This is a genomic window from Bacillus sp. ME78 (genome assembly GCF_903970865.1).
Lineage (GTDB): Bacteria > Bacillota > Bacilli > Bacillales > Bacillaceae_G > Bacillus_A > Bacillus_A cereus.
This window is the reverse complement of the sequence record NZ_CAJCKK010000031.1, coordinates 1-56119: the sequence shown is the minus strand read 5'-3', so window position 1 is coordinate 56119 and position 56119 is coordinate 1. Positions and strand designations below refer to the sequence as shown.

Below are 56119 nucleotides of genomic sequence, written 5' to 3'. Positions count from 1 at the left end.
CCACCTAATTTCTTTGCTTTCGCTGAATTTTGAGCTGGGGGGCTTACTGCCCATTAAAGCGGGATAAATTTTATATAAAAACAAAATGTTATTCATTACCCAATAACCACTTATTGTTTTTCGATAAATTTTTATTGATTATTACCTTGTAATAAGCTATTATATCTTTACAGAAAATAATAATGTAAGGATTGAATTTATGGACAGGACATTAAAAATCACAAAGTTAAATATGTTTTTAAGGATTTTTCTCATCCCGATTATAGTAGGGATAATTGTTGGTATACTAACTAAATTTGGACAAAGTATACTTCCTGGACATTGGAATTCATTAGCTAATCTAGGAAGCGTTTGGTTAGTTCCATCCTTTTTTGTGGCTAGCTTTAGTTATTCTAAGCGTTCAGCTATACTTTCTGGTATCCTTGCACTACTCGGTATGGTATTAGGCTACTATGGTTATGCAATAGTTATTAAAAATGTAGCTCACTCTATTTATTTTATATCTGTATGGATTGTATGTGCATGTATAGGAGGAACTATCTTTGGAATTGCAGGTTTTCTATGGAAAGATACTACAAATCCACTTCATAAATTCGGAAGCGCACTTTTAAGTGGAGTTTTTGTAACGGATGGACTTCACATTCTTTTAAATTTTGAACACTATAGTCACATGTTACCTGTTGGATATACCGAAGTCATAGTCGGGATTATCTTGATTCTTGTATTAGAACGCTCTAATGCTAATCGAATTTCTTCTTTCTTAATGATGGTTCCTATCACTATTTTAGGATTAATTGGATATAAATTATTAAGTTTGTTTACTTAATTAAAATTCATGAAGCTAGCTCTTTCAAAGGGCGAGCTTTTTTCTTACAAAAAACTATTTAAATATTAATAAATTATTAAAAACCTCTCATTTAACAGCCTTATTTATTATTGTGTCATTACACATACTTACACGACCTTTTATTAGAATCATACCAGTCTTTTATATCATTTTATTTAATCCATATAAAGTAAGGCTAAAAAACTTATTTCAAAAGTTCTTTAGCCTGAGTCATTTTTACACATTTAAAATTTAATACGTACAACGGTACCTTTACCAACTTCTGAATGGATTTCTACACTATGTCCTAATTGCTTCGTAATTTCATATACGAGATATAGCCCCATTCCAGTTGATTCTTTAAAATCTCTACCATTTTCTCCTGTAAAGAAAGGTTTAAACACTCTTGGTAAATCTTGCTTCGGTATTCCTACACCATTATCAGCAATTTCAAGTATAACATTATTACCTTCCTTACAAGCTTTCACTTTAATCTTCTCTCTACTACCAGATGAATATTTAATCGCATTCGATAGTATTTGTCCGATTAAAAATTGTAACCATTTCACATCACTTTCTACAGTAATATCCTTATCAATTTCAAGCTCTGGATATACAAAATTCCGGATAAAGAATCGTTTATGTTCATGTACCGAATCATTCACTATTTTATGTAGTTGTACTCTTTCTACATAAAAGTCTTGTGTAAACGCTTCTAAACGTGCGACATACAGAGCCATTTCTAATCCCTTTTTTAATCGATCAGTTTCCTCATTTATACTTTCAAAACGTGAATCTACTTCATCCTGTGTAATTAATTCTATTACAGATAAAGGTGTTTTCATTTGATGGATCCACTGATTCATAAAGGTTAAATGGTCATTATTTTTTCTCTCTTGCATTTGCAGCTGATTTTGATAATGTCTATATTGCACCTCAAGTAATTCTTGAAGAGCAGCCGATACAGCTGCAAAATCAGATTTTTGAACAGATTCATCCAAAGATTGCATGGGGTTTGCTAAGCGCTCATAAAAAGAACGATGTGTAAAATAACGAAACATTAAATAACTTCCCATAAAGAAAACACCTAGAAACATTGCATATAACGCCGTTGTAATATGATTATGCCCATCAAACCAATATACGAGAAATATAGCTAGTAGTTGAATTATGGTAAAGCAAATAAGTGGTATATGATCACGTATAAACAACCTTATCATTTTTCTATACCATTATCCCAAGTAATATGAAATCTATATCCAACACTACGAATTGTTTCAATCGCACCTTCTATATGCAACATTTGTAACTTTTTACGCACACGTGTTGTATTTACACTTAATGTATTATCATCAACATAAGATTCACTATCCCATAATTTATTAAGTAACACTTCTCTACTCACAACACGCGGATAATTTTTCATTAATGTCTCTAATAAAATAGCTTCGTTTCTCGTTATATCAATCTCGTCATTTCTAAGTTTCAATACAAGTCTTTCAGGATATAAACAAAGGCCATGTTGCTCAATCATTCGCTCTTCTAGTTTCGGTGCATAATCTCCATATGCACGTCTTAAATGACTACGAATTTTCGCCACTACAACTTCATAATGAAAAGGCTTCGGAATAAAATCATCGCCACCGTTTTCTAACGCCATAACTTGATCCATCGTGCCTTCACGGGCCGAAATGAATAGTATCGGACATGTTGAAACTCCGCGAATTTGACGACACCAAAAGTACCCATCAAAACTCGGTAAATTAATATCTAATAAAACTAACTCTGGTTGTTCTTCTAAAAAAATGTTTAATACATTTTGAAAGTCCGATACAATAACTCCTTGATAACCATATTTCGCAACATGTGTCGATAATAGTTCTGCAATTTTCATATCGTCTTCTACAATCATAATTTTGACCATTATTGAACTCCTTTTTAATCCGCAATCTCAAATATACTTATATAGAATAAATACTACCTCTTTTCACAAAATCCGTAAATTAAAAAAGGATGCTTTTATACAAAAGTATCCTTTTTCGTCCCTTATCTATTTAATATGAAATTTACTAAAAATAAATCCTAGTTTCTCCACATAATCCATTCCTAGTTCCATACGCGCTGTTTTCAGCGGATCCACAACTTGGCAAACTTTTAAATTACCTGCTGCCGATAATAAAAGCGTTGCATCAGCTTTAGACATTGCTAATTCTTCATGTAAAAATGTCACCATATTACGTACAGCACGATTTGCTGCATCATCTAACAATTTCTCTGAAGCAATCGTCATCATTTTTTCTTTTTGAATAGCCATTGGTAATGGCCATTGTTTTCCTTTTATAATTTGAACTGTTACCGTTACCTCACCAGCAACCTCTACACCACTAACACCAATTTCACCATCACCCATTGCTGCGTGTAAATCACCTAATGCTAATAGTGCTCCTGGGACATTAACTGGTAGTAGTAATGTTGTTCCTTCTTTAATTTCTTTACAGTCCATATTCCCGCCGTGATCATGGGGTGTGCCACATGAAATGCTCTCTTCTTTCGGTGCAGTACCAATTACCCCAATCATTGGATTAATCGGGATTTGTAGTTCACTTGAAAACAAAACATATTCATTATGTATTGGGACAATTTTCACTGTATTTTCATTTAACTCATCACCCATTACACCAAGGTTTGCACCTGTAGTTAAAACGCCCTGCTCTGCAATTTCAATTTTTTCAATCGTTACGACTAATATATCGCCAGGTTCTGCTCCTTTAACATATACAGGTCCAGTCGCTGGATTAATTCGGTTCCAATCTAATTCTTGAAACACAACATCTTCAGAATCGATTTGATTTTCAAAGCAATCATATGTTTCAAATACAAGACTGCTCCCAATTTCTACTTCCATACACGGCTTATTTTCTGGTGACATTGAATAAATGATATGGTCTTTATGAATTCGATACATAATACCTCTCCCTTTTATATTTATCTACTATTACTAATTAGCTTTTTTTATACAAGCTCCTCTTAAAATTAAATGTTATTTTTATGTAAAAAAGCACGCAGATTGTTTTATAACATACACTCTTTACTATAACAGAAAGGTGGTATCACTATGCCCCTTATTCCATACAACGAAAGTGATGTTGATTTACTAGCTCGATTAATTCGTGCTGAAGCTGAAGGCGAAGGTCGCCAAGGTGAGGAGTTAGTTGGATGCGTTGTAGTAAACCGTGTATTTTGTGATTGCTTAGATTTTAAACAACTCCGTACCGTACGAGACGCTGTATATCAAAGCCCCGGCGGATTTGAAGCAGTACAATATGGATATTTTTATCAACGCGCTCGTGAATCAGAAAAAGAAATCGCACGAAAAGTTTTACAAGGTCAATGGCGCTGGCCTGCACGATGGGCTCTTTGGTATTTCCGTCCAGTTGGAGCTTGTCCGCCTGAATGGTATAATCAGCCATTTGTAGGACAGTTTAAAAGCCATTGTTTTTATGAACCAAGTGGTGATGAATGTCCGAAAATGTATTCACGATAGTAAAATTTGCAACGCAAGTACTTAGAAATTTTGGTACTTACGTTGCTTTTAACTGTGTTTTAGAAATCTAATAGTGTGATGAATTTTTCTATGCCTACTACATGTATTAATAATGGTATACGAGGACCATTTGATTGATTCATAATGAGCTTATATATAATAGTGAATAATTGTTTTTGATTTTCTTTCATTATTTTTTTATTTTCATGATGACAAATCGCATATAATTGCTCCATTAAGTTAGAGTAACCTTTAATAGAACGAAGTATTTTACAAACTTCTACTAGCCATTCTTTCTGCCTTTCATCTAATGTGTAGTAAAACTCTGCATTTTTCTCCTCATTTACCGCGATTAATTTTTCAGATTGAAAGTTTCTTATCCAATACTCTGCGCGATTACTTATCGCTCTCATTTCATCTAATGCATAGCTCTTATCTATTTTCTTTAATATCTCCTGTAAAATAGTTGAATCAAAATTTAATAATGGTAACGTTCCTGCTACTTGATTAAATTTCGGATATTCTTTAAACTCACTATCAACTCTAGAGATTTTAATTGGATCAAATAAATCTTCATTTTTGAGCGTTTTATTTTCATAACTATCTTTCAATCGCTCATACTCTGTATAATTACGAATCACATCTTCATCCAACCCAATATGAAAAGCAGCGCCTGGTTTGTATTTTGCAAACATAAAGAGAATTACTTCTGGTATATACACTTTCAATAAATTGCTTGGTGTAATACTATTCCCTGAAGAACTAGACATTTTTTCATGATTCCCTTTAATACCAATAAAATCGTAAGAAACGTAATGAGGCGCTTCTCGATTGAATATTTTCCTTGCAATTTCTTTTGATACATTATAACTACCCGTTTCTGATGTATGATTTCTACCGCCCGGTTCAAAAATAACATCCTCTATCATCCATCTCATCGGCCAATCGATTTTCCAGTTTAGTTTCATTTTATTTGTATTTAATACGGATAACTCTTTTTCATTTCCGCATTCACATTCATACCGGACTGTTTTTAATACTTCATCAAAATGTGTAATAATTGTTGTATCTTTTCCGCATCTCTCACAATATAATGTAGCTGGATAAAAGCTCTCTCGCTCTTCTTCACTACACTCTCCAGTTTTAAAACCCATTAAAATATCATATATTTCTTTTCGTTTATACAAGGCCTCTAATATATTTTCGTTATACCTTCCGCTTCTATATTCATCATGTTGATAAATAAATTCTACTTCAATTCCAAATGCTTGAAGCGATTTTTCAAACTCTTTTTCAAAATGCTCCGCATACGAGTTATGACATCCATACGGATCTCGAATATCACAGTATGGCATACCAATATACTTTGCAAAAGATGGATCAATATTTTTTGGAACTTTTCTAAACCTATCATAATCATCCCACGAAAATATAAAACAAGTCTTTTTCCCTAAATCTTGAAGTGCTCTTACTACGAAATAAGTCGTTACGATTTCACGAAAGTTCCCAATATGAACAGAACCTGACGGACTAATTCCAGATGCACAAACAAACATTTCTTTATTTGGATGTTTCCTAATTAATTCATGTGCTACTTCATACGCCCAATGCATATATTACTCACCTCAATTATTTTTTGTTTCTCATTTCCAGTTTTATGTAACAAAAAAACTCCCACCCCCAAGATTATTCATCTTGAGGACGAGAGTTGTTAGCTTCGCGGTACCACCTCAGTTTGTTAATATGTCACCATATTAACCTCTTCAGGTACGGCAAAATATGCTTATACCCTATCTCTATAACGGGAGAACCCGTCGCACCATCCCTAAATAAATTAGTTCCTTGCGCAGCTCCAAGTCTTTTTTCATTAAGATGTATACCGCTCTTTCTCAGCTACCAGAGCTCTCTGTACGTATTCTTTCTTAACTACTCTTCTCTTCTATGCCTTAAATATTAGTTTTTTAATATGATAATTTATAACACTTTTATTGTCAAACTTTTCCGAATCGAAATCGTAAAATTATCTAAAAAAATTCTTTATCGCTTCTAATTGAATTTTGTGGCTACACTCATCACAACAATATGCCCCTTTTGGTTTCTCTTTAAATCGCTTATATTTTTCACTACCTTCGTAAACACGAAATATATTCTTACAAGAAAAGCAAACAATCTCATAAAACATCATATGCATTTTCCTCTCCGTGTTTATAAACCTTTTAATCACTTGAGAAGATTAGTTTTCTAGAGCACAAATCATAATATCCTCTGACTAAAAGGTTTACCTCTATTCTTATCGAATTATATTAATATCTTATAACGCGAGGTGAACATCTTGTTCAGTAATATAGACTTAGTTTTAAATGTTAAAGCAAGTTTAGCTGAAGGACCATGTTGGAATGAAAAAAAGCAACTTTTATATTGGGTTGATATTATGGAGAAAAAATTATGCATATATAATCCTACTACCAATACGAACCGAGTAATCGCGCTCAATCAACAAATTGGCTGTGTTGTTCCATATTTAGAGGACATATTACTCTTAGCTATGGAAAACGGCTTTTATTCTATTAATGTAAATACAGAAAAACTGACACATATTTTTGACCCCGAACCTCATTTAATAGAAAATTGTTTTAATGATGGAAAATGTGATCCAGCTGGTCGTTTCTGGGCAGGTACTACAGATACATACGGTATGAATGCTGCAGGTTCCTTATATTGTTTACATAATAATTTGAGTGTAGAGAAAAAAGTTTCACATGTAAATACTTCAAACGGAATCGCTTGGTCACCTGATCATACATACCTTTACTTTATAGATACACCTACTAAAAAAGTGGTTCGCTATCAATATAATATACGTACTGGAGACATTCATAATCCAAGTGATGTAATCATTTTCTCTGAAAATGATGGTCTACCTGATGGTATGACAATTGACGAAGAAGGTTGTTTATGGATTGCACATTGGGGAGGTTCAAAAATAACTAGATGGAATCCCTCTACTGGAGAACAAATATTAAGTATTCCAATTCCTGCGTTATATGTAACATCATGTACATTTGGTGGACCTAACTTAACTGATTTATATGTTACAACAGCCAGAACAAGAATGACGGATGACGAATTAAAAGAGTATCCACATGCTGGTGGTATTTTTCGAATTCAAACAAATGTTAAAGGCTGCCCCACCTATTCATTTTGTAATAAAAATATTGGAGCTGAAACAATGTGAACCGTATCGATTACATAAGACAAGAAGAAAAGAACTATCACGATCTTTGCTATGAACAATATAAACTATTTGAAACTGGATCTTGGCTTCACAAGCCGGTTAAAACAGTTATAGATTTAATGGACTACTTTGAAGAGAAAAACAAATTACAAGTGCTTGACCTTGGCTCTGGCGTCGGTAGAAATAGCATTCCAATTGCACAAAAGATTAAAAATGCTAGCGGAACTGTTACATGTGTTGATTTACTTAATTCCGCTTTAACAAAGCTACAAATTTATAGCAAAGAACATGACGTATTCGAGGTTATAAAAACAGAAGAAGCAGCAATTGAAAACTATTATATTGACTCTAACGCTTATGATTATATCGTTGCAGTATCAAGTTTAGAACATGTCAGATCAGAAGAAGATTTTAAAAATGTACTCCACTCTATGAAAAGAGGTACAAAAAACGGCGGTATTAATTGTTTAATTATTAACTCTAACATACAAGAAATTGATTCAATAACGAATGAAGAATTAGAAGCTTTAATTGAAATTAATCTTTCAACCGAAGAAATGATAAGTACTTTAAAAAGCATTTATAAAGAATGGAAAGAACTAAAAGTTGAAATAAAAGAATTAGCTTATGATATTGTTCGAAATGAAAGACACATTCAATTAAAAACAAATGCCATTACATTTGTCATTCAGAAATAATACTATAAAAAGTAAGGATATTTCCTCATATATTCATAGGAATACCCTTACCTTTTATTTTCATAAAATTATTTTGTTATTAGTTTTCGCATCATTTAAAATATAATTTTCATTCGACATACTACTCAGCTATTAATTGAATTCATTAACTGGAAGAAATATTCTGCTTCATGAGTCTCATTCAATTTATACCATGAATGAAGTGTATCCGGCGCAAATACATCTAATTTTTTCAGTACTTCCATGGCAAATTCTAGAGGCGCTACACCCGATGCAGTAATAAGGTTTCTACTAGACGCTACAGGTCCCACTTCATAAAAATTTTCTCCTTTATAAGTAGGACAAACCATTTTCATATACTCTAAACTATTACTTGTGTGATTTATAGAATCCAAGTAACCGTAATTTGCAAGACCTATAGTTGCACCGCAAATTGCTGCTACAATTGTACCAAGTTTTAAAGCTTCATCAACTTTTCTCAAAATAGGTTTATGTATTTCTTCACTCCAATTATTCCCTCCAGGTAAAATTAATAAATCGTTATTCTCAAGGATACATTCATCTAGGGTAATATCCGGCTTTATATTCAAGCCCCCCATTGAAATAATCGTTTCTTTATTTATTCCAACTGTTACTACTTTAAAAGGCGCTACATCTTTTTTGAAATATCTCCCTGTATTAAGTTCAGCAATTAAATGTCCGTATTCCCAATCAGACATCGTGTCAAATACATATAGATAGGCTTTTCTTGTTTGCATTCAATAACACTCCATTCATATACTACAGTTTTAATTACAAAAATTTCTCTTTTCAGTTTAACATTTTATTCAATATTTATGGTTTAAAATCCCAAATAAAAGAGCACTTGTTTCCGCAAGTGCTCTTTTGGGGATTTTGAGATACCCTATTAACGAAAGTTAAGGTTACTTAAAGTTAAAAGGTATTTATATTATATGCTTGTCCTTTTTATTTGTGCATAATCAATATATAAACATCTTTAATCATTCTTAATAACTTTTAGTTATCGTTCTTTCTTACATTTTATCATTAAGAAATTGATTGAAGGTTTATTTGCCATGTTCTTATTTGGTTCATCAATTTCCGAAACTTTTACTAATCTATATTGATTAAAATCTTTTTTTATAGATTCAGAATCATAAAAGAACATTTTTACACCTTCCATTATCTCATAATAATCTTTATCCAACTGTTTTCCTTTTCCGTACATGGGAGCTTTTTTAGAAACAGTTGTAAAAACCATATATCCGCCTGGTTTTAACTGATTATAACAATCTTCAATAAATTTCTCTCTTTCCTGTTCATTCAACAAATGAAGAAGTGCATGACTAAATATCCCATCATACAGTTTATTATCAAAAGGCATTTCGTTTACTGAACCGTGATACATACTAACATCTTCTAGTCCGTTTTCTCTTGCTAAATCGATCGCTGTTTTCGAAATTTCAATACCTGTTACATTTATACCATTATCGATAAAAACCTTTGCATTTCTTCCATATCCAATACCCGGAACTAATATATTCTTAACGTTCTTTTCAAGAAAAAAATCTTTTGTCAAAATTGCAGATTCTGTAGGTTCAAATCCCCACATCGTTTGTTTTTCGATAAAACTTGATTCCCAAAATTCCATTATGTATCTATCTCCTTATTTTCAATCCATTTTTAGTATCACATTAAAAACTTATAAATTTTAACGCTGCGTCTACCTATGCCAAATTAGTTTTTTACCACATTCACTATAAGTCCATTGAATATAGCACAATTATAAGCCTATATCTATTATAATGATTGGTTTAAAATCCACCCTATTTTATTAATCCTTACGTTTGTAGAAAAATAAAAAAGCCAATACTTCCGTTATAGTATTGGCTTTTTCTCACGAGAAATTATCTTTTTATATTGTACCGATCTAATACTTTTTCTAACATTTCTAAAGTTATTGGTTGTGCTTCTTTTATTAATTGATAACCAATACGACCATTCGGTTCCGCTGTAACTTGCTGTAAACTCTTTACGTCATGAATCCCTTTTTCTCTTAATTGCATATAAAGTTGTTGTTCCGACATTTTTGCCTGCATCAAATTCTCTTTTACAATCTCTCCGTTTTCAACAATTATAATGCTACTTCCATTTAAAAATTGTTCCACCTTCCTTGATTTCAATTCAAAGAAATGAATGATAAGTAATATGCTTGCAAATATGATAGCCGCAAATATAGATGGGACTACTTTTCTACTTAATACAGGTTCTACAATAATACGGCCAATTGATACAACTATAATGATTTCAGCTCTTGTCATTTGGCTCACAGATGTACTACCTGTCATTTTCAAAACAATTATTCCAGTAAAAGTTAATATAATACTTTCCAAAATTATATTCATAACTACCCAATCCTTTAATGGTGTATTTTACTATCATTCCCATCAAAGGTGTGTTTTACTTACCTATTAAGTTGTTAAATCCTTCAGACCATGATGGAAATAAAGGTGTCCATCCATACTCTTTACGTGCCTTATTATTGGAAGCTCCTCTTTCCCAACTATTTTTCCCATCTTGAACTTTAGGCTTAGGTGCCCCTATCGCTGCTGCATATATTGGTAACCATTCTTTACTAGTTGCTGGATAATTATCTACAATATTTACGATTCCTGAAGGCCAATTAAGGGCTAGCATAGTAGCTCTTGCAGCATCTTCAACATGTATAAACGAGCTTATCCCGTCTGATGCGATAATTTCATTATTACGAACTTGATTTGCTATTAATCCGTTTTCCGCATACCATGTTCCTGGTCCGTATAATGTGCCGTAACGAAGTATAACCGATTCAGGTAACTCAGTAACAGCTTTTTCTAATTTCAATATGCCATTAACAGTGACTTGCCGAGGCATAGAAGCAGTAATATGTAGTGAGTCTTTTTCAGTCGCAAATGTATCCCCTGGTTCATACGCCCATGAAATACTTTGAGCGATTATTTTCTGTACCCCTACATTTTTAGCGGCATCGACAAGGTTACGAGTGCCTTTTGTTCTAATTTTTGCATTATCCTCAAAATTCCATGAAGACAATGACGTTAATTGATGAATAACTACATCGGGATTTGTTTCTTCTAATACAGAAAATACAGCCTTTCTATTAAATACATCAGCTATTACTGGTATGGCACCAATCTTTTTCATTGCTTCTACTTGCGAAGTATTACGGATCATCGCAAAAACTATATGCCCATTTTTTATTAACATTGGCAATAAAGAACGTCCTATTACACCAGTTGCACCTGCTACAAATATTTTCATATATGTTCCTCCTCATTTAGTAATCATAAATGTGACGAAACATTTGTAAGGTATGTGACAAATATTTGCTTATTTTTTTCGTTATTCATATGAAACATATACTTTTAATGGTTTAATTATCCCTAAACTCAATTCATCAAAGCATTCTATGAGTGAAGTATAATGTATTTCATGTTGAAAGATCTCTTCTATAAATGGTATTTTTCCTATTTCTTTAAAAAACCAATCTGCATGCTTTTGATAATCGTATCCGTCACTTGATCCAATGATTTGCAATTCTTTCTGATAAAAGTTAGCAATTAATGTTAGTTCTTCTATATTACCATCAGACAGTATACATATTTCACTATTAGTTTTAAGAGCTTTTTGCAAAGTATGGAACCCACTATTTGTAGCAGAACATTCAAAACCATAATTATATGTTTCTATTATTTTCTCTTCTGAATCATATATGTTTTTCGCACCAAAATTCTTTGCAAAATCTCTTCTATTTTTATTAGGCTCAACAACATCCACGTGCTCAACGCCTACATAGTATTTTAAGAAATAACAAGCGAGTAAACCAATAACTCCCATTCCAGTTATAAGTACTTTTTCATCCTGTCGCGGGTTTAGTTTCAATACTCCTTTAGCGGCATCACACGAAAGAATAGATAATAAAGCAACTTTAGGTTGTATAGAACTAGGCACTCGAATTACTTTATGCGCCTTAACTATCCCTATCGTTTCATGTCCATAAAAAGAAACTACTTTATCACCTACGTTTACATGTGTTACTTTATTACCAACTTCAATCACTTCACCATAACTTTCATATCCAGTTTTTCTTGGATAAAAAGGATGCGGATCTGTAACATCGGATCCATTATACTGTGGTAACTCGGCCCCAATGCTTATCGCTCCTGCGATTGTTTTAACGATAATTTCATCGTCCTGTATGTCCTTAATTTCATTTGTTTCCCACTCAAGTTGTTTAGGCCCTTTTACAATTAACTTATATTGTTCCATTTATATCCTCTCTTTTTATAAAGATGTTATAAGTAATATTGTTATCCATCTAGATTTCGACTAAATTTATTTACCTAATAGATGATAAATTACCCTTGCCCAAGTTTATACCTTTAATGCTCCTGTACATTTCTGTTCAGCGTCTAATACTTTAAAATTACTATTCTGATAACATTTTAAGAAAAGTTGTTGCCGCCCAAATGAAATACGCAAGTTGTGTCACGATATACATCGTAATTTCAAAACCTGTAAGCTTTCTTTCCCTTTTTATTTTCTTTAAATATCTATAAAAACAAAATGAACATAAAATCAGTAAAACAATAGACATTTGATATAGATTTTCCACTAAAAGAACTGCCATTTATTTCATCACCTTTCCAATAAAGTGAAACTTTAATCAGTGGGGGTTTTGTTCATCCTTCACTGATTATCAGCCCTCACGAGTCGGGATTTAACGGGATAAAAAATATATAGTTCAAGCATATCATTTTAACGGAACAAATTACCACAATTTTCAAATTGAATAAACTTCCTAAGTAAAAGAAGTCACTTTTTGGAAATGTTTCAATACAATATTATGTAATTCAATACTCACTATATAATATTAGATTAGGTTTTCTTTTACTGTACATGCTTAGGAGGAAGTTTTACATGCAATTGATTCATAACATACAAAAAACGTTTAATAACCTATGTAACTACGATACGGTCAATTTAATACACGCTATTCAATCATTAAATATTTCACTTCATAAAATATCTCCTTTTATTACTTCACCAGTTAATCTTGAATACGGAAGGAACGTTATCTATCAGTCTGAATTTGTAGAGATTTTAGTATTAAATTTCCCCAGCAAAGCAAAGACTTTTGTGCACGATCACGGAATATCTGTAGGATGTATACTAATAGTCAATGGTACGCTACAAAATATAACGTACGAAAATAATAGCGAGCGGATTGAAGAGTTTACAGAGGGAAATATTTTCACAGTAAAAAAAGATACTGTGCATAAAATGTATAACGCTACAGATTCAACAGCAATAACATTTCACGTATATTCCCCACCATTAAAAGATGTACAAATATATGAGTAGCCTTTAAAAGGAGGAAATATGCAAAATTTGAAGGATTACTATATAAAGAGCTTACAAGATGGTCGTAACGTTTGGCTCTATGGACAAAAAGTAGATGTAACTACAGACAAACATTTTGCAGGTACATTAAGTACCATTTCTAATTTATTTACATTGTTTGATGACCCCATACGAAGAGATTCTATTGGATATGTGAGCCCAAAAACGAAAGGATTTGTTCATACTGCATTTTTAGTTCCGAATTCCTATAATGAATTATTAATGAGAAGAACTGCATTTGAAACGTGGAGTTATGCTACAGACGGTGTAATGAGTAGATTATCTGATTATGCAAGATCGAGACTTACTGGCTGGTACGTATCAAGATATTTTTATAAAAAATTCGATGCACAGTTTCCAGATAAAATTACATCTTATTATGAAAAAGCGAGAGATAATCACTTGTTCTTAAGTGTAGTTCAACGTGACCCACAAATAAATCGTTCTACAGAATCAATATTGAATGCAAAAAATTTAGGGTTACTAAGAGTTACGAAGGAAACTTCTGATGGAATTTATTTAAATGGTGCAAAAATGGTAGGTACTGCTTCTCCTTATTCAAATGATTTATTAATCTATCCATTAGCAAAACTGACTGATACTCAAAAAGATTTAGCTCACTTTCTCATTGTGGCAGCCAATTCCCCTGGATTACATATGGTTTGTAGAGAACCATTTGCGAATGCAAACTCAAGTACAGTTGATTCCCCTCTTAGCTCACAGTACGATGAAATGGATGCGCTATTAATCTTTGATAATGTATTTGTACCATGGGAACGTGTCTTACTGTATAACAACCCTGAAGCATTATGGAAATTAAAGTCAGATATAGCTTCTAGTAGTTTAGCTTATCATCAAGCAATTGTACGATTAGTAGTAAAACTAGAATTTATAACTGCAATTGCTTGTGAAATTGCTGAAGCGATCGGTGCTACTACTTATTTGCATGTTCAAGAGAAGCTTGGGGAATTAATTATGCAAATCGAAACAATTCGCGCACTTTTAATTGCTGCTGAAGTTGAAGGTACTACAAATGAAACGAAAACTTATTTGCCGAATTTTAAATATATCGAAACTGCAAGGAATCTTGGTTCCAAATATTATCCCCGTGCAATAGAAATTTTACAATTAATTGGAGCAGGTGGGTTCATTCAACTTCCTTCGAGCTCAAATGACTTCCAGAGTCCTATAGCTGATTTATTGAAAAAGTACTTTAAAGGAACTAATATAGATGCCGAACAACGCACAAAATTATTTAAGTTAGCCTGGGATATCATCGGAAGCCCCTTAGGATCTAGACACGAATTGTATGAAAGATTTTATGCTGGAGATCCAATACGAAATACAGCTATGCAATATGTAAATTATGATAAAAATCACTTTAAAAAGATGATAAGTAAATATTTACATTGATGAAAAAGAGCACTCTTTGCTAAGAGTGCTCTTAAAAAATATATAATTATCCAATTACATATATAATTGCTCCGGCCACAACTGCTATTTTTCTCCGTAATGGTTTCATCTTATTCACTTTTATTTTTATAATTCAGCTTTATTACTTCTGGTATATACTTCCTATCATATTTTCTCGTATAGATTTCTCCATCAGGAGTAACTAATTGTAAAACAATCTCACCACAAACCCCATCTAGTATTTCAAATTCACCTTGTGCATTTGAAATACTGTGTTCCTTACTTTCAATTGAATCTTCATATATTTTCACATTAAATATAGGTTCGTTATTTTGATCTACGATAATACCTCTTGAATACTTAGCAACTGCTATGCATTGATCCTCTTTTTTATAATATGTAATCACAACAATTGCACCTGCCACTATAGCGCTACATACAAACAAGAGAATGATTTTGCGCCTCACAACGAACCTCCTAATTCAAATTATTCTTTTCTAAACTGAAAATTAAACTGTGTTAATTGCTTGATTTCCTCAATTACTTTACGAATACCTTCTTCAATCTTATCTTCTTTTACATTCGAAACATTTAACTTTAACAGTTTTTCTTTAGGAAAATTCCTCATATAATTCTTATCAATAGTATCGACACTTATTTGCATGTCACCTAATTTTTGTATAAGTGTTTCTGTAACTGTGTTTTTCTGCATTTCTAAACAAGTGTGTATTCCAAATGTGTTTTGTCTATTATATGTAAATAATGATTGATCTTCATTTTGCACTTTTTCTAATGTTTCTGCTAGTTTTATTGATCTATTGTAGTAGGAAGAATTAATTTTACTTTTATGACGTTCAAACATACCGCTCTTTATATAAATTTCTAAAGCCGCTTGAGAAATCATCGGACTATCAATATCTAGTATCTTTTTGTATGTATAGAAAGCATTTGCAATGGATGGTGGAATGACCGCAACTCCAACCCGTAAACCAGGAAAAATAATCTTCGAATAACTTTTCAAATATATGACATGACTACAATTATCCAAGCTATATAACGGATCTGCTTTTGAATCAGTTTCTAAATCTGCTAAATAATCATCTTCCACTATAAATACATTGTATTTCTTAGCCAATAGTGCGATTTTTTCTTTCTCCTCTTTAGAATAAGACGTTCCAAGCGGATGATGATATCTCGGTATCGTATAGAAAAATTTTATTTTTCCAGTTTGAAATAATTGCTCCAATTCATTCAAATCGATACCTTCATTCTTACGTTTAATACCGATTACAGGAACTTTATTTATTTCTAGATAATCAATATATAGATGATATGTTGGCTGTTCAATTAATACAGTTTCATTTCCATTCGGAAATGGTATAGAAGTTAATATAGCAAGCGCCTGCTGAACACCTGACGTTATAAAAATATTTTCTTCTTTTGTAAAGACTTGATAATTTGCTAGTTGTTTTTGAATAACTGGTATTAAAGATGGTAACCCTTTCGGCGTTCCATATACAAACAAATCATTTTTATACGTATCAATAGCCTTATTAATACAATGTTGAAAATCTAAATACGGAAAAACATCTGGATCTGGTGCTGAGGAAGCAAAATCAATTATCTCGTTATTTTCTATAGTATTCTCTGATTTTTTAACAACGTAGTATCCACTTTGAGGGACAGAATATATAATGTGACGCTTTTCTAATTCATGAAGAGCACGTATAACTGTTGCCTTATTACATTCATATTGTGTAACGAGTGACCGTATAGACGGTAATTTCTTTCCTTCTCTTATTTCTCCATTTTGAATCATATTTTCTATGTCGTTTAAAATATTTAAATACTTATACATCTTACACCTCCTTCAGTAATTCCATATTTAATTATATCGATTTTTCATTCATATAGCATTCATTCCTCAATTAGTTAATTTTCCGATCATCTATATCGTAAATCCCAATAGCATATGAATCATTTTCAATCCATTTCTTTACTGCTTCTGTTTTAAGTACACCTTCAACTTCTTTTTCTATTTTCTGTCCAAGTTCTCTCACCCCTACTTCATCATCGCTAATCTTAGTTTTTATATCAATGGTAACAGGTTGATTCTTTATATAATTTATTTGCTGAATACCAAACCCTTCATTTCCATTTTTTCTGAATACGTCATCAAATATATGTCCAAAAACTAACTCCCATCTATGTTCTGCATTTACAATCTCCTTGTTTCTTTGAGATATATTTACTTTATAGGACATAACGCCTTGAATTTGCAATCTTTTATTAATTTCTTTTTTTATTTCGTTAGCATTTTCGCTATCAGCAATCTCTAAATCTACTATTCTTGCTTTTTCATCTCTTATAGCAGCACTAAAAAAAGATTCCTCCTTTACAGCTGCTGTAGCAATATCCATCACTATAGAATCTTCACTTTTAGCATCTTCAATATCATTCTCACAGGCACATAATAAAGCAAGTGGAAATAAAAATACAAGTAACTTCTTTCCCTTTCTCATGCAGCACCCCTCCATATATTTTCATTTACGATAAACTTTTTACTTTGACATATAAATACCTTCTTTAATTATTAAATTTAACATTATTTCACATTTCCCCCACTTAACAAGGGAATTACAATTAATAAATAGAATATCTCTATGAATAAATAAAAAGTGAGGGATATATAATGCAACGTGTAAATACGATTGATATTAGTAATGTACTACAATTGGAAAAAACTCTTTCGACTTTATTAAATAAAATGATTTCTTCAAAACTAGACCTTGAAAATTGGTTAAAAGAGCAGTCAAAAGTTATTTGGGACATCGAAGAACAATTAAGATCACATTACATCGCCTTTCAATGTAATACGGATGATGAAGAAATAAAGGATACTTTTGAACATGATCAACAATTTGTAAAGCCACTTTTAAAGCGGTACCAAAATTTATTGGATAATAAATATTTAGAGTCACCTTTTCGAATGGAATTAGATTCTAACGTATATGGTTTATTAGATACAAAAATAAAAAATGCTCAAAAGTTATTTTGTGAGGAAAATATCGAATTAGAAATAAAGGAAGACAAATTAATCACAGAGTACTTTGAAATCACTGGAGGATTAAGTGGAATTTGGGACGGAGAAGAAAAAACGATAACAGAATTACAATCCTATTTACAAGATTCGAATCGTGACACCCGTAAAAAGGCAAAAACCATTATTTCTGAACAATTTTTATCTGTTGAAAAAGAACTCCAAAACATATTAAATCAATTAATTGAAATTCGCCATCAAAAAGCAAAAAATATTCAACTAGAGAATTATCGCGATTATATGTTCAAAAAATACGAGCGTTTTGATTATTCAGCGAAAGATTGCTATGAACTAGCTGAATCCATACGTAAGTATGTTGTGCCTCTTAAAGATAAAATATTGCTAGAGAAAAAAGATAAACTGCAAATTGATACGCTTCGCCCGTGGGATGTATCAGCTGTAACTCCAGATCAAAAAGTACTTAAACCTATTGCAAATGAAAATGATTTAATTGAAAAGAGCACTCATATCTTTAATAAACTAGATGTTGAATTTTCAGCACTTTTAAACCGAATGTATAAACACAATTGTCTTGATTTAACAAGCCGCAAAGGAAAAGCAGCTGGTGGCTTTTGTGAGTACTTACCAGCTTCACAATTATCTTATATTTTTATGAACTTAAATTATACACAAGATGATATTGTCACTTTTATACATGAAATGGGTCATAGTATTCATAACGAACTCATAAAACCATTAAAATTACGACAGTATATAGAAATTCCAGCTGAAACAGCTGAGCTAGCCAGTATGACAATGGAGTTATTCTCGCTTAATTATTGGGATACCTTCTATACAGACAAAAAAGATTTAAAACAAGCAAAAATTAACTTCTTTAAAGATGTTATTTCATATTTACCTATTATGCTTATTGTCGATCAATTTCAACACTGGCTGTATGAAAATCCAAGTCATACTTCTGAAGAAAGAAATGAAAAATACTTACAACTTCAAAAACATTATCAGTCTAGCGTCATACATATTGATGGCTACGAAAACTGGATAGCAACGAGTTGGCTACCTGTACTCCATATTTTTGAAGTACCATTTTATTATATTGAATATGCGATCGCTCAACTTGGTGCATTACAAATGTATAAACAATATAAAGAGGATCCTAAGCAAGCGCTAGAAAATTATAAAAAGGCATTATCACTAGGAAGCTCGCAATCTATAAAAGAAGTGTATGATGCAGCCGGTATTCGTTTTGATTTTTCTGGTGAAACAATTAAAGAACTAATGCTATTTGTAGAAAAAGAATTAGAATTACTTGAGCAATTATAAGAAGAAAGCTGCACCTATATTTTGGGTGTAGCTTTCTTCTTTATTTTATTAATCAGCTCTATGTACTGAGTATCTCCATATCCGATTGTTGGAAAAAGATAAAACAACTTTATTAATAATTCACGAGTTGATAAATCTTTATTTTTAGAGATGAATTTCATTACTGCATTATCTTCTGTTAACATTTCTAAAAATAAGTCTATAGCCCGATACATTACAGGTGGTACCTTATGAGAGGTCTTTTTATGGTTTACTAATACTTCATTGTATATAGAAGAATAATTCCCCAATTCAAGTTCAATTTGATTTACTTTAAATTCATCCTCTCTAAAGCTATTTAAGTATACCTTCCCTTCATAAGCAGACTGTTCAAGATGAGAAAGTATGGTAAGTAGGTTCATTTGGCAAAACATATCTTCACCAAACCATAGAACAATACATTTATACTTTTTCGTAAAAAGGTTTTCTAACGGATCTATAACCTTTTTTATATAACTTTCTACTGAACTGTTATGTCCTTTCGCTCTTGTTTTAATAAACTCTTCATTAAAAACTTGAGTAGTAGCCGAATTCACACACATTGCCTCATTAAATGGTGCATAATCAGAATCACCCATTAGCTTTTCGTTTTTAAATTCTTCATACATAACTTGACCATTTAATATGTAAAGTACCTCTTTATCAAATAGCTCACTCTTCCTATCTCGTAACTGTTCAACCTCTATTTTTCTAGAAATATTCATTTTAAACACCCCTTCTTTATTTAAATTTAGTTTAACAAATGATTGAATAGGCATTTTGTTAAGTTGGTATTCTCTTGGATTCATTCCAAAAACATTTTTGAAAGCTCTACTATAAGCCTCTTGGGAAGAGTAATCGTAATCCAACGCTACCTCAATTATCTTCCTACCATTCTTTAAATCTTCTGTAGATAAATACAACCTTCTAAGAAGAATATAACGTCTAATACTGAAACCCGTTACTTGATGAAATTTAAAAGAGCAATAATAAGGAGAATACCCCATGTAACGAGATAATTCATCTAATGAAAATCTCTTTTTTAAATTGCTCTCAATCCAATTAATCATCTGCTGTATATGTTCATTCATTTCCTTCACTCCTTATTTAAAAGTATAGGAGAAGTGCGTTTCTTTCTTTTGATATTTCTTGTGTTTTATAACATGAGCCTTTCTCTAAAGTCTTTATAATCTATATATAAGTATTAATTTTATATTTTTTCATCTATCTTATTTTGTCATACCTTCTATTCATTTTTCAATTTAGCGTTAATGAGTATGTTGGCAACACCTTACTAATTATTAAAGGTCAATTTACATCATATTTCATTTTAAAGGATTTCAAAAATTAAAAAATTAAGGTTTGGAAAGGACGTTTCAATGAACAAGCTAGAAAAAGAAATACTTCAATTCATAAATGAACAGTATCCGTTGAATTTTATTAACATTAAGCCAATAACAAATGAGATGTATGAATGTCTTACAGAACAAGGTACATACTTCAGTAGAATTACAAACTACAAAACATATGAAGAACAGATAGAAGAAGTTATATATACGAATTTTTTATATCAAAATGGTTTAGGTGTTCCACCAATAATCCCTTCATTACAAGGGAATTTTATAGAAAAATTCACATTAGACAAGGAGATTTTTGCTGTATTATATAAAGCTGCTCCTGGTATACATTTACCAAGGTCTGAATGGAATTCTAATATATTTAAAAAACTTGGTAAACAAATTGGAAAATTACATCGTATATCTAAAAGCTTTGAAAAGATTAAACCAGTAAAACATATAAACGATTGGTATGAAAATGAAGAATATAATTTCCTTAAATATATCCCTAAAGAAGAAAATACAATAAGAGAAATTGCATCTGACGTTTTAACTTCCATAAAAGAGCTACCAAAATCCCCTTCAAATTACGGCTTAATACACGGAGATTTATGGTTAGAAAACATTTTAGTCGAAAATAATTCAAACTTAACAATGATAGATTTTCAAGACTGCGAAAAACATTTTTACATATTCGATTTAGCCGTTCCTATTTATAGTGCGATAGAATATTCATTTGCTGGAAATGGGAATATCGTTGACTATGAGTATTCTATTACAAAAGCACTATTTGAAGGCTACCAAGAGGAAAATGAGCTATCAAAAGAGATGAAAGACAAGTTTCCGTTATTTATTAAATTAAAGGAGATTTTTGAATATAGCTTAATGCATATGTATTGGAATAAAGAAGAATTAACGGAGGAACAAGTACGGATTATGAACCTTTATAGGATGAAGATTGAAAATAAGAATACCTATATCAATATTTAAGAATGCTGTTGTCTAACTGCAAGGAAACTTTGGTTAAACAACAGCATTTATTAATTAGCTGACAACCTTTTTTATGACTTATAAATACTGATTCAATAATCTTTTCAAATACACTTCATTTTGCGGTGATACTTTTTCAGAAAATCTAGCTGCAATAATAATAGGAGCCCATTGAAAAACTTCATCTCTTGATATGCCGGTACGACTGCAATATATATGTAAATACATCTCAGCTAATTCTACCGAAGATTGTGAGTACAACAAGTATGTTCGAAATACATCTGCGCGAATATCACCTGAACTAGCATCTACCCAATCTATAACTTTCACTTTCTCTTCCTTATTCAAAATCAAATTAAATGGATGAAAATCTCCATGACATAGCCTAAAATCAAATGTAATAAAATCTAATTTTTGTAATATATCCTTCTTTTTGCGTTCATCCAATTTATGCACAGATTTAATTTGACGCTCTAACCTCTCCCTCATTAACTCCATTTCATCTGTATTCACATGTATAGCATGGATCTTTTTTTGCTCATTAACACAAAGGCTGATATAACGCTCTGCCTCATTTAAATTATTAAGCAGAAGATCACCAATGTTGTCCCCTTTTACATGTGCCATAATAATTGCCTGTCTATTTTGTATCTTTTTCACTTCAAATACGTTTGGAACTGGCAACCCGCATGAATACGCATATTTTTGTTTTTTTGCTTCATTCATAGACTCTGTATCTGGGAGGTAATCTTTAAATAATTTTACAACCTTATCATCAGTTAAATAAATTTCTGCTGTATTCCCTTTTGCAATTGGATTACCTAAAACCACTTTATTTCCCCCCTTAACATAAATTAGAATAACACCTTATACTTCTCTTTAAATTCACTATAATCCTAGCTAAAACCTTCTTCACGAATATACAAAAAACTTACCGCTTTCCATCCTTAAATAGAAAGCGGTAAGTTTAATTGTTTAGGAATATCCGAATGAAACTCTGATGTATGCACAATTGAAAATGTATATCCTTGCTCAATAAATGATACTTCATTACGTTTACATTCAAATGATACACTATTTTTCTTAAAATTATTTTGGATTCGCTGTAAAAATGCGACGTCTGGTGTTCCGAAAGAAACGTATACTTTCGGTGATAGAGCTTTCATCGCGATTGGAATCCAAGGTCGCTGCCACCAAGTCGCGACGATATATGCAGTGCCACCTATAACAAAGTTAAAAATATCCCCATCTTCCATCGTTTTCATATTTAGATTTGATTTTAACCATTCCGTAAAAACAGGTACACTTTTAACAGGAAGACCAATTTCCCTTACGTATAAAATGTTTAAAGGTGAGTGTGGTACTAATACATCCTCTTTAACATAACTATGTGCGATAATTTCGAGTAGATTTCCATCTCCGTCTTTAAAGTATAAATTGAATAGACCATTCTCTTCACCAATTACATTTCCATTTTACAATGAGTAATCCAGAGTCCTTTAACCATTTTGCTGTTTCATGGAATTTTGAATATGGGATTTCAAAAGCAAAATGTGCAGGTGCGATTGGTTCATACACTTCTTGAAAACTAATTGTTGTATAAGGTGTTACTTCAAATTGAATGAAGGATGCTGTTTCTTTTTTTATTGGAAAAGATAATATGTCCTTATAAACTTGTTTTACCCCTTCTATGGAAACCGTTTGTAGTTTTATATCTGATATATGTGTAATCACTTTACATTCCCCCTCATTTCTTATTATCTATTCGTATTGTATTACACTTATAAATAGATAAAATCAAACGGAAGGATGGATTTTTCATATAGAAACTACAACTTTAGTATGAATATGTTAGCTCCAATTATTTTTTATTTCCGCTATAACAATTTCTGGTTTATCCCAGTGCAACATGTGTGTAGTATCAGGAATTACTTTTACTATACTGTCCGTTTTCTCTTTAAAAACATTTGCTGTCTTATCTCTATAATCCGCCCAAACTTGTGGGACTGTAGCTCGAAGTAATACAATATTATCCGGTAGCTTCTCATATATATCTATTGTTTCATCTTTATGCATACCTCTTATTATATTACTAGCTGTATTTCCCCTGGCATGCCACCATACTTTATTATCCATTTCGATCCCTAGATCCTTTACAGCAACTTCTAACAATGAAGACCACCTAGTATAAGCTGCTTTTTCACTTTTGAAAAATTCGTCCCAATTATTAAAAACGTATTCATCAAAGTCCTTTTCATAATAAGCAATTTCTTCTTCCAACGTTTCTTCTTTAAGCCTTTTTGTTTGATATCCACCATCAATAAGAATACTTCCTTGTACTTTTTCTGGATGATTTAACAAATAAAATAACGCTACAAAACTTCCCCATGAATGTGATAGAAAATAGAAGTATTCGATTCTCAATTCATTTATTATTTCATTTAACCAATTTGCTAAATTGTACATCTCATAATCTTCTGTTCTTTCAAATGGGGGTGTTTTACCATGTCCAGGTGCATCAACGGAGATAAATCTATACTCTTCTTTTAATTCCTCAGCAATTTCTATAAAACTTAAACTCGTACTACCTAATCCATGTAAACAAAAGATAACGGGCTTCTCATTATTCCCCCATTCAGTAATATGTACATTTATTTTTTCATTGCTAATATAGTAACGTTTCAAAACATTTATCCTCCATATTTTGATTTTTTAATTTACACTTTATTTATTTCTATTATTTTCAAGTATTTCCTGTATTCTTTTCCACACAAAAAGCTGCTTTTCTTTAAATGAAAAGCAGCTTTTACACTAAAATACATTATAATTTAACAGCAATAATCATAAATCTTTTTGAATTAGTACGAATCCCTTTTTCAGAACTATACGTATCAATGAACTTTTGTAAAATAGTAAAATCCTCTTCCTGTTCTCCGAATCTAGGAATAATAGGGGTATGTTTTAATAAGAAAATGAGATCTTCAGACCTACTGTAATAATCAGTAACATCATATTCACGTACTTGCACGAGATCAAATCCTGCACTAATAAGTTCATTCATATACTTTTCTTTTAAAGTACCATCCCGTTCACCTAAGCATTGTCCTCTACCAAATGCTTCTTTCAGGTTTAATTTATCATTCTCACTTACTTGTTGTGTTAAGAAAAAGGCACCCTTTTTCATTACTTTCGCTAACTCAGATGCCAGAAACGGGGCATGACAACTTGAAGCAATATCAAAATGTGCATGTGGAAATGTTAAAGCTTCAGAACCCATTTGAAGAAACTCAACATTTTGTACATCTGATTTTTTCAAGTTAGACTGTGCCGTTTCAATCATGCCATTAGAATTATCAATTCCAATTAGCAATTTAGCCGAAGATGCTATGTTAAGTACATTTTCTCCTCCGCCTGTACCAACATCAAGTAAAATATGTGATGGTTTACACCTTTCTTTTACCTCACTATAAAAGTCCCATGTATCTCCTACAGTTTCACATTTTATTTTGCTAAAATCCCATCCATTTAATCTTCCTACTTTATCATAGAAGCTTTTATACTCTAATTCGTTCATCTTATTACTTCCCCTTTGTAAAAATAAATTAAATATGTATAATAACCTACGACACTCTTTAATTATATATTATAAAATACAAATTATTAAAACAACATTTCCCTTCACACTACAATAAGTTTACATAACATTTTTATGGTTTATCTTTATCTATATATTCTAAATGCCCTCTTCCCCAACTACACATACTATCCAAAACAGTACTGACTGTTTTTCCATGTTCAGTTAAGCTATATTCTACTTTAGGTGGTATTTCTTGATAAATTTCGCGTTTTATTAGTTGATCTTGCTCTAATTCACGTAATTGCTTCGCTAACGTCCCTTGAGATATATCAGGTATCAATCGCTTTAATTCACCAAAACGTTTCATTCCATCTGTTAGCAAAATAAACAAAATGAGTGACTTCCATTTCCCACCGATTATTTGTAATGTTGCTATTACCCCTTTTAACTTCGGTTCTTGTAAATCCATTTTTCTCACCTCTCCTCAGATATCATAAAGGGAAACTTTAATCAGTGGGGGTTTTGTTCATCCCACACTGATTATTAGTTGAACCAATCGAGCTTTTACGGGCAATTGATCTCTTACCTAACTTCCTTGCATTTTCCTAACTTTGAGGTGAGAGTTTTACTGCCCGTTAATGCGGGATAAACCATATTTAGAAATTTTTCCTATTACTTATCCGCATGTATAGCGATTAGTACGAAATTTGCGACTATGTACATATAAAGTGCGTACTTTTCACTTGCTCCCTTTTAGCGAATAATAAAAGCATAGCACAGTTAGTTATATTCTAAATTTTTTATTAAAGGAGTGGCTAAAATATGTCTATTACTACATTAAAAAATAGCCGTATTGTTATCATTGGCGGGAGTTCTGGTATTGGATTAGCAACAGCAACACAAGCAATTAAACAAGGTGCACATGTTATTATTGCCGGACGCTCGGAAGAAAAATTAAAAGTTGCTCGAGAAGTAATAAATAACAATCATCTTCAAACTTATATATTGGATAATCAAAATAAAGAGCAATTACAAAATTTTTTCAAGACAGTTGGGAACTTTGATCATTTATTCACACCGGGAGCCTCTTATACACTTGGACCAATTACCTCTACAGAGGAAATTGCTGAAAGTAGCTTCATCGGAAAGTTTTGGCCTCAATATTATGCCGTAAAATATGCAATTCCTTTTCTTTCAAACTCTGGATCGATTGTGTTAATGTCTGGTGCATTTAGTCAAAGACCACTTAAAGGCGCACCTGCTTATGGAGCTTGCAATGGTGCTATTGAAAGTTTAGGGAAGGCTTTAGCTGTGGAATTAGCTCCTATTAGAGTTAATGTGGTTTCTCCTGGAACAATACAAAAAGAAAATGAACAAAACGAAAATAGACTAGCTGCTTATGAATCTTATAAATCTCTTTCTCTTGTAAAAAGGCCTGGCCATAATAATGAAATTGCACATACTGTTCTATATTTAATGCAAAATAGTTTTACTACGGGTAATGTATTATTTCCAGATGGAGGGTACACATATCATTAAATTATTTAAGACAGAAGCCCCTTATTACGATGGTTTTTGTTGCTCATTTAAACATTGCTGAAATTTCCAAATAGATGATTACATTACTTTAGTACCAACTGGTTGGTTTTTAGATGATTCATTACAATCCGCTCATTTTGTACATTTGCAAATAAAATTGTGCTAGTAGTTGACGAATCGAATCTCGAAGTAATTTGTCTTGATATTTATGGATAAGTTTACAAAGAAAAAAGGCATATAATTAATGCCTTTTTTCTTTATCATCATTTAACTGGATAACAAACTTCTGTAACCCACTTATTAGGATCCGCTTCCATCGCTGGGCTCACATGATAAATATTAAACATCGGGCCTGCTAATTTATAACCCTCTGTCTCAATCCATTTTGCCGCAGCCTCATTTACAGCTGTCATCTGTTCATAACTTCCATTAACTGTTATAGAAGCTACATTAGTCGATTCCATATTTTTAAATGTAACGTCCTTTGTATTTTCGTGCTTACCTAGAATACTTAGCTGTATTTCTATATCTACATCATTTTCTTTGTATTCACGATCATGGAAAACCGCAATACTATAACTCGGTTGGGCAATACTAATATTTTTCATTTGAATTTCTTGCATTAATACACTCCATAAATCACCTTCGCAATTATACGATGGAATAATCTTTCTAACACTAGCTACAGTTCTTTCTGGAATTTCTTTTATTGAAACATGATAATTCATCTCAACAACATCCTCTCTCATCGTTTTCATTGAGTCTTCGAGGAGACGTAATTGTTTTTGGAGGTTATTCATGTCTTCTTTAATTTGAGCACTACGATTTAAAAATTGCTCTTTTATGCTATCTATATTATCGCATTCTATTATTTCTTTGATGATAGCAATATTAAACCCCATAGCTTTTAATGTTTGAATTTGATTTACCTTTTTTAATTGGTCAGCTGAATAAAATCGATATCCACTCTGCTCATCGACTTTTACTGGTTGTAATAATTCCACTTTATCGTAGTGTCTCAACATACGTATACTAATGGAAGATAGTTTCGAAAAATCCCCTATTTTAAACATGATTTCCTCCTATAAGTTACATCTACTTTGAAGCTCAACTTCATCATAAACAATGACATTATGTGAGGGTCAACTATTTTTAACGATTTAAATAACAATTTAACATGTTATATTTATATAATTAAAAACCTATATTCCTGTTTTTATGACTACTGCAATTGACAATCCATCACTAGTTATTTTTCTCAAGACATTCATAAACCGCCATCATATCTCGTTTATCCAACTCACGTATGCGATTAAAAATTGGTATTTCTCCAACAGCTTCTGTTAATAAGCTTTCATTCACAACATCACTTACTTTTCCAGTTAACCACGTTTGTACATCCACGCCCTCAACAACTTCTTTTAACCCTTCGTCATTAATACCACTTGCATTACAAGTTACACATGGAATTGTTAGTTTAAAGACACCATCATGTAGATTATCTTCGGTTATCACTTTCTTACCTTTACAAAATGGACATGGATTACTTTTTTTAATTTTATTAATTTGGGTAACTAATTTTTTGTAACCAAATGCTTCGTATACATACGTAAGTTTTTTATATTTACCATTTGTGAAATACTTATCTATAATGGTTTCTCTCGTTTCATAAACATTAGGGAAATCACAAACAGTTACCTGATTATTAACACTAATGGATTCGATATTTCCTTTTATTTCGCCCCAGAATGGTAAGACATTTTGTAACACCATTTCATAGTTTGAAAAGCTTGCTTGTTCTAATTCAAACATTTTCAATGCAACTTGTGCTTTTCTTGGCAATAAAGAAACATCTTCTGTCAATACCATATCGCCACCAACAATAGACTTCAATTTAACAAGTGCCGGTAAATCACCAACTGTTTTCAATACTTTATTAATAGGCTGATTGATTATTTCACGAATATCTACGTTACCAAATTTAAGTGGTTTATGATGATTTAAAACCGTCCCCTCACAAATTGGACATTTCATCATTTTTTTTGAACTCTTAATTTCTTCTTTAATAGGTGCTTTTGAAATAACAATATATCCACCAATAATTGTATTAAACCCTACCCATGTTCTACGTGTCTTTCCTTTTTTATCATAAAATGATTTTTCAAAATATCCGTACCAAAACGTATGCTTTTCTTCTTCTGACATATCATTATAGCTTTTTGACAAATCGTGACCAAGCTCATTTTTTATTTCTTCGAATAGAAATTCTATTTTTTCATGCTGATAAAATTTTAATACCTTCATGATTTCTGGATCGAATAGCCCATCCCAAAATGGAACACTTTTATCTTGAATGGCAATATTTTTATCAAAAACTTCAATTTGAAGACGTCCAGAACAAGATGGACAATGATTGTCCTGTGAATAGAAATCAAAACTTCTCGTATCTTTATTAATTGGATGAGCAGCTACAATATGATTAATTAATCCACCAATCTCATATAAGAAACTATATTGACTATATAAATGTCTTTCAAGGTCAATAGCAATAACAGGTGCGATTGTATCAGATTCATATTCACCATAAATTAACCTAGCCATTGATGATAAACTTTTAAAAATACCGCCCTTATAAACATTTTCGGCATTTTTAAAATAGTTAATATGATTTTCTTCTAAATAGTGAACTCCTTTTTTCTTCTTAAGCATTGAAGAGATATTTATTTTCTCTGTGCTATTCACATTACTTTTTTGACGATAGTAATCCACATGATTAACAACATCCAAATGCTCTACAGATTCATTCTGCCTTTTTCCAAAATCAACTATATAATCAGAGCTTTCTAACATGTAACGATTATGCTCAATCATAATGATAGAAACTGATTCATCTTGCAGAATACCTCTAATACTATCGATAAATTGATTTAAAATATTTTGTGATAAACCTTTTGAAGGCTCATCAAAAATGAATAATGTATGTGGATTTCTAGTGTTTGCAAATAATTCCGAAACTAAATGAACACATTGAAACTCACCTGTCGATAATGTTTGTGTTTTTCTCTCTAATGTTAAATAGCCAAGCCCTAATTTAATTAGTAGGCTCAAACGTTTATAAGCGATATCTTCATTTGGAAGTTCATCAATAATATCCTCAATCGAGCGCTCAAAAATATCATCAATGTCTTCACTATACTTTGTCAGTTTCTTTTTAATATCTAGGAAAGTTGCTACAGTTGATCGACTTGTAATTGATTGATTTCGGTCTTGTCCTACCATAACTAATTTATCTTTTGGATATCGTTTCAAAAAATCTGTAGCTAGGCATTCATTGACAAGTGTAGATTTTCCACATCCCGATTCTCCTGTAACTGTTACAAGCCTGTTTTTAGGAATTTGAAACTCAGCCATTTGGATATTACGGCAATATAAATCATAGAATGTATAATATTCTGTTGGTATTTCTTTATTTCGATCCCACAGTATTGACTTTGGTCTTGGTGATTCTTCCACAATTTTCCCGCCATATTTTCCGCTACCAGGTCCAAAGAACAATTGCTCATCAGTTGTATCTAGTACTGTATCTGAATGATCAATAAGCCAAATTTGATTTTTACGCCCTAGTCGTTTAATTTCTTCTAAAATTTGTAATAATGTTTCATGATCAAGTCCAACTGAAATCTCATCAATAATAATTACAGCATTTTCACTTACTGCCATGAATTCGGCCAAATAAAGTCGTGTTAACTCTCCACCTGATAACGTACCCATAATTCGATTTAATGTTAAATAACCAATGTTCATATTAATAATATTTTGCAGTATATGCTGTTTTTCTTCACTAATATTTAACTCTTTTGCTAGTGAAAGAATAGATTCAATACTTAAATCATTAATATTTGAGATTGAATGTGGCTTGTCCAACAAATCAATTTCATATTGTTCAATTTCTTCACTATAACGTTTTCCCTTACATTTTTTACACTCAACATTTTTTGTAGTACCACGGCCTTTACAACCAGTACACCAGCCTAATTGATTATTAAATGAAAAGACCTCTGGAGAAAGATTAAAAACTTCAGCAAGTTTTTCCCGAACCTCTGTAAAAACACCAGTATGAGTACCAATCGTTGAACGCGGATTAGACGAAATCGATGATTTTCCTAGAAAAAGTACTAAAGGCATTTCTTCCATCTTAATGGCACTAAAATTTGTTTCCATAATGTTAGGAAATAAATATTGATATTCAGCCTTTGGTAATAAAGAAACTAATCGTTTTTTTGACTCTTCACCAATTGTTTGGCAAAAAGTTGTTTTACCCGATCCAGATAACCCAGCAATTCCAAACGATTTATTAAACGGTATAGTTGCATCTAATTTATTTATGTTATTAGCAATTAATTGATTTACTTTCATATTAACCTCTATTCTTATTTATTCACAAAAGCATTTTTAAAATATAATAATTACATAATGAATATTACCTATTATGCAATTATCCTCTCACTTCATGAATCTTATCCTTGTATATTTCAAACCATTGTTGCCATTCATCTTTAGAAAATTCTTTCTCTTCTCCTTTTAAAACGTAAGAAAAAAGATTTAAACAAATATGCCAACCAGCTATATCTCTCGGTGTATGATCTGTTAATTCATGAATGTACTCTTTAAGAAGTAACAAAGTACCATTCTCCTCTTTATGTATTTCAAATCGGACACGGTCTTTATCCCAAGTAAATTCAAGTACTGAGTTTACTTGACATTCTAAAATATCAATGTTTATGAATGAACCATCCATCATGTCGAACTTTATTATTCCACCAGTTTTAAGGCTTTCAATCTGTAAATTGGACATCCATTTTTTCAGCTTACTGTTTTCTGTTAATACAGACCAAACTTCCTCTACCGTATATGGAAATTCGCGTTCAAATTTTACAATATATCCATCAGTTAGTTTCCCAATTTCAGCTATCATTTTGATTGCCTCCTTATATAGAATGTATGTTCTCACTTCATTTTACACGAATATAAATATAAAATAAATATTTATAACAACGAAGTGTTAATTTAAAGTGAATGGTGCTGAGAAAAACTTAAATATTTTCTAAATCGAGTTATATAATATTGAAAATTAAATATAGATTTACGTACAAATAAAAAAAGCCGCATTTGCGACTTATGAAATCATAGGATTAACTTCTGTTTTTGTGGAATGATTAATGATTAACGCTTAATCGCATCGACAATTAGCGATGGAAAACCAAGTTTATCGCCTTTATTTCTAGAATCATACCTTTTCGAACGGAAAATAACACCGTCGTTTGCATCCCATTCGTTGTAATAAAACCGACCATTTTCATCACAATATTCAAGTAAAACTACCTCGAATCCAGCAGTTTCAAACATTTTCGTTAATGTTATATAATTATGAACGATTTTATGACTTGCTGCTGGATGATCTTTCGGACCGGGGCCTCCTATTTGAACTATATTTTGATATGCCTCATCCTGAAAGAATGCATCAGGGACTCCGCACCGAATATGACCAGATGGTTTTAAAAATTCATAACAAATTTCAGCTGCTCTTACACCTTCTTCAAAAGTAAGGTGTTCCCATACATGCTCAGCTAAAATAGCTGAAATAGAGTTGTATTCAAATCTTTCTTCCCACGTAGCTTTATCTAGTAAGTTAAGTTCATCTTCTTGCGTTTGAATCCAACCTGGATTATTATTAAACACTCCAGCTCCGACAACTACTTTAATTTCGTCTTGTTTTATTGCCACCATGTTCACCTCTTAAATATTTTAATTCATTAATATATTCTATGTTTACTATTATCCTTCCTCCTTTAACAAATTTAGTACCATGAGTCCAGTACAATACCGAACTCATGTCCTAAAAACTCTCTAACGTAACGATCTGTCTAACTCTATAAAATTAGTTCATAATATACGATTTTTCTTACAGAAATATAGCACACCAAACATTAGCATAATACCAATTACGTAAAAAATTGTTGTTCCGCTCCCACCAGTATTAGGAATTACCCAATTATTCTTCGCATTTTTCACTGTTATTTTTTGTGTCTTTACTGCTTCTGTAATTTCTATTTCTATTGGATCCCTAAGTAACATATATCCGTTTGGCGCTTTTATTTCTTTTATCGTATATTTTCCAAGTACTAATTGACTGGAAATCACCTTTCCTTTTTCATCCGTTGTTAATCTAGCCACTTCTTTACCCTCTTTATCTAAGACTTGAAATATAGCGCCTTGTAGTTTTAAATTGATATCCTTATCATCAACTTTCTCAATTTCAAATTGTCCAGTCGGATCTGGCAATTTCTTATTTCCTATTTTAATTTCTACTACTGCATCTTTTTCTACTTTTACAGTTATTTTTTCTTTTAATAATTCGTAACCTTTAGGTGCTTCTACTTCCACTAAGGTATAGTTTCCTTTTGGTAAGTCTTTTGATACTACTTCTCCTTCTTCATTTGTCACTAGTTCTCCAACTATTTTTCCTTTTGAATCTTCTATATGAAACTTTGCCCCTGCTAGTTTTTTATTTTTATCACTTATGTCTACTTTCACTAACTTCATTTTTCCCATTGAATCTGGCAATTTCTTATTTCCTATTTTAATTTCTACTACTGCATCTTTTTCTACTTTTACAGCTATTTTATCTTTTAATAATTCATAGTCTTTTGGCGCTTCTATTTCTACAAGGGTATAGTTTCCTTTTGGTAAGTCTTTTGATATCGCTTCTCCTTCTTTATTTGTTACTAGTTCTCCAACTATTTTTCCTTTTGAATCTTCTATATGAAACTTTGCTCCCACCAATTTTTTATTATCATTATTACTATCAACTTTTTTTATTTTTACTTTTCCAGTACTAGGCTTGTTCCAATGTTGCCAGTTAAATTTGAAATTGTGAAATTCAAATCCACCAGTTTGTTGTACCGCGCCGACAAATGCTTGTCCATTAATCGAGCCGCCTTTTGTTTCTAATACAGCATTTGGGGCAAACACACTCCCAACGACACCATATCCCTCTGTTGTAATTTTTTTCGCATTTGGAAAAACCCAAATCACTTTCCCGTATAGCTCAGTAAACGGGGAATTAGGAGAATATGGTTGTGATGTAGGAACTATATCTGTAGCCCTTCCAATATTGTTCGTGTCATATAGAATAGATCCATTTTTAAATGTAACCTCTGTTGCATCCGAATACATAACAATAAAATCTTTGTCCTTAGCATTTGGTAAAAATACATCTCTTATATCTAAATTAATTTTCCCTGTCAATTCTGATGAAACATAAATATTAGGATTGTTTATATCTTTTCCGATTCCATGACTCATATTTGGAATTGGGGTATTTGTTTTATATTGACCTGCATTTTTACTGACTTGGTTCACTAAATTGCGAAATTCATTAAATTTCGCGTCAATTTCTAGTTTTTCTTTATAAACGATACGATCATAAGAGGATTGTATGATGCGATCTGGATCACTCTCTTTTGTCATTACTACTATTCCGTTTTGAATGATAAAAGATTCTTCTCTTGATTTCTTAAATTTTCCAGACAATAACAAGGACGGATATCCCTCATCAACCCATTTTTCACCTACTATATTAGATGTTCCCGCTGCAGCACCTACAATTGTATACCCCGATGCATCCATATCACCTTGAACTGCAATTGCTCCTTCAATGTCGCCACCTATTGCTTTATGGTTACCAAAGACAACAGCATTATAGCGCGATATATCACCTAGACCTTCTAAGTTTGTCGTGGATCCATATACTTCTTTTGGTACATATATGACAAAACTTACACTTAACATTAACAAAACAATAAAATGAATACTTACCAGCTTTAATCGTAGCCTCAATTCCTTTGTTCCCACCTTTACCGTATTTTTCCTATAGTCGCATAAAATGACATATTCACCAATGAGGATTTACTTCATCCTTTCTATACTTTCTATACTTTCTTTACTTATCTCTGAATTTCCAGTCCCACTTCCCATTAATGCAGGATAAATAAATACATTCTATCGAGTTAACCTTTTCTTATAAATTACGACTAGAAACACACATAACAATAGGATTGGAACTATTACATTCCACTTATTAAACATAAATATCTCTGTACTCACTTTTCGTTTTTCTTTCTCGTTTAACTCCACACGCACACCTCGAACTAGCAACCTATTGGTGTTTACTCCATAAGGCGTACACGTAATTAAAGTTGTATAATCTTTATTTTCTACAATTTGTAGATCGTCCGTTTCGTGTGGTAACACTACTTTAATTTGATCTACTTTATAAGCAAGAACTTTGTCTAAAGAATGAATATAAAAAAGATCTCCTTCACTCAACTTATCTAAATCTGTAAATAATTTTGCTGATGGTAAACCACGATGCCCTGTTAAAATAGTGTGCGTATTTTCTCCACCTATCGGGAGCGAAGAAAAATCTAAATGACCTATCCCGCGGCTCAATACTTCCTCAGATGTCCCTTGATAGATTGGCAGTTTTATATTGATTTTCGATATTTCAATATACCCCATTACATCTCCTAAATTTAACGCATCAGCATATGCTCGATGATTACTTTTTTTTTCAGAAAATGGATCAGTAAATGTTTTCGTGGAAGTGTGAACTTGTTTATTATATTCGGCTGCTTCTTTTTCCCTACGTTCGACTTCTTTCTTTTGTAATGCTTTGATATTCTTATCGTAAGAGCTAATCTCAGAATAATGTGCACGAGTCGCCAACCAATTACTAATAGTAGGATATAAAAAAACACCTAATCCAAATAAAAAAATACCTCCCAAAACAAGATTTCGTTTCATATTTCCACCTCTGTATATGCTTAAATATCGAAAAGAGGGAAGCATTTTGCTTCTCCCCTTTTCCCATAGTTACATGTTCCTAAAATCTTAATTATTAGCAGACTTTTTTCTAAAGAAAACAAATGCCGCTGTAACCATTAACGTAAGACCTATTACAGTAAAAAGAGTCGTTCCTATGCCACCCGTTACCGGAAGAACCCATCCACTTTTATTATTTTCAATCGTTAATTTAACCGTTTGATTATTTTCGCTAATCTTTACATCAATGGGATCTTTTAATAATTGATAAGAAGCTTTTGTACCATCTTCTTTTGTATATGTTGGAGCTTTCGTTTCGAAAATTTGATAGTCTCCATATGGAATGTTAGACCATTTAATAACACCATTTTCATCTGATACACCTGTTACTTCTTTTCCTGCTACAACAACTATTTTTCCATTTTTATCTTTAAGTACAAACTCTGCACCTTTTAATTTATTCTTATTAGCACCATCAATTTTTGTTAACTCAATTATTCCAGTTGTTGGAACAACAACTACAGGTTTAGATTCCTTTTCTCCAATTACATCATTTTTATTTGTAAAATCAATTTTTGCTGTATTTAAAATTTCCGAACCAGATGGTACTCCTTCTTTTACTTGAGATTTAATTTGCAAATGAAATTCTTTTTTACCATCTAATTTTGTGAAATCTTTTACTGTAGCTGTTACCTTTTGACCTTCTATAGCTACCTCTACAATGCTTGCATTTACTTCTGCTCCATCAATTTTCACGATTGGCTTTCCTTGAATCACTAAACGATTATCCAAAGTATCTGTTACCACATATTTTTTGTATTCCTTAATGTCTTCTGGAATTAATGTTTTAATATCATAATTATAATTAGTTAACGGATTGATTGGTAACGCTTCCAATTTTCCGTTAATCTTTTTATTAATTGTTGGTTCTTCATAGTTTTTCACTTCTAATTTAACTACTGTACCAGAAGTAATAGTTCCATCTTCATTAATTGTTCCGGCGTTCTTAACAAAAAACTCACGTTTAGTTGGATCTATTACATAGCCTTTCGGAGCTTTTGTTTCTTGGAAATAGTATTCTCCATACACCAATCCTTGCACGTGAATATGACCATTAGCATCTGTTACTAACTCTTTTTTCACTTCTGTACCGTCTTTTTTAAATAAAGAGAATACTGCACCTGCTAATGCTTTTTCATTTACACCAGTTTTTATTAAATCAACTGCACCACGTTTAACCTCATTTTTAGGATACATGTGAACATCATAGTTTAGCACCTTACCCTCTTTATTCGTTAATGGGATATCCACTGTATACGTATTGGGATTTAGATTAACATGTGGAGGTCCTGCCACTTCTTTCACCTCATAACGTCCTAGCGGAAGATCTTTTAATACAGCTTGTCCGTTATCATCTGTTACTACTTGATTTGGAGTGGCTCCCATTACAGGTTTCACGTCTTCTTTTACGATTTTCCCATCGTTTGAAATTTTTTCAAAAGAAGCAACCCTTTTTACTTCAAACGTTACACCTTTTAATGGTTTCGCATCTTTTGGCACCTCTTGATTTGCAGAACCGTCACCTTCTAGTCCCTGCGCTCCATCTTTGTCTTGTTCATACTTATGAATCGTTAAAGTACCTTTAGATGGTGAATCCGCCTTTACTAATACACTAGACCATGTAGAAAATGTTAAGAAAAACACTAAAAGCACACTAAATATTTTTTTCATTTCTCTTATCCCCTTTACTACTTCTATCATTTTAAAAATCTCTTTATTACTATTACCTTCTTAAAAGCAATAGTGTGCCAAGTATCAGATTTAAACGAATAACATAAAACATAGTCGTCCAACAATCCATTGTTTACAATCACTTATTCACTTTTCTTATCTTCTATTATTACGTTGTCTCTCCACATGATATATGTAATTTTCTCCCCTAAATTACACTTATATCCCTATTTCAAGAATCATTACATTTGTTACATAATAGCTTTCACTACTAATTTCGACTAGTCACTTACTGTCAATCTATTAATTTCTCACTTCCTATCCCTATTTAAAATCCAATCTTAATCATTTTTTAATACATATAAGTAATAACCAACAAATAAGTGTGACGATTCATATTTTACGCTACTGTCCAAAACTATCACCTGTATATTCGAATAATATGTGCTATTCATGTTAAATTATGGTATTATTCTTAGAAGTTTATAACTTTTATTTATATTTTTTATTAATAAAGGTTTTCCGTTTCTACTTATGAAAAAAGGAATATATGTTTATTTAACTATTACGCATAACTGTAAGGAGGAAGAATATGACTAAAAAGCTCAGTCTAGTTGAGATAGAGTACATTTGCAATATGTTTTTCCAATCTTTTGAAATTCCAGTTTGTTTTTTAGATTGTAACAAAAATATTCTTTTAGAATTCACATCAAAAAATGATTCACACTCGTTGTATACATCAAAAATAGAACAGTTACATGTGCTTTTTCAGAGAAATGATACATATAATTCCCCCATCTTCAGAACTCACGAACATCTAGGGCACTTTATTTTAATTCACATAAAGAGCGATTATATGGTGAACGGTACTGTTATTATTGGGCCCTTGGCACATGTAAATTTTTCTACAAGTAAAGCGGATAGTAAACTTAATTTTATTCCAAATTATAAAAGAACAAGAGACCATTATTTTTCATTGTCAGTCAAAGATCAAAATTTCTTTGTAAATATAGCAATATTGTTCTATAACATTCTCTATAAAAAAAATTCAGATGTAAGCACATTTTTAAATAACAGTGACTCACTTCATATAAGTCATAGCAGAATCTTAAACGAAGATGTATATATTTCAATGCAAAAAGACGAATCCATTTATCATAATTTATATATAGAGCAGCAACTACTTGGTTCTATAGAAAACGGGGATAAAGAAACCGTACTCAAATATTATTACGAATTCCAACAAGAGACTCTTTCATCTTTATCTTCATTCCATCAATTAAGACGTCATAAAAACATTTGTATTTCATCCATCACGCTCGCTACTAGATATGCGATAAAAGGGGGACTTCCATCTGGGATTGCTTACAAAATTTATGATTTACATATTCAAAGAACAGAAGATTTAAAAGACAAAGAATCTGTTTGGGATTTATTAAAAAATGCTTTTTGTACCTTTGCAGACCGTGTAAAGGCACAAAAAACACAGCAACATTCACAGACTATTGCTATTTGCAAAAACTACATTTTTAAAAACATTTACAATCCAATATCTGTTAAACAACTTGCTAAATTTGCAAATGTGAATTCAGATTATTTATCTATATTATTTAAAAAAGAAGTCGGTATTTCATTAATTGAGTACATTCAACGTGAACGAATCGAGGAAGCAAAGAAATTATTAACTTTCACCACCTATCCCTTATCAGACATATGCGCTTCGCTTAATTTTAGCGATCAAAGTTATTTCACTAAAATTTTTAAAAAATTCACCAATGAAACACCTGGTAAATACCGAAAATCTCATGTTGTCATTTAGAGTGACACTTCCATTAAAACAAAGTGTTTTCAGTAACTTATCAATGGCAAATTAGAAGTACTCCTATATTCATGAGCTATAGGATTTATGCTATTTTCAAATCAAAAAACACGTTACTATTCTCATTAAAATAAAAGAATAGTAACGTGTTTTATATGTAATATAGTTCTGTAGACAGAATAGTATCCAACTGCAAATTTTTATAAAAGCCAAATGTACCGCTTAACTATTAAAATCTTAATAAGTAAAAAATCCATATTTCGTTTTATTTACTTTCTACTTTATTTCTTTTGAATACTCAACTCTTTTCTTCAAACGAATAATCCCTACTATTATTTTTGTATCTTTCTAAATTTGCGAATCAAAGTGAGTACTGAACCTGCAATAATCATCAATATGCCGATTGCTGCACTGTTAGTTGTACTTACACCCGTCTTTGGCAGCTCCTTATATGTATATTCTTTTTTATCGGTATTACTGTTATTTGAGATATTATTGTTATTTGTCTTATTAGCAAGACCATTAGGTTTGCTAGTTTCTTTATCTTTCACTAATACTTTTTGTATTGTATTTACCTCATTACCCACGGAATCTCTTACACTATATATTATTTCATAAGTACCAGCTTTAGTTGTATCTATAGTTCCTTCATACGCTACTTTAGAAGTAAGGTCACCGTCTTCTTTGTCAGTAGCTGATACTCCTACCAACGGATCAAATTGATCACCCTCAGTAATTGAAGTTGTAGCAGGTACTTTTAGTATTGGTTTATCATTTTTAACTTCTTCTCTAACTTTGACCGTTACAGTTTGCTTCGCCGTTACTTCATGACCTTTAGAATCTGTAACCGTGTACGTTAATATGTAAGTACCGGCTTTAGATGTATCTACTTCACCATCAACTTTGATTTTAGAAGTGAGATCACCGTCTTCTTTATCGATAGCTAATACTTCTGCCATTGGAACAAATGAATCTCCTACATGAATTGTCGCTCCAACAGGCACTGTTAATTTAGGTTCTAAATCTGATGTTTCTCCATTTTTCTCTACAATTACAGTCTGTGTTGCTGTTGCATTCCGCCCTTGAGAATCAACAACCATGTATTCCATAATGTATGTACCTGATTTTGAAGTATCTACATCGCCTTTATGCTTTACTTTATTTGTTAAATCACCATCTTCCTTATCAACAGCTTTTACATTTCTCATTGGATCAAACGTATCTCCTACACGTAGTGTAATGGTAATCGGTACAGTTAACTCTGGAGCTTGGTTTTCTACTGCTTTTTCGTTTTCTTTCACTGTTCCTGTAATTTTTGCCGCATCAAAAGCATTTTGGATTGCTTGAACTTCAATTGAGTTCGTTCCATATTTATTAGTTGCAACTGTAAGGCATGCCAATCTCAATTCAGAGAAATCAGAAGTCATGTTTAATTCATCAGTATTTGCATAATAGAAAATATCAAACATTTTATCTTCACCAATACCATTTACATTTACACCGTTATGAGTACCACCTTGTGCAATTAAATACGCAACTTTATTAATAATACTTGAGTTAAAATGAACGCCTCCATAATCCTCTCCATTTAAATCATTATATTTACTATAATCATCAGGATACGGTAGTCCTTCTGAAAAATTAATTGCAGTTGGATTTTTCATATTACGAAAAGTCGATCCAGTTTGTTCTCCTATTGTCCAGTTAAATTCCCCATTATTTATGTATTTCTCTATAGCCGTTCCCATAATATCAGATAATGCCTCGTTAATCGCCCCAGATTCTCCTGAAAATTCAAGGTTAGATTCGCTTGATGTAACTGCATGTGTAAATTCATGACCCGCTATATCGAATGCTTTTACCATAGGATCTCCATATAAAAGCATACTAATGTTATTAATATTAGTACTAAATGCATTCTCCCAATTTTCAGGATCATTTGTTCCTCCAGAATCCCATGCATGTACAACTGAAACTACTTTTTTTCCTTTATTATCAAAACTATTACGCTTATATTTTTCTTTATAAAAATCGTATACCTTTGTTGCTAAGAAATGAGCGCTTACCGCCTTTGGATCATTAAATGTTGTTGAAACACTAGTTGCTAGTATACCAGGATAATAACTTTCTTCATTTGTAATATCTCTATAATTTACATCATATGTCTCAATTCCTTGTCCTCTTGTATAATCAGTAAGCGCATAATTCCCACTGGTCTGTTTAGAAATACCAAATGTACGAGTTACGCCTAAATCATCTTTTCCTGTTCCAGTTAATGATGTAAAATTGCTAGTTTTATTTTCCTTAACGGATTCAACATACTCTTCACTTATTTTCAAACTTGATTCTTGTACCATATCTTTTAACATTTCACCATTATGAGCATTCACTAAATAAGTTCCTGATACATAATTTGGTGTTGTAGCAGCAAATGTAACTTGATATGCATTGCTAGCCTGCCCATGATTTTCATCAACAAAAATAACCGTCTTAACTTCTGGTTCAGAAATAAATTTAGTGTCATTTCCGTACCTTTTATAAATATATTGTTTCGCTTCTTCTTTTGATAAATTAATAGGTTTCTTTAAATCTTCTTGCGTTAAATTTTGTGCGCTAGCTCCTGAAATGCTTTTAATAATACCTTTTTTATCTACGTGAGCAGTCAACTGGTGGCCATACACTTCTTTTCCTTCATATATTTGTTGCATGCGCACCAGTGTAGTTCCATCATAAGAACCACGTTTTTGAAGAACCTTGTAATCTACTCCTGTTTCTGCACTAACTTGTTTTGGAGACAAAGCATGCTCCGTATTTTCCTTAAGTGCATCCTTCACTACATTCTCTGGCGTTTTTTTTGATGGTTGTGTAAGATCACCTGTACGGAACGAATCCTCTTGAATTTCAACTTGCATTTGACCAGGTTCCTCTGCATGACCTACTCCATATGGTGTTACACTTGTTAAAACGAATCCTGTTGTTAATGCAACTATAGCTATTTCTTTTTTATTTCCCATGATATTTACCTCGTATAAATTTCTATTATTTATATGAAACTGCTAAAATGTATACAATCTATTCCTAACATAAAAAGATGACTTTTGTAATCTACAAAAGCCACCTCTTCAATATGTAATATCCCTAAAATGTTTTTAATACATAATTTCTATACAAAAAGAAAAAAGCATTCATTAACGAGCATTTTGCAATACTTTTATTAGGTCATTTATATTTTCAACTTTCTGCTGAAACTGATCAAGTCTGCTATGTAGCGATGAAGGATTTTTATCTTCAGTTGAAATAACTTGTTTTAATTCGTTTTCTAATTTATCATACATATCAAAGAAATTATCAAATTCTACACTTACAAGCTCTTCATTTTCGCGATAGAATCTTTTTGCTTCTATATAAGTCATATATGATTTATTTAAAAATCCTAATGAAATTAAATATTTAGAAGTGTTTTCTTGATAAATAGCAATATCACATGCCATTTTAATATCAGAATAAGTCTTTTGAACGAGACAATGCAATTCAAAAATCTTAAACTTTAATCCATTATTCATTTCATCCCCTCCCATCGTATCTATTCTACATAAAATTAGAATATTATACAAAGAAAATTATTAGTATGAAATTGACAATTAAAAAAATAACTTAAGGATAAACAAACTCCCTCGCATTATAAATTATAGTTACGGAGCATTTACCAACATAACAGCAAAATAAAAAGCAAAAAGAATAAATCTTTCCGCTCTTAGAGTAATAAATACATTTCATATTGTGCTAAAGAATTCTTTTCAAATCTACATTTCTTTAAAAAACCCTCCAGTAAATTATTGTTAGGAAACCCAATTGATAAACTTGATAAATGTAATTCTTCTCTTGCTACTTCTAATAATTTCATCCCAACACCAATATTTCTATAATCTTTGTCTACGAAAATAAAACTAATTTTACCTTGTTCATTTACACATAGAGAGCCTTTTAAGTCATTAGTGACATATGCACCATAAAATACATTATTTGTTTTTTCGATATAATCAACATCATTTTGCCAATTTATATGGAAGTTTAACCATTTCTGAATTTCATCTTTAAAAGTTGGAAATTCTAATTGTTTTACTTCAATATCCTTACAATCTTTATTCATTATTTTAGTCAAATCATTTAAATTATAATAAGAAAGATCGTACACTTTTTCATAGCCCAACTTATTATAAAAATGAATCGCTCGGTCGTTTCCTACAATGACTTCGAGAAAAAGTTGCTTACATCCATGTTGAATCGCCTCTTCTTTATGCAGTTCAAATAATTTTTGACTGACACCAATACCGCGGTAATTAGGATGAACCGCTAATGTTCCACAGCGCATAGTCTTTATACTTTCATAATCCTTTATACCACCTAATATTACGCCAACTGATTTGTCACCGTCTAAAGCAAGAAAAGAATGTTCTAGCAAATTACCTTCTGGTCCCAAAAAACGGTGTATAAAATCACCTTTTGAAACTTCCATCTTAATAATATAATCGGAAAATCCATCTTTAAAAGCTTCATATACTAAATCAATATTTACTTCACTACATCTTTTATATTGAATCATATAAAATTGCCCTCCAATTGCTTGTATTAACCGCAACATGTACCCATATAATATATTCCATCTATTATAAATTTCAGCTCTTAATTTGAAATGAACGGACATTTCCCTACATATAACCCACTATTAATTTGTTTTATAACAAACTATCTATTATTTACTACATTAATCTCATAAACACGCAAAAAAGCAATTAAATGCTCACATGCTCTTTCGCATGCTAGCATTTTAAAGATTTTTTGTTCTTCTTTCGTTTTATCATTTGCTTGATCTGAAGCAGCTTTTAAACATAGAAATGGTTTTTTATTTATTTGGCATACATAGGCGAAAGCTGCTACTTCTTGATCAACTGCCAATGCTCCATATACGGTATGGAGTAAATATCTCATTTCTGAACTACGAATACGTTGATCTCCGGATAAAAATGTACCGAAATGTATTGGATCATATGATCGTATTTTTTTTATTCTTCTTACAAGTGATTTTGTTGTTTCAATAGGTGCTGTTCTACCGTTATATAAATTAAAAACATCTTCCCCTGAGCCAGCTGCAGTAACATCGTGTTGTATTGCGTTTAGTGCCACTACAATATGACCGTTTTTCACCTTGTTTGATAAACTTCCGCATATTCCTGTCATAAACAACTCATCTGGCTGAAACTCACTAATTAACAATTGTACACAACTAGCGCAGCTTACTTTACCAACACCAGTAACAACTGATATAATTTCCAGCTCATTAATAGTATGAAAATGAAATTCCCAAGCTGCTCTTTTTTCAACACGTTCACTCGGATAATGTTGATGCAAATACGTCAGTTCTGGTTCCCATGCAGATACTATTGCAATACGTTTCATTACACGCTTCACTTCCCCTATTGTCATTTAAATAAGTTATCTATACTTTCTCGTTCATAATCTGGAATCCATTCTTTGTATTTCTTATATAAATCTCGTATTATTTCTTTATTCTTCGCAATTACTTCACATCCTCTATCATCACACATAAACATGACAATATCTTTCGTTGCATTTATGAGAAATACATCTGGATAAGAAATTTCTTTTTTTCGTCCAAATCGAGGATACAGAGCAGAGAAATCCTCGTGATTAGCAGCTTGTATAAGCAATTCATACTTAATATCTTCCGCAAGACATTTTAAAGAAAAATGATATGTACAATATAAATCTGCTTCTTCATCTTCAAATAGAAACGGTAACGTTTCTTGTCTTATATGAAATCTTAAATCTCTTTTCTTAATATATTTATTGTATACATTTATTTTCTGTGGAGTTTTTATGTTTTCCTTTTTAAATCTATAAACATTTGTCACTACAAACACTACATCTTCTTTTGAAAATATGTCTTCAAATAAGAATTTATTATATGTATATAGTTGAGAAAAGTATTCCATATTTAAATCGTTGGTTCCTTCTACAATTTGATATTTATCTTTTCCGAAATCAAAATGTAAATGATTTCCCCACTGAGAATATAATTAGGGTCCTAATGTAACTCCTGGAAATGTTTGATTCATATATTCTTTTAATTGCATTTCCTTGTCCTTTCTACTGTAAAATTCCTTTTAAATCCCAGTATGCTTCTTCTAGCCACGGATGTATAACTTTCAATGTATCTTTCCTTTCCCACAAATATGAAATATATACAAAAGCTGCTTTTTCCAAAGATTTTTCCAATCCTTTTTTTATTTCTATTAAATATGGTGGTGTCCCGTTTTGATCCCATTCTATTTTATCTGCAACAAATAATACTAAATCCATCTTCGTTGCATGTTTACGCAACGTTGTATGGCAACAAATTGCATTTAAAATTTCTTCATCTTCTACTTTAAATATTTCTTTTGCGATTACTCTCGATAATTTTTGATGAATAATCATAGGAATTTTTCTTTCTGTTTCCACTATTTCTACCCCAAATTCTTCAGCAACTGCAATCCGCTCCTCGTTCGGAAAAATGCCACTAATATCATGTAAATATCCTGCAATTGCTGCTTTTTCTTTATCTACGTGAAACTTTTCTGCAATCTTTTTTGCCTCATTTGCCACACGAATTGAATGTTTATATGTAAACTCTTTATTATATTTTAGTAGAAAAGCTTTAATATCATTGTCTATTTTTCCAGTTGGAGTAAATAAATATATATCATTACATAACATAGAAAATCCCCCTTATAACTAACTTCCATTATAATGTAGAATCTAAATATCCTTGTTATTTTATATTCGTTATTAATCTTTTTACTCCTTTTTAATACGTTACATGAAATTTTATACAGAATCATCGCTACAAGTACATAAATGTTTGATATTATAGTAATGTTGATGATTTGTAAGGAAAGGAACTACACAATGAATAAAAATATATTAATTATTGATGATGATAAAGAAATTGTTGAATTACTTGCTGTTTATTTGCGAAATGAAGGCTATAACATTTATAAAGCTTATGATGGCGATGAAGCATTGCAAAAGGTTTCTACATATGAAGTTGACCTTATGATTTTGGATATTATGATGCCAAAACGAAACGGATTAGAAGTTTGTCAGGAAGTGCGTGAAAATAATACTGTACCAATTCTAATGCTTAGTGCAAAAGCAGAAGATATGGATAAAATATTAGGTCTTATGACAGGTGCCGATGATTATATGATCAAGCCATTCAATCCATTAGAATTAGTAGCTAGAGTGAAAGCTTTATTACGAAGATCCTCTTTCCAAAATGCTACTTCGCAAAAGAATGAAGATGGTATTATTCGTATTCGCTCTGTTGAAATACACAAACATAATCATACAGTTAAAGTAAATGGAGAGTATATTAAACTAACCTCTATTGAATTCGATATTTTATATTTACTTGCGAGTAATACAGGAAGAGTATTTAGTTCAGAAGAAATTTTCGAACGCGTTTGGAATGAAGATGGTTATGGTTCAAATAAGACGGTAATGGTCCATATTAGCAACTTACGAGATAAACTTGAAACAGTAATAAATGGAGAAAAATTTATTCATACTGTTTGGGGAGTTGGCTATAAAATTGAGAAATGAAGCATTTGATATATTAAAAGATATTCCTAAATGGAAACTTATTTTTTGGCTTTTATTAGCTATCACACTCACTCCTATTACTGAACTAATTATTTATCGCCTCGTTACGAGTGTAATTGAGAGTTCACTTACTCTAACTGAACTCGGTAAAGAATTCATTCGAATTTTTGGTTATGAAAAGTATAAAGGGATTAAAGAGTCTTTATGGATGATGATTGTATCTTATTTGTTTTTATTTTCTATTTTTTCATCCTATCTTTACATTTTTTATCGTCACGAGAAAAAACTTTATTATGAAACTTGTATTAAAAAAATGATAGAAGAAATTCGTTATATTGCAAATGGAAACTTCAATCATAAAGTTTCTATTGTAAATCATAATTATCTAGAAGAATTAGCAATCGGGGTCAATGAAATTGTTGAACAATTAAAAGTCTCAATTGATGAAGAAAGACAAGCGGAACAAGCAAAAAGTGAACTTATTACAAATGTATCACATGACTTACGCACCCCCCTTACTTCTATAGTTGGATACGTAAATTTAATCCATCATGATAATTATAGAGATGAAGTGGAATTGCGATACTATATTCAAGTCATTTACGATAAAGTAACTCGTCTTAATGCATTAATGAATGACTTGTTCGAATATACACGTGTTCAAAATAAAGAATTAAGCTTGTATTCTGTTCCAATTGATATTGTAGAGTTACTTGGACAATTAACTGTTCAATTCCGCATACAGGTTCAAGAAGCTAATATAGAATGTCGGCCTTCTTTCCCGTCTCAAAAGCTTATGGTATTAGCTGATGGTGACAAATTAGTGCGTGTGTTTGAAAATCTTATTATAAACGCTATCGCTTATGGAAGCGAAGGTCGCTATATTGACCTTACTGCTTATGAAAGCAATAATATGATTACAATTGATATAACAAATTACGGACAACCTATTCCTAGTACGGATTTACCTCATATTTTTGAACGTTTTTACCGCGTTGAGAAATCTCGCTCTACAAACACTGGTGGATCTGGACTTGGATTAGCAATTGCAAAAAGTATAGTCGAGTTGCATAAAGGAACAATTGAAGTATATAGTGATGACGAAAAAACAACATTCACTGTAAAACTACTTCCATACAAATGTTAATATTACAAATAAAAAGTTCAATTTCTTATCATATAAGAAATTGAACTTTTTCTATTATTCCCCTAAATTTAATAATCCTTTATAATTCTTTAGAAATTCTTTACCTTTTCTTTCTTCCTAATTAAGCATTCCTTTTTACAATACTATTATTGATGTCATAATAGGAGGATCACTTATGCAATTCTTAAAAAAATTCGCTATTTTATTATTATCTTTTTTCATTACTGCACTTATCGTTTTATATTTTTATCTTTATGTAAATGGTCCGATTATTCAAGCTAAATCAGCTATTTTAATAAATGCTAATTCAGGTGAAATTGTTTATAAAAAAAATGAAGAAACCCCAGTACAATCAGCTACTTTATCTAAATTAATGACGGAATATATCGTATTGGAACAACTAAATGATAGAAAAATACAGTTAGATGACTTCGTACAAATAAGTAACGAAGTTTTCCGAGTAGAAACAAGCCCTATACAAGTAACATCGAATGATAAAACAACGGTTCGTGATTTACTTCATGCATTGCTACTGGCAGGGAATAATCGTTCTGCACTCGCTCTAGCAGAACACATTGCTGGAACTGAAGATAACTTTACAATATTAATGAATAAAAAAGCAAAAGAACTACAGTTATTACAACCATCTCCATTTCTAAACTCTACTGGAATTAATCATGATACAAATAAACAATCAACTACAACAGCAATAGACGCAGCTAAACTAGCTGCACGATTAGTAAAAGATTTTCCAGATGTATTGAATATTACGAAACTAACCTCTTACCAATTTACCTTCAAAGATTCCCAGGTTTTCAATACGAATAAAATGATATATTCCCTTAATGAAAACATTAAACTTCAAGGTGTTGATGGCTTACAAACTAGTTTTTCAACTAACGGTAATTATAGTTTTGTCAGTACAGCAAAACTAGGAGATACTAGACTAATTTCAGTAATATTAGATGCAGATGAAGAAAACATTTCATTTATTGAAACAAAAAAGTTGCTACAGTATGGTTTTGATCCTTCCTCGTACTCTGCACTCCAAGCTTTTAAAGACGCCCTTACATCTTGGACAATATTGCTTCAGTTTAAAAATTTAATTATACAAACTATAATGATTTTTTTAATCATTACCACCTTAATGTTTTTACATATACGTCAGAAAAAATCCGAGGATTTCAATTAAGAAATCTTCTTATATATATATAAAATCGACTTGCGCTTAAGATGCAAGTCGGTTTTTAATTCTATCATCCTCTTCCAATCAAATTTGCTGAAACTGGTTGCAAGTTTAACTTCCTCGCCCATACAGACAGCTGACCAATATGATGAATTTCATATCCCATTACATGTCTTAAAAGCTATGTTTTTTGAGGCATACATCCATCTCTGTTTCCTTTCGTTGTGTTCGTTTATTTAGTTTAAATGGGTTAATCTATTAATTCTATTAAATCCAACAATTTAACTATTACATTTTAAAGTTCTATTCATATACTATAGTAGATTACTAGAAAGGAGGTTTAACTATGGATAGTTGCGTTGTATTTGTAAACGGACAACCTTTTTTAGTTCTTTCAGTAGCTGGTATTGAAATTGCTAGATTAGAGATTTCCCTTCAAGTAGCATTAGCTCTAAGAGTGCTTGGGATACCAATCTGTGATTAATTACCAAATTAATAAGAAAAGAGGGCATTAGCCCTCTTTTTTTATTTTCTTCTCACCTTTTCTTAACAACAAATAAAATTTAAATTTTATTTGTTATATTGTAATGAAAATCCGAAAAATCAACCCATTTTATTCAATAAAAAAGAGCACCACCCATACCTCATTATCCGTTTCTATAATATTCAAGTTTGATTAATAATAAAATTAAAGTATATGAACGTTACATGAAACACTTGTTAAGATAGCTCTCCTTCACACTATTTATTTCGCTGACGCTATATTATCAAAGCACACAATGATTAACTTTTTATACGGCTTATTTTAAGTATGCTTGCCAATACTTTTACTTGTATGTTCTATACACTCATTCTCTACGGTATACTGATACCAACTTATATTTTTTGATGAGGGCCCATTTCCCTATATCCCTCTTTATTCCCATGTACTTTTTTTCTCAAATCCAAGCTAAATAATCTATATTGTTATCTTTTAAAATCAGCTCACTATCTGATTATATTAATAACCTATCACCTGGTAAAATCCTATTACCTAATTTATCTTCAATTGAATGGTCCATCATTTATACTTACGGATTGGCTTTCCCGTATCTATTGTGCATGGATATTGGATTTTCTAGCATCTAGCTCATTTCTTTAAAAATGTCGGATTTTTCGTCTATTATTAAATGAATAATGTTTGGAAGGGGATATAATATGACAGAAATTAAAGTAGGGCTTACACAATTTTTAGACTTCACACTGAAAGGTAGTACAGCTAAAACAACCTTTATAAAAAATCTAAAATCCCAACCTGAATATCAACCAGCTTTTGATTACTGGAAACAATTACGAGAAACTGTTATTAAATTTCATCAAAACAAACTACCTTTTGAATATTTCGAAACATTAGTACAAACGGTTGATCAGAAAAAAAAACAAAACTACATTGATGTCATAAAGCAATACAAAAAATTCATTAAAAATAAAGACATCTCTTGGTTTGATCCAGGTAAATCACATTGGAAATCAGATGATTTAATCGTCCGTTCATCACCTGAACTTGGCTTATTCATTAATAATGAGCCACATCTTATCAAACTGTTTTTCAAAGGAAAAAAAGAGCGAATTGATAAGTACAACATTAACTCGACACTTACACTATTAAATGAATCAACATTTTCAAATGAACGAAACGATGTGAATTATACGGTACTTAACATCCAAAAGAACAGAATGTATACGAATAACTCTATTAATAATAATCATTTAGTAGCGCTTAAATCAGAAGCTAACCAGTTTTGCTATATATGGAATAATCTATAAAGGTTACTATTCATCCCTTTTAATACCTTGTTGATGCATACTTTAGTTACAATTTTTACAGATTCATTCAGTTTCGTTTAATTAGGGCTCACCCTCTTATTCCTCAGAAACAATGCAGGTGGGCCTTTTTCAAAAATGGTTTCTTTGTCAGTTTTAACATACTAGCTCTCCCCCGAAACAGCTGCAATTGAGATTATTTTTGTTTTATTATCCACTATACCCACCAAGCCCCTTTTGTTAACATAATATAATTATAAACTACTATTGTTGCTACTTCTTCCATTCATATTCTAACATACTCATTTCCCATAAATTCCAATACGTTTCTCCTACTCTTTTTGACTCTCTTAATAAGCCTTCTTTTACAAACCCTATTTTTTCGTAACATGAAATGGCCGATATATTAAAATCATACACACCAAGAGTTACTCTATGTAGTTTTAATTCGTCAAAAGCAATATGAAGTACTGCTTTCATCATATGTTTTCCTATAGAACGTCCTCTCATCTTCGTATTACCAACTAATACTTTTCCAATTCTAGCGGACTTATTAATATTATCTATTTGCCCAAGCGAAATATGACCAATAACGTCTGAAGTCTCTTCATCTACCACTTTGAAAGCGAGTGTATTTGCACTTTCTATATACTTCTCTAATTGCTGTTCGTCTAAAGGGAATGTGAATGCATTTCCTGACCATTGTATTAGAAATTCTTCAGAATTAATCCAATTTATTAATTGTTTAAAATCAGATTTTTTAAAGGTTTTTAGTTTAATCACTTCCATGCTCCTTTCGTACATCATACTTTATAACCTCAAACTTATTTCTATATAAAGAATATATTCTCCTTTTATATGAAATTAAAATAAAGCCATTCATGTGAATGGCTTTACAAAAAAGCAGCATAATTATGCTTTGTTTGCTACATCAATACCATTAAAATCAAAGTCAGCAGTAACCGTTGTAACAGGTGGGAAAATTGCTTCAATTTTACAAATGGAAATAATTACTCCAACCGATCCAGGAATAGCCGCAAGCCTAACTACATCACAACTTACAGACGAAACAGTACCTACATAAGTACGTCCCTCTGTATTAATTTGAACTGTTCGATTAATTAATTTCTTAAGTTCATCTCTAATTCCTTGTACACAAGAATTATCACATTTCTCATGCTGTTCTTTTTTACACTCTTCGAATACTTCCCAACAATCATCTTGTTTACATGTACACTTCTTTTTACAATTATTAAATCGAGAACCCAATACCTCACCCCCTAATCCTTTCTATTAGTAAAGTATGTCCACTAGCTTAAAAGGGTACGAGGCAAACACATAAAAAGAAAAAAACAAACAATTGTACCAAACCTTCTTTTCATTATTCATTATAAAAACAGACTTCTCCTAATTAAAATCTTGTTTAATGAGCGGCCGTGAATTTAGTCCTACTCCATTTAATGTTTAGACACCACTTTCTAAAACAAATCTTTTTCTTTTAATAAGATGCCCCTTAAAAACACACTAGATTTTCCCATTAACTCACATATACATAGACTTTATTTGTGGATTTCCCATTTTTCATTGTGAAATATACATTTAAAAAAGCGTACTCGAAAATAAGATATTATATGTAATCAGAACACTTTCTTCAACAAATGTTTATTGGAAAACACCATAACTAGTAGTAGTTCTCTCCACTATCTCTTAAAAATTAGCATAGTTTGTATGAACTCTATATCGAGTAGAAAACACTCTATCATATAAAGATAAAATAGTAGGTTAATAAACAAGCCATTTTTTTTATTAAAACATAGAATAATATGAACACTATTGAAAGGAGGTAGAAATGAATGTCTTGGAAAAATGATTGCTGGAGTTCTCAGAAAAAGCATTGTTGTGATGATTGGTGGAAATCTAAAGAAAAGCATCATTGTGATGATGATTGGAGTTCTCAGAAAAAGCATTGTAATGATGATTGGTGGAAATCTGAAGAAAAGTGTCATTGTGATGACGATTGGAGTTCTCAGGAAAAACATTGTAATGATGATTGGTGGAAATCTAAAGAAAAGTGTCATCGTGATGATGATTGGAGTTTTAAACGAAATAAGTGTCGTTGTAAATGTTTCTTTATTTGTTGCCATTGTAAAAGAAAAAATTGGTAATATTTTTAATGTCAACGTAAAGAAAAAAATATGTCTTTTGGAATCAATCGGGCTTTTCCGGAAAGTTGATCCCTCACCTACTTCCTTGCTTTCGCTGAATTTTTAGGTGGGGGCATTACTGCCCGGCAAATAGCGAGATAAATACTAGGATGTAATATATAAAAAGCTGACTGAGTATAGTCAGCTTTTTATCAATGAATACGTAAAGGTTTAAACCGGCATATAAGTAGTCGCGCTTTGTCATCACCTTGTTGTTGTAAATTAGTATTTCTCCATTGAATAGACATTCCATAATATCGTATTTTGATTAAAACTAAAAAACATACTTAACACCAATAGTAGAATTTTTCTTCTTCATCAAATTCACTTTTTTTCTTTTTATTAACATAAAAAAGGAGCTCTGTTTATATAGAGCTCCTTTCTAATTTTATAATTTACTAGACTGTAACCCCTGAATAAACGGTACTACTTCAGGATTTACAAGTGACGACAAATCACCTAATTCTTTTCCTAAATAAGCTGCTTTAATAACACGGCGCATTACTTTAGAATTACGTGTTTTCGGTAAATCTTCTACAACGTGGATGTCTTTAGGACACAACGCTTTTCCAATATGAGAGTTTACTAAACTCATTAATTCTTTCTTTAATTTTCCTGTGAATGTTACATGATCTCTTAACACTACAAAACAATGACAAACTTCACCTTTTACTTCGTCAGGTACACCAATTGCAGCAGCTTCGATTACATCGTTATGTTTCACAAGAATAGATTCATATTCAGCAGGTCCAATACGTTTACCTGCAATATTTAACGTATCGTCTGAACGCCCTGTGATGATATATTGTTCACCATCGTAAATGACCCAGTCACCGTGGACCCATTTATTTTCAAAACGTGACCAATATGTGTTCACGTAACGTTCATCATCTTCCCAGAAGCTTTTCGTCATACCTACCCAAGGTTTCTCTAAGCATAATTCTCCGACTTCATCTCGAATTGGTTTACCTTGATCATCCAGTACGACAGCTGCCATTCCTGGTAAAGATGCGTTAAAACTAATTGGTGCGATTGGTTTAATAAGAACATTACCGAAAATCCCACCAGAGATTTCAGTTCCACCTGAGTAGTTACAGATTGGAACATTTCCTTTTCCAACTGTTTCAAACAGCCACATCCATGGATCAGGATTCCAAGGTTCTCCTGTTGATGCGAATACTTCCAAACTCTTTAAAGAATGTTTATTGACATACTCATCACCTTTTGCCATTAATGCTCGGATTAACGTTGGCGAAATACCTAGATGAGTAATTTCATATTTATCAACTGTCTCCCATAACCGGTCTGCTTCTGGGAAGTCTGGAACACCTTCGTACATAACCATCGTTGCTCCATTAATGAGTGAACCGAATAATAGAAACGGCCCCATCATCCAACCCATATCAGTTACCCATAATACACGATCACCTTGTTTAATATTCATTCCAAATCCTGCATCAAAAGCTGCTTTCAAAGGAAATCCTGCATGCGTGTGTACTGTTCCTTTCGGCTTACCAGTCGTTCCTGATGTATAAATGAGCATTAATGGATCATCACTTTGCATTTCCTCGGCATGTATGAATGGTTTTTCTTTTTCTATCGTACTCCACGAAAAGTCATAGTTATGTGGTGTAAAATCATTTCCTGCATGACGAACGATAACAACTTTTTCAACAGTTGGGCAATGTTCACAAGCTTTATCTACTTCATCTTTTAAAGAAACAATTTTACCGCGGCGTGAAAATCCATCTGCAGTAATAATCATTTTTGAACCCGCCGCTTGCACACGTGTCATAACTGCATCAGACGCAAAGCCTGAGAATATTGGTGAAATAATTGCTCCAATTTTCATTACAGCTAGCATCGCAACAACTGTTTCTGGAATCATCGGCATATAAATTGTTACACGGTCACCTTTTTCAATACCCGCGTGTTTCAAACCATTGGCAACACGGCTTACCCAGTTATCAAGCTCTTCATATGTAAATGATTTTGAAGTTCCATTTTCTCCTTCGTACTGAAGTGCTGGCTGTATTCTTGTCTCTTCATCCGCAAGCCAGCGGGATAAAGCTGATTCTACAACGTTACATGTTCCGCCATTATACCACTGTGCAAACGGTGTACCATTTTCTAAATCTAACACTTCTGTATAAGGTTTCATCCATTGATAGCCAACTGCTTTTTCTGCCTCTCCCCAAAGCCAAGCTGTTTCCTCAATAGATTTATCATAAAAAGTTTCATAGTCTTCATATCCCAATGATTTCATCCAACTATATAAACGTGTTTTTTCCTTGTACTCTTCTGTTGGAAACCAAACTGCTTGTTTCAATGTTTTCCCCTCCTTAACTTTTTGAGCAAGAAAGCCCTAAATAGGGCTTTTAAACTGGATATACAGGATGTTTACGATCCGTGAATACTTGATATTTACTCATATACATTTCGAAACGTCCTTTTAACTCTTCACGTAAATTGTTTGGATGAACAATACCATCAATCACCATCTCTGATGCTAAGTGGTATATATCAATATCTTTCTTATACTCTTCACGTTTTTCAGCAATAAAGCTAGCACGCTCTTCTTCTGGTAAAGCTGCAATTTTATTTGCATATACAGCATTGACCGCAGCTTCTGGACCCATTACCGCAATAGAGGCTGTCGG

51 protein-coding genes, 3 pseudogenes and 1 other annotated feature are annotated in these 56119 nt (G+C 31.8%); of the genes and pseudogenes, 16 read left to right on the top strand and 38 right to left on the bottom strand.

Annotated features, from left to right (window positions below; translation table 11 throughout):
* Window positions 1-199 precede the first annotated feature (199 nt).
* Complete coding sequence (locus H6481_RS23950; protein WP_063547368.1) at window positions 200-826, top strand: DUF6518 family protein; 627 nt, start codon at window positions 200-202, stop codon at window positions 824-826.
* Between the two features lie 245 nt (window positions 827-1071).
* Here the strand turns inward: H6481_RS23950 and H6481_RS23945 are convergent, their stop codons facing one another.
* From H6481_RS23945 to H6481_RS23935, 3 genes are all read right to left on the bottom strand, one after another.
* Window positions 1072-2046, bottom strand: coding sequence for a sensor histidine kinase (locus H6481_RS23945; protein ID WP_063547367.1), 975 nt, complete (start codon window positions 2044-2046; stop codon window positions 1072-1074).
* Window positions 2043-2750, bottom strand: a complete 708-nt coding sequence (locus tag H6481_RS23940; RefSeq protein WP_000238993.1) for a response regulator transcription factor — start codon at window positions 2748-2750, stop codon at window positions 2043-2045. Before H6481_RS23940 ends, H6481_RS23945 begins: the two co-directional genes overlap by 4 nt.
* A gap of 126 nt (window positions 2751-2876) precedes the next feature.
* Complete coding sequence (locus tag H6481_RS23935; RefSeq protein ID WP_098276941.1) at window positions 2877-3791, bottom strand: acetamidase/formamidase family protein; 915 nt, start codon at window positions 3789-3791, stop codon at window positions 2877-2879.
* A 150-nt stretch (window positions 3792-3941) separates the two neighbouring features.
* Between H6481_RS23935 and H6481_RS23930 the strand changes: the two genes are divergently transcribed.
* Window positions 3942-4370: a cell wall hydrolase gene (locus H6481_RS23930; RefSeq protein ID WP_001128402.1), complete on the top strand. Its 429-nt coding sequence runs from the start codon at window positions 3942-3944 to the stop codon at window positions 4368-4370.
* Between the two features lie 59 nt (window positions 4371-4429).
* Here the strand turns inward: H6481_RS23930 and lysS are convergent, their stop codons facing one another.
* Window positions 4430-5983: a lysine--tRNA ligase gene (lysS, locus tag H6481_RS23925; RefSeq protein WP_182813390.1), complete on the bottom strand. Its 1554-nt coding sequence runs from the start codon at window positions 5981-5983 to the stop codon at window positions 4430-4432.
* An 81-nt stretch (window positions 5984-6064) separates the two neighbouring features.
* Window positions 6065-6321 (bottom strand) — a binding site (T-box leader).
* A 69-nt stretch (window positions 6322-6390) separates the two neighbouring features.
* Window positions 6391-6561, bottom strand: coding sequence for a DUF2197 domain-containing protein (locus H6481_RS23920; protein WP_000551042.1), 171 nt, complete (start codon window positions 6559-6561; stop codon window positions 6391-6393).
* Window positions 6562-6702: 141 nt separating this feature from the next.
* On the opposite strand from H6481_RS23920, the gene H6481_RS23915 reads away from it, so the two are divergent.
* On the top strand, window positions 6703-7605 hold the full coding sequence (locus H6481_RS23915; protein ID WP_182813388.1) for an SMP-30/gluconolactonase/LRE family protein: 903 nt from the start codon (window positions 6703-6705) through the stop codon (window positions 7603-7605).
* Window positions 7602-8303 (top strand): class I SAM-dependent methyltransferase, encoded by a 702-nt coding sequence (locus H6481_RS23910; RefSeq protein WP_182813386.1) that lies wholly within the window; start codon window positions 7602-7604, stop codon window positions 8301-8303. The genes H6481_RS23915 and H6481_RS23910 overlap by 4 nt, the downstream gene beginning before the upstream one ends.
* 125 nt (window positions 8304-8428) lie before the next feature.
* On the opposite strand, the gene H6481_RS23905 is transcribed toward H6481_RS23910, so the two are convergent.
* The 6 genes from H6481_RS23905 to H6481_RS23880 form a co-directional block, all read right to left on the bottom strand.
* Window positions 8429-9061: a type 1 glutamine amidotransferase family protein gene (locus tag H6481_RS23905; protein WP_098852496.1), complete on the bottom strand. Its 633-nt coding sequence runs from the start codon at window positions 9059-9061 to the stop codon at window positions 8429-8431.
* A gap of 263 nt (window positions 9062-9324) precedes the next feature.
* Window positions 9325-9954, bottom strand: a complete 630-nt coding sequence (locus H6481_RS23900; protein ID WP_000397611.1) for a class I SAM-dependent methyltransferase — start codon at window positions 9952-9954, stop codon at window positions 9325-9327.
* Window positions 9955-10210: 256 nt separating this feature from the next.
* Window positions 10211-10708 carry a YetF domain-containing protein gene (locus H6481_RS23895; RefSeq protein WP_001021415.1) on the bottom strand — a complete coding sequence of 166 codons (498 nt, stop codon included), beginning with the start codon at window positions 10706-10708 and terminating at the stop codon, window positions 10211-10213.
* A gap of 55 nt (window positions 10709-10763) precedes the next feature.
* Entirely contained in the window at window positions 10764-11621 is an 858-nt protein-coding gene (locus tag H6481_RS23890; RefSeq protein WP_182813384.1) for an NAD(P)-dependent oxidoreductase, read from the bottom strand.
* 81 nt (window positions 11622-11702) lie between these two features.
* On the bottom strand, window positions 11703-12629 hold the full coding sequence (locus H6481_RS23885) for an alcohol dehydrogenase catalytic domain-containing protein (RefSeq protein ID WP_182813382.1): 927 nt from the start codon (window positions 12627-12629) through the stop codon (window positions 11703-11705).
* Between the two features lie 160 nt (window positions 12630-12789).
* Window positions 12790-12990 (bottom strand): hypothetical protein, encoded by a 201-nt coding sequence (locus H6481_RS23880; RefSeq protein ID WP_000279697.1) that lies wholly within the window; start codon window positions 12988-12990, stop codon window positions 12790-12792.
* A 290-nt stretch (window positions 12991-13280) separates the two neighbouring features.
* Here H6481_RS23880 and H6481_RS23875 point away from each other — a divergent pair, with 290 nt between their 5' ends.
* On the top strand, window positions 13281-13724 hold the full coding sequence (locus tag H6481_RS23875; protein ID WP_078401815.1) for a cysteine dioxygenase family protein: 444 nt from the start codon (window positions 13281-13283) through the stop codon (window positions 13722-13724).
* Between the two features lie 18 nt (window positions 13725-13742).
* Window positions 13743-15176 carry a 4-hydroxyphenylacetate 3-hydroxylase N-terminal domain-containing protein gene (locus H6481_RS23870; RefSeq protein WP_182813380.1) on the top strand — a complete coding sequence of 478 codons (1434 nt, stop codon included), beginning with the start codon at window positions 13743-13745 and terminating at the stop codon, window positions 15174-15176.
* Window positions 15177-15286: 110 nt separating this feature from the next.
* On the opposite strand, the gene H6481_RS23865 is transcribed toward H6481_RS23870, so the two are convergent.
* The 3 genes from H6481_RS23865 to H6481_RS23855 form a co-directional block, all read right to left on the bottom strand.
* Window positions 15287-15643, bottom strand: a complete 357-nt coding sequence (locus tag H6481_RS23865; protein WP_001253115.1) for a hypothetical protein — start codon at window positions 15641-15643, stop codon at window positions 15287-15289.
* 20 nt (window positions 15644-15663) lie between these two features.
* Entirely contained in the window at window positions 15664-17034 is a 1371-nt protein-coding gene (locus tag H6481_RS23860; protein WP_182813378.1) for a PLP-dependent aminotransferase family protein, read from the bottom strand.
* Window positions 17035-17104: 70 nt separating this feature from the next.
* On the bottom strand, window positions 17105-17698 hold the full coding sequence (locus H6481_RS23855; RefSeq protein WP_182813376.1) for a DUF4030 domain-containing protein: 594 nt from the start codon (window positions 17696-17698) through the stop codon (window positions 17105-17107).
* A 170-nt stretch (window positions 17699-17868) separates the two neighbouring features.
* Here H6481_RS23855 and H6481_RS23850 point away from each other — a divergent pair, with 170 nt between their 5' ends.
* The gene (locus tag H6481_RS23850) at window positions 17869-19560 is read left to right on the top strand and encodes a M3 family oligoendopeptidase (protein ID WP_063547355.1); all 1692 of its coding nucleotides are present in this window, start codon (window positions 17869-17871) and stop codon (window positions 19558-19560) included.
* A 14-nt stretch (window positions 19561-19574) separates the two neighbouring features.
* Here the strand turns inward: H6481_RS23850 and H6481_RS23845 are convergent, their stop codons facing one another.
* Window positions 19575-20669 (bottom strand): AraC family transcriptional regulator, encoded by a 1095-nt coding sequence (locus H6481_RS23845; protein ID WP_182813374.1) that lies wholly within the window; start codon window positions 20667-20669, stop codon window positions 19575-19577.
* A 288-nt stretch (window positions 20670-20957) separates the two neighbouring features.
* Here H6481_RS23845 and H6481_RS23840 point away from each other — a divergent pair, with 288 nt between their 5' ends.
* Entirely contained in the window at window positions 20958-21905 is a 948-nt protein-coding gene (locus H6481_RS23840; protein ID WP_182813372.1) for a phosphotransferase, read from the top strand.
* 78 nt (window positions 21906-21983) lie between these two features.
* Here H6481_RS23840 and H6481_RS23835 read toward each other — a convergent pair whose 3' ends face one another.
* From H6481_RS23835 to H6481_RS23815, 5 genes and pseudogenes are all read right to left on the bottom strand, one after another.
* Entirely contained in the window at window positions 21984-22736 is a 753-nt protein-coding gene (locus H6481_RS23835) for an aminoglycoside phosphotransferase family protein (RefSeq protein WP_182813370.1), read from the bottom strand.
* A 116-nt stretch (window positions 22737-22852) separates the two neighbouring features.
* Window positions 22853-23639, bottom strand: a pseudogene (locus tag H6481_RS23830) (glyoxalase/bleomycin resistance/dioxygenase family protein).
* A gap of 117 nt (window positions 23640-23756) precedes the next feature.
* Window positions 23757-24590: an alpha/beta hydrolase gene (locus tag H6481_RS23825; protein WP_078993214.1), complete on the bottom strand. Its 834-nt coding sequence runs from the start codon at window positions 24588-24590 to the stop codon at window positions 23757-23759.
* A 136-nt stretch (window positions 24591-24726) separates the two neighbouring features.
* Entirely contained in the window at window positions 24727-25479 is a 753-nt protein-coding gene (locus H6481_RS23820; RefSeq protein ID WP_182813368.1) for a class I SAM-dependent methyltransferase, read from the bottom strand.
* A 133-nt stretch (window positions 25480-25612) separates the two neighbouring features.
* On the bottom strand, window positions 25613-25951 hold the full coding sequence (locus tag H6481_RS23815) for a winged helix-turn-helix transcriptional regulator (RefSeq protein WP_000365537.1): 339 nt from the start codon (window positions 25949-25951) through the stop codon (window positions 25613-25615).
* A gap of 353 nt (window positions 25952-26304) precedes the next feature.
* On the opposite strand from H6481_RS23815, the gene H6481_RS23810 reads away from it, so the two are divergent.
* Window positions 26305-27021: an SDR family oxidoreductase gene (locus tag H6481_RS23810; RefSeq protein WP_000029109.1), complete on the top strand. Its 717-nt coding sequence runs from the start codon at window positions 26305-26307 to the stop codon at window positions 27019-27021.
* Between the two features lie 263 nt (window positions 27022-27284).
* Here the strand turns inward: H6481_RS23810 and H6481_RS23805 are convergent, their stop codons facing one another.
* The 7 genes from H6481_RS23805 to H6481_RS23775 all read right to left on the bottom strand — a co-directional run bounded on the left by H6481_RS23805 (window position 27285) and on the right by H6481_RS23775 (window position 37635).
* Window positions 27285-28094: a MerR family transcriptional regulator gene (locus H6481_RS23805; protein WP_182813367.1), complete on the bottom strand. Its 810-nt coding sequence runs from the start codon at window positions 28092-28094 to the stop codon at window positions 27285-27287.
* A 172-nt stretch (window positions 28095-28266) separates the two neighbouring features.
* Entirely contained in the window at window positions 28267-31437 is a 3171-nt protein-coding gene (locus tag H6481_RS23800) for an ATP-binding cassette domain-containing protein (protein WP_182813364.1), read from the bottom strand.
* Window positions 31438-31516: 79 nt separating this feature from the next.
* Window positions 31517-31996: an SRPBCC family protein gene (locus tag H6481_RS23795; protein ID WP_048564654.1), complete on the bottom strand. Its 480-nt coding sequence runs from the start codon at window positions 31994-31996 to the stop codon at window positions 31517-31519.
* Window positions 31997-32244: 248 nt separating this feature from the next.
* Window positions 32245-32808: a hypothetical protein gene (locus H6481_RS23790; RefSeq protein WP_000225721.1), complete on the bottom strand. Its 564-nt coding sequence runs from the start codon at window positions 32806-32808 to the stop codon at window positions 32245-32247.
* A 156-nt stretch (window positions 32809-32964) separates the two neighbouring features.
* Complete coding sequence (locus H6481_RS23785; protein WP_182813362.1) at window positions 32965-34920, bottom strand: SpaA isopeptide-forming pilin-related protein; 1956 nt, start codon at window positions 34918-34920, stop codon at window positions 32965-32967.
* 162 nt (window positions 34921-35082) lie between these two features.
* Window positions 35083-35886 (bottom strand): class C sortase, encoded by an 804-nt coding sequence (locus H6481_RS23780; RefSeq protein WP_182813360.1) that lies wholly within the window; start codon window positions 35884-35886, stop codon window positions 35083-35085.
* Window positions 35887-35973: 87 nt separating this feature from the next.
* Window positions 35974-37635, bottom strand: coding sequence for an LPXTG cell wall anchor domain-containing protein (locus H6481_RS23775; RefSeq protein WP_182813358.1), 1662 nt, complete (start codon window positions 37633-37635; stop codon window positions 35974-35976).
* Between the two features lie 592 nt (window positions 37636-38227).
* On the opposite strand from H6481_RS23775, the gene H6481_RS23770 reads away from it, so the two are divergent.
* A complete protein-coding gene (locus H6481_RS23770) occupies window positions 38228-39454 on the top strand; it encodes a helix-turn-helix domain-containing protein (protein ID WP_182813356.1) in 1227 nt (408 codons plus the stop codon).
* 332 nt (window positions 39455-39786) lie between these two features.
* On the opposite strand, the gene H6481_RS23765 is transcribed toward H6481_RS23770, so the two are convergent.
* The 6 genes and pseudogenes from H6481_RS23765 to yqeK all read right to left on the bottom strand — a co-directional run bounded on the left by H6481_RS23765 (window position 39787) and on the right by yqeK (window position 46231).
* Window positions 39787-42468 (bottom strand): M4 family metallopeptidase, encoded by a 2682-nt coding sequence (locus H6481_RS23765; protein ID WP_182813354.1) that lies wholly within the window; start codon window positions 42466-42468, stop codon window positions 39787-39789.
* A 174-nt stretch (window positions 42469-42642) separates the two neighbouring features.
* Window positions 42643-43017 carry a hypothetical protein gene (locus H6481_RS23760; protein WP_001059026.1) on the bottom strand — a complete coding sequence of 125 codons (375 nt, stop codon included), beginning with the start codon at window positions 43015-43017 and terminating at the stop codon, window positions 42643-42645.
* A 191-nt stretch (window positions 43018-43208) separates the two neighbouring features.
* Window positions 43209-44057 (bottom strand): GNAT family N-acetyltransferase, encoded by an 849-nt coding sequence (locus H6481_RS23755; protein ID WP_000617068.1) that lies wholly within the window; start codon window positions 44055-44057, stop codon window positions 43209-43211.
* A gap of 143 nt (window positions 44058-44200) precedes the next feature.
* Window positions 44201-44938: a 5'-methylthioadenosine/S-adenosylhomocysteine nucleosidase gene (gene mtnN / locus H6481_RS23750; RefSeq protein WP_000151939.1), complete on the bottom strand. Its 738-nt coding sequence runs from the start codon at window positions 44936-44938 to the stop codon at window positions 44201-44203.
* Window positions 44935-45609 (bottom strand): annotated as a pseudogene (locus H6481_RS23745) (DUF3885 domain-containing protein). The gene mtnN and the pseudogene H6481_RS23745 overlap by 4 nt, the downstream one beginning before the upstream one ends.
* A 13-nt stretch (window positions 45610-45622) precedes the next feature.
* On the bottom strand, window positions 45623-46231 hold the full coding sequence (yqeK, locus tag H6481_RS23740; protein ID WP_063547343.1) for a bis(5'-nucleosyl)-tetraphosphatase (symmetrical) YqeK: 609 nt from the start codon (window positions 46229-46231) through the stop codon (window positions 45623-45625).
* A gap of 192 nt (window positions 46232-46423) precedes the next feature.
* Between yqeK and H6481_RS23735 the strand changes: the two genes are divergently transcribed.
* The 3 genes from H6481_RS23735 (at window position 46424) to H6481_RS23725 (ending at window position 49458) form a co-directional block, all read left to right on the top strand.
* On the top strand, window positions 46424-47119 hold the full coding sequence (locus H6481_RS23735; RefSeq protein WP_001038807.1) for a response regulator transcription factor: 696 nt from the start codon (window positions 46424-46426) through the stop codon (window positions 47117-47119).
* Complete coding sequence (locus tag H6481_RS23730; RefSeq protein WP_001243312.1) at window positions 47109-48266, top strand: HAMP domain-containing sensor histidine kinase; 1158 nt, start codon at window positions 47109-47111, stop codon at window positions 48264-48266. The genes H6481_RS23735 and H6481_RS23730 overlap by 11 nt, the downstream gene beginning before the upstream one ends.
* A gap of 175 nt (window positions 48267-48441) precedes the next feature.
* On the top strand, window positions 48442-49458 hold the full coding sequence (locus tag H6481_RS23725; RefSeq protein ID WP_097920740.1) for a D-alanyl-D-alanine carboxypeptidase family protein: 1017 nt from the start codon (window positions 48442-48444) through the stop codon (window positions 49456-49458).
* A gap of 64 nt (window positions 49459-49522) precedes the next feature.
* Here H6481_RS23725 and H6481_RS23720 read toward each other — a convergent pair.
* A pseudogene (locus H6481_RS23720) lies at window positions 49523-49633 on the bottom strand (DinB family protein); the annotation flags it as partial.
* Between the two features lie 165 nt (window positions 49634-49798).
* Between H6481_RS23720 and H6481_RS23715 the strand changes: the two are divergent.
* Together H6481_RS23715 and H6481_RS23710 are read left to right on the top strand one after the other, a co-directional pair.
* Window positions 49799-49936: a DUF3956 domain-containing protein gene (locus tag H6481_RS23715; protein ID WP_000376554.1), complete on the top strand. Its 138-nt coding sequence runs from the start codon at window positions 49799-49801 to the stop codon at window positions 49934-49936.
* Window positions 49937-50649: 713 nt separating this feature from the next.
* A complete protein-coding gene (locus H6481_RS23710; RefSeq protein WP_000136052.1) occupies window positions 50650-51258 on the top strand; it encodes a hypothetical protein in 609 nt (202 codons plus the stop codon).
* A 270-nt stretch (window positions 51259-51528) separates the two neighbouring features.
* Here H6481_RS23710 and H6481_RS23705 read toward each other — a convergent pair whose 3' ends face one another.
* Both H6481_RS23705 and H6481_RS23700 read right to left on the bottom strand, forming a co-directional pair.
* Window positions 51529-52062 carry a GNAT family protein gene (locus tag H6481_RS23705; protein ID WP_000990089.1) on the bottom strand — a complete coding sequence of 178 codons (534 nt, stop codon included), beginning with the start codon at window positions 52060-52062 and terminating at the stop codon, window positions 51529-51531.
* A 105-nt stretch (window positions 52063-52167) separates the two neighbouring features.
* Window positions 52168-52524 carry a hypothetical protein gene (locus tag H6481_RS23700; RefSeq protein WP_000535577.1) on the bottom strand — a complete coding sequence of 119 codons (357 nt, stop codon included), beginning with the start codon at window positions 52522-52524 and terminating at the stop codon, window positions 52168-52170.
* Window positions 52525-53121: 597 nt separating this feature from the next.
* On the opposite strand from H6481_RS23700, the gene H6481_RS23695 reads away from it, so the two are divergent.
* Complete coding sequence (locus H6481_RS23695; RefSeq protein WP_065483695.1) at window positions 53122-53526, top strand: hypothetical protein; 405 nt, start codon at window positions 53122-53124, stop codon at window positions 53524-53526.
* A gap of 321 nt (window positions 53527-53847) precedes the next feature.
* Here H6481_RS23695 and H6481_RS23690 read toward each other — a convergent pair whose 3' ends face one another.
* Both H6481_RS23690 and H6481_RS23685 read right to left on the bottom strand, forming a co-directional pair.
* Window positions 53848-55788, bottom strand: a complete 1941-nt coding sequence (locus tag H6481_RS23690) for an AMP-binding protein (protein ID WP_182813352.1) — start codon at window positions 55786-55788, stop codon at window positions 53848-53850.
* Window positions 55789-55837: 49 nt separating this feature from the next.
* A partial coding sequence (locus tag H6481_RS23685; protein ID WP_276568894.1) for a carboxyl transferase domain-containing protein occupies window positions 55838-56119 on the bottom strand: 282 nt, incomplete at its 5' end.

Coding starts and splice junctions, on each gene's coding strand:
- H6481_RS23950 (WP_063547368.1), top strand. CDS start 200: ATGGACAGGACATTAAAAATCACAAAGTTAAATATGTTTTTAAGGATT.
- H6481_RS23945 (WP_063547367.1), bottom strand. CDS start 2,046: ATGATAAGGTTGTTTATACGTGATCATATACCACTTATTTGCTTTACC.
- H6481_RS23940 (WP_000238993.1), bottom strand. CDS start 2,750: ATGGTCAAAATTATGATTGTAGAAGACGATATGAAAATTGCAGAACTA.
- H6481_RS23935 (WP_098276941.1), bottom strand. CDS start 3,791: ATGTATCGAATTCATAAAGACCATATCATTTATTCAATGTCACCAGAA.
- H6481_RS23930 (WP_001128402.1), top strand. CDS start 3,942: ATGCCCCTTATTCCATACAACGAAAGTGATGTTGATTTACTAGCTCGA.
- lysS (WP_182813390.1), bottom strand. CDS start 5,983: ATGCATTGGGCGTATGAAGTAGCACATGAATTAATTAGGAAACATCCA.
- H6481_RS23920 (WP_000551042.1), bottom strand. CDS start 6,561: ATGCATATGATGTTTTATGAGATTGTTTGCTTTTCTTGTAAGAATATA.
- H6481_RS23905 (WP_098852496.1), bottom strand. CDS start 9,061: ATGCAAACAAGAAAAGCCTATCTATATGTATTTGACACGATGTCTGAT.
- H6481_RS23900 (WP_000397611.1), bottom strand. CDS start 9,954: ATGGAATTTTGGGAATCAAGTTTTATCGAAAAACAAACGATGTGGGGA.
- H6481_RS23895 (WP_001021415.1), bottom strand. CDS start 10,708: ATGAATATAATTTTGGAAAGTATTATATTAACTTTTACTGGAATAATT.
- H6481_RS23890 (WP_182813384.1), bottom strand. CDS start 11,621: ATGAAAATATTTGTAGCAGGTGCAACTGGTGTAATAGGACGTTCTTTA.
- H6481_RS23885 (WP_182813382.1), bottom strand. CDS start 12,629: ATGGAACAATATAAGTTAATTGTAAAAGGGCCTAAACAACTTGAGTGG.
- H6481_RS23880 (WP_000279697.1), bottom strand. CDS start 12,990: ATGGCAGTTCTTTTAGTGGAAAATCTATATCAAATGTCTATTGTTTTA.
- H6481_RS23875 (WP_078401815.1), top strand. CDS start 13,281: ATGCAATTGATTCATAACATACAAAAAACGTTTAATAACCTATGTAAC.
- H6481_RS23870 (WP_182813380.1), top strand. CDS start 13,743: ATGCAAAATTTGAAGGATTACTATATAAAGAGCTTACAAGATGGTCGT.
- H6481_RS23860 (WP_182813378.1), bottom strand. CDS start 17,034: ATGTATAAGTATTTAAATATTTTAAACGACATAGAAAATATGATTCAA.
- H6481_RS23855 (WP_182813376.1), bottom strand. CDS start 17,698: ATGAGAAAGGGAAAGAAGTTACTTGTATTTTTATTTCCACTTGCTTTA.
- H6481_RS23850 (WP_063547355.1), top strand. CDS start 17,869: ATGCAACGTGTAAATACGATTGATATTAGTAATGTACTACAATTGGAA.
- H6481_RS23845 (WP_182813374.1), bottom strand. CDS start 20,669: ATGAATGAACATATACAGCAGATGATTAATTGGATTGAGAGCAATTTA.
- H6481_RS23840 (WP_182813372.1), top strand. CDS start 20,958: ATGAACAAGCTAGAAAAAGAAATACTTCAATTCATAAATGAACAGTAT.
- H6481_RS23820 (WP_182813368.1), bottom strand. CDS start 25,479: ATGAACGAATTAGAGTATAAAAGCTTCTATGATAAAGTAGGAAGATTA.
- H6481_RS23815 (WP_000365537.1), bottom strand. CDS start 25,951: ATGGATTTACAAGAACCGAAGTTAAAAGGGGTAATAGCAACATTACAA.
- H6481_RS23810 (WP_000029109.1), top strand. CDS start 26,305: ATGTCTATTACTACATTAAAAAATAGCCGTATTGTTATCATTGGCGGG.
- H6481_RS23805 (WP_182813367.1), bottom strand. CDS start 28,094: ATGTTTAAAATAGGGGATTTTTCGAAACTATCTTCCATTAGTATACGT.
- H6481_RS23800 (WP_182813364.1), bottom strand. CDS start 31,437: ATGAAAGTAAATCAATTAATTGCTAATAACATAAATAAATTAGATGCA.
- H6481_RS23795 (WP_048564654.1), bottom strand. CDS start 31,996: ATGATAGCTGAAATTGGGAAACTAACTGATGGATATATTGTAAAATTT.
- H6481_RS23790 (WP_000225721.1), bottom strand. CDS start 32,808: ATGGTGGCAATAAAACAAGACGAAATTAAAGTAGTTGTCGGAGCTGGA.
- H6481_RS23780 (WP_182813360.1), bottom strand. CDS start 35,886: ATGAAACGAAATCTTGTTTTGGGAGGTATTTTTTTATTTGGATTAGGT.
- H6481_RS23775 (WP_182813358.1), bottom strand. CDS start 37,635: ATGAAAAAAATATTTAGTGTGCTTTTAGTGTTTTTCTTAACATTTTCT.
- H6481_RS23770 (WP_182813356.1), top strand. CDS start 38,228: ATGACTAAAAAGCTCAGTCTAGTTGAGATAGAGTACATTTGCAATATG.
- H6481_RS23765 (WP_182813354.1), bottom strand. CDS start 42,468: ATGGGAAATAAAAAAGAAATAGCTATAGTTGCATTAACAACAGGATTC.
- H6481_RS23760 (WP_001059026.1), bottom strand. CDS start 43,017: ATGAATAATGGATTAAAGTTTAAGATTTTTGAATTGCATTGTCTCGTT.
- H6481_RS23755 (WP_000617068.1), bottom strand. CDS start 44,057: ATGATTCAATATAAAAGATGTAGTGAAGTAAATATTGATTTAGTATAT.
- mtnN (WP_000151939.1), bottom strand. CDS start 44,938: ATGACAATAGGGGAAGTGAAGCGTGTAATGAAACGTATTGCAATAGTA.
- yqeK (WP_063547343.1), bottom strand. CDS start 46,231: ATGTTATGTAATGATATATATTTATTTACTCCAACTGGAAAAATAGAC.
- H6481_RS23735 (WP_001038807.1), top strand. CDS start 46,424: ATGAATAAAAATATATTAATTATTGATGATGATAAAGAAATTGTTGAA.
- H6481_RS23725 (WP_097920740.1), top strand. CDS start 48,442: ATGCAATTCTTAAAAAAATTCGCTATTTTATTATTATCTTTTTTCATT.
- H6481_RS23715 (WP_000376554.1), top strand. CDS start 49,799: ATGGATAGTTGCGTTGTATTTGTAAACGGACAACCTTTTTTAGTTCTT.
- H6481_RS23710 (WP_000136052.1), top strand. CDS start 50,650: ATGACAGAAATTAAAGTAGGGCTTACACAATTTTTAGACTTCACACTG.
- H6481_RS23705 (WP_000990089.1), bottom strand. CDS start 52,062: ATGATGTACGAAAGGAGCATGGAAGTGATTAAACTAAAAACCTTTAAA.
- H6481_RS23695 (WP_065483695.1), top strand. CDS start 53,122: ATGATTGCTGGAGTTCTCAGAAAAAGCATTGTTGTGATGATTGGTGGA.